Genomic DNA, 53060 nt, shown 5'->3' with positions numbered 1-53060 from the left:
GCCTCCTTCAGGCGCAGGGCGGCCAGCAGGCGGTCCACGCCGATGGAGATGCCGGTGGCGGGCACGGCCTGGCCGGTGAACCGCGTCACGAGGTCGTCGTAGCGGCCCCCGCCCGCGACGGAGCCGAACCGCTGGGGGCGTCCCTTGTCGTCGGTGATCTCGAAGGTCAGTTCGGCTTCCACGACGGGGCCGGTGTAGTAGCCGAGGCCGCGCACGACGGAGGGGTCGATGACGATGCGGTCGGGGCCGTAGCCTTGGGCGGCGAGGAGGTCGGCCATCATGCGAAGTTCTGTCACGCCTTCGGCTGCATCGGACGAGTCTTCTGCAATGGCTTGTAGATATTGAAGTGTCGCCCAGTTCCGCTTGGATGCGTGGCCGCGACTATTCAGTCGGAGTCTCACCCCGTTAGCTGTTTCGTAGGTGCGTCCTAGATCAGTTCCGTTAGCTTCGCTGACGACATCGTCCCACTCCTTGGTCTCCTCGATGTTGCGGAGAACCGATGCGACCTGCTCATTGGTCTCGACGAACTTGATAATAGTAGTCGTTTGATCCCGGCTCAGGTTTGCACCCTTTGTGAAATCACCACTTTCATCTGTTCGCCCGGAGCCGAACAACTCTTTGATTCCGTGTTTTCCCAGGCGGTCGACCTTGTCGATTGCTCTAAGGACTACTCCCCAAGCTTCCTCATTTTCGACCAAACCCGCATTCTCCATCACGCCGTTCAGCACCTTGCGGTTGTTGATCCGCACGACGTAATCGCCACGGTCGATCCCCACGGCCTCCAGGACGTCACACAGCATCGCGGCCATCTCTGCGTCCGCTGCCACGCTCGCCGTGCCCACCGTGTCGGCGTCGCATTGGTAGAACTGGCGGAACCGCCCCGGGCCGGGCTTCTCGTTGCGCCAGACGGGGCCCATCGCATAGCGCCGGTACGGCGTGGGCAGGTCGTTGCGGTGCTGTGCGTACACGCGGGCCAGGGGCGCCGTCATGTCGTATCGCAACGCCAGCCAGTCGCCGGGCTTGGCCTCTTCGCCCTCGCCCCCTTCCTGCCACGCGAAGACGCCCGCGTTGGGGCGGTCCACGTCGGGCAGGAAGGAGCCCAGCGCCTCCACCGTCTCCACAGCCGACGTTTCCAGTGCGTCGAAGCCGTAGCGGTGGTACACGGCGGCGATCTTCCCCAGCATGGCGGCGCGGGCGGTGACGTCGGCGCCGAAGTAGTCGCGGAAGCCCCGGGGGGTGTCGGCGCGCGGCCGGCGGACCTTGTCTTTCTTCGCCATGTCCCACCTATCCTGGTCGGAACGCCCCATAACGCCGCCCGCCCCCGGGCCGCAACCGACGGAGAGGCCCATGGACCCCGATCAGGAGCGCATCGCCCATCTGGAGCGGATCGCCGACGACCTGTCCGAGGTCGTGGCTGACCAGGCGGGCCGGATCGCCGCGCTGGAACGGCGGGTCGCCGCACTGCTGCAGCGCGCCGCGGAGGCGGAACAGGCGGGATCGGGCGGCGTGACGCTGGGGGACGAACGGCCCCCGCATTGGTGACGGCGGCGGACGTCGGGCCACCAAACCCCTTGCAATCCGGCCCCGGAGCCCCGTTAATCCCCCCCGGCCGATACGCAAGGGATCGGGGGTCCCCACGCGGGGCCGCAACGACAGGGGAGAGAACCATGACGATCACCAAGACCGCCCTTCTGGCTGGCGCCGCCACGCTCTTGGCCGGTGCCGCCTGGGCCGATGCCCACGGCTGCGACCTGGGCGAGGGCAACGTCCGCATCCTGGGCAACGAGTTCGGGGCCATCCAGGCCGTCGTCGACCGCGCGATGGAATGCACAACCTCGGGCGACATGTCGGCCAACCTGACCACGGAGCACAAGGAGCTTCAGGTCGCGGCGCTGACGGCCGACCCCGCGCAATACACCGTGGCGATCGTGGCGAACTCGTCCATCGTGCCGCTGCTGAACGACGACCTAATCCGGCCCCTGGACGACCTGATCGCCGAATACGGCCAGGACCTGCTCCCGACGCAGCAGATCTCCGTCGGCGGGCAGGTGATGGCCATCGGGTTCATGGCGAACGCGCAGCACCTGTTCTACCGCGAGGACATCCTGGAGCAGGCCGGCCTGGAGGTCCCGACCACCTGGGAGGAGGTCATCGCCGCCGGTCAGGCCATCCGCGACCAGGGCATCATGGATCACCCCTACATCTCCAACACGATGACGGGTTGGAACCTGGGGCAGGAGTTCAACAACATGTACCTGGGGCTGGGCGGCTCGTTCTTCGAGCCGGGCACCGCCCAGGTCGCGATCAACAACGAGACGGGCGTCAAGGCGCTCGAGACGCTCAAGGCGCTGGCCGAGCTGTCGAACCCCGACTTCCTGACCTACGATTCGAACGCGACCGGCGCCATCTGGGAAGCGGGCGACGCCGCGCTGGCGATGATGTGGGGCTCCCGCGGGGGCGGCATCCTGGACGACGAGGGCTCCACGGAGGAGGTGACGTCCAACACCGTCCTCGCCGCGGCGCCCACGGTCGACGGCGGCTCGATCCCCGCGACGACGCTGTGGTGGGACGGGTTCACCATCGCGCGCAACATCAGCGACGAGGACGCGGCCGCGTCCTTCCAGGCGATGGTCCACGGCATCCAGCCCGAGGTGATGGAGGGCAACGAGGAGGCCGCGGTCTGGCTGATCGAGGGCTACCAGCCCACGCCCGCCGCCGCCGGCGTGGCCGCGTCGGCGCAGGGCGGGGCGATCCCCTACCCGATGCTGCCCTATGCCGGCCTGCTGCACACGGCGCTGGGCAACGAGCTGTCCGACTTCATGCAGGGCCGCGAATCGGCGGAGCAGGCGCTGGCCGACGTCGAGGCGGCCTACACGACCGCCGCGCGCGAGCAGGGCTTCGTGAACTGACGGCCGTCCGGGCGGGGGCGGCCGGGGGGCCGCGCCCGCCCGCCCGATGCGGGGCGATCCGGCGCGATGCCGGGCCGCCCATCGGACAAACGGGGGGCGCCTGATGCCGCATCGCACGTTCTTCTGGTTCATCCTGCCCTCGCTGGTGGCGATGACCCTGTTCATCTTCGTCCCCATCGTGTCGGTCGTGTTCCAGTCGCTCTACGTCGAGCACGAGCAGGTCGTGGTCGTGTCGGAGAACTGCGGCCCCTTCGGCTGCACGGAGGAGACGACCATCGACCAGGACGCCACGCGCGCCCTGCGCGAGGCGGAGCCGCTGGGCCGGTTCGCGGGCCTGTCGGTCTACACCGACCGCGCCCATCTCGCCGCCGACGAGGTCGGAGCGATCTGGGCCGCCTCGACCGGGCTCGGCGACTTCGTGTCCCGGCTGATGAACCTGCCCTTCTACCGCGCGCTGATCTTCACCCTGTCCTACGTCGCCATCGTCACGCCGCTGACCATCGTGTTGGGCCTGGCCATCGCGCTGGGGGTCAACGGGTTGCCCAAGGTCTTCAAGGGCCCCACGATCTTCGTGTCGCTGCTGCCGATGATCGTGACTCCGGTGGTCGGCGCGCTGGTCCTGTACTGGATGATGGAGCAGAACGGCATCCTGGGATCGGCCCTGCAGGCGATCACGGGCGATCCGACCCTTTCGCTGCGGGCGTCCGCCCCGCTGACATGGATCACGCTCTACATCTACGGGGTCTGGTCCTCGGCCCCCTTCGCCTTCATCGTCTACTACGCAGGGCTCCAGACCGTTCCGCAGGAACCGTTGGAAGCCGCGATGGTCGATGGCGCGTCCCGGTGGGAGCGGATCCGCTACGTGGTCATCCCGCATCTGGCGCCGCTGACCGTGTTCATCGCGCTGATCCAGCTGATGGACAACTTCCGCGTCTTCGAGCCCATCGTCAGCTTCAACGCCGGCGCGGTCGCCCCGTCGCTGAGCTACAACATCTACAACGATCTGCGGGGCGAGATCACGCTGTTCAACTCCGCCGCGGCGACCAGCGTGCTGACGATCCTGGGCGTCGTGATCCTGCTGACCCCCGTGCTGCTGCGCACATGGCGGGACTTCACCACGAAGGGGGGGCACTGACATGAGCGCCGACGTCACGTCGCAGAGACGATCCACGGGCCTGGTGGTCGTGTCCTCCGTGCTGGTCCTGCTGTGGGTGGTCGTGGCCTCCTTCCCGTTCCTGTGGACCCTATGGGGGTCCTTCAAGGTCGAGAGCGACTTCTTCAGCCGCACCGATTGGACCAACGCGCTGAACGGAACCCGCACCACCATCGAGACGGGCGGTCCCTTCACGACCAACGGCTATTCCGGCGCCTGGATTGACCAGGACTTCTGGCGCAACGCCATGAACACCGCCATCGTCGTGACCTCGACCGTGGTCATCAGCCTGACCTTGGGCACGCTGGGGGGCTATGCGTTGGCGCGGTCGGGGTTCCGCTACGCGTTCTGGCTTCTGATGATCGCCCTGGTGTTCCGCGCGATGCCCCACATCACGCTGGTGTCGGGCTATCTGCTGCCGTTCTTCGAATGGAACCTTTGGGGGCACCTGCCGACCACGATCATCGTGCTGGTGGCCATCAACCAGCCCTTCACCTTGTGGATGCTGCACAGCTTCTTCCTGCAGATCCCCAAGGATCTGGACGAATCGGCCATGGTCGACGGCTGCAACCGGTTCGAGGCGTTCTGGCGCGTGATCGTTCCGGTGATGTGGCCGGGCGTCATCACGACGGGCCTGTTCAGCTTCCTCCTCGCCTACAACGACTTCACGGTGACCGCCCTGCTGCTGAGCCGCGAGAACCAGACCATGGTGCCCCGCATCGTGTCGTTCCTGGGCTCCACCTTCGAGGCGGGGAACGTCATGTTCGCCGTGGCGGCCGTGGTCAGCATCACCGCGCCGCTCTTCGTGCTGATCCTGTTCTTCCAGCGTCAGATCGTCAGCGGCCTGACGGCGGGGGCGGTGAAGGGCTAGCGCCAATTCCCGGCGCCAGCCGGGAAGGGTTCGATTCAGCGGATCGGACCCAGGCGCGACGTCCGGCGGGGTCCGGTGCGCAGTCGCGACGACGCCTGCCTGGAACCGCGGACTCCCCCGCTCGTTGGCCCGCCATGATCGAACCCGCCTATGCCCGCACGATGGCGCGCTACAACCGGTGGCAGAACCGGTCCCTGATGGACGCAGCGGATGCCCTGGACGACGTGGCCCGCTGGGAGGATCGCGGCGCGGTGTTCCGGTCCATCGCCGAGACGCTGAACCACGTCCTGTGGGACGACCGCGCGTGGCTGGCCCGGCTGGCGGACGACGACGCCACGGCGCGGGCGATCGGGGCGCGCCACCCCTATACGGACGGGCCGCGGGACTGGGACGCTTACAAGGCCGCGCGGGCCGCGCTGGACGGCGTCATCGTGGAATGGGCCGACCACCTGACGCGCACCGATCTGGGCGGGTCCGTGGCCTGGACCCGGGGCGAGGCCGCGGTGCGTACGGGCTTCGGATTCAACGTCGTGCATCTGTTCAACCATCAGACGCAGCACCGGGGGCAGGTCCATGCCATGCTGTGCGAGGCGGGCGCGCCTCCGGGCCCCACGGACCTGCAACGGCTCGCGGAACTGGGCTGACGGCGCGGACCGCCCGATCGGCGGGGGAAGGCCGATCGGGGTGGGGCGGCTGCACGGTCTTCCGCGCAAGGGCGGAAGTCCGCCACGCGTCCGCGGAGCCGAGCGCATCGAATACCATGATACTGGCAGCATCCCGCACGGATCCGACGGGCCGGCGCGGCACCCCTGACGGGTCCCGCCGAGTGGGCCCACCTTTGTCTCGGGCCAGCGAACGGGCTGGTCCCGAACGAGTAGGAGAGACCATGACCAACATCATCATCCGCCCCATCGTCGCGGCGATCGCGGCCCTCGCCATGGCCGCGCCGGCCCTGGCCCAGACGCTGGATGCCGACGCGGACGGCAACGTCACCCTGGAGGAGTTCCAGGCGGCCTATCCGGACGAGACGGCCGACACGTTCGCCTCGCTCGACGGCGACGGGGACGGCGTCCTCAGCGCGGCCGAGGTGCAGGCGGCCATCGACGCGGGCACCCTGCCGGGCTGAGCCGACCATAGCGCCAGGGGGCATCGCGGCCCCCGCCCGGGCGGCGCCCTCGTCGGCGCCGCCCGATCCGCGTTCGGGACGCGGCCCGTCAGCCCCCCATCTCGTCCTCGCGGTACACCGCGATGATCTCGTCCATGTCTGTCTCGGCGCGGAACCCCAGCGACAGGGCGCGTTCGGGGGCGAAGCCGCGGGGCCAGTCGGCGACGATGCGCAGCACCGTCTCGTCGGGTTCGCGGCGGATCAGCTTCAAGGCATCCGGGCCCGCGGCGCGTTCGAGGGCGGCCAGCTCGTCGGCGATCGTGGCGGACACGCCGGGGAGGGACAGGGCGCGGCGGGGGCCGAGGGGGGCGAGGTCGATCTGGGCGGCATGCATCAGGAAGCCCACGGCGGAGCGAGGGCTGGCGAACCAGTGGCGGATGTCGTCGGGGACGGGCAGCACCGCCTCCTGTCCGTTCAGGGGTTCGCGCAGGATGCCGCTGTAGAAGCCCGACGCCGCCTTGTTGGGCTTGCCGGGACGGATGCAGATCGTCGGCAGGCGCAGCGAGATCCCGTCGATCAGCCCGCGGCGCGACAGGTCGTCGACCATCAGCTCGCCCATCGCCTTCTGCGCCCCGTAGGAGGTCAGGGGGGAGGGCGGCTGGTCGTCGGGGATCCGGTCGGGCAGGGGGCTTCCGAACACCGCGATGGACGACGTGAACACGAAGCGGGGGCGATAATCCCGTTGCGCGGCGATGGCTTCCAGCAGCGCGGTGGTTCCGTGCAGGTTGACCGCATAGCCCTTGGCGAGGTCGGCCTCCGCCTCGCCCGACACTATCGCGGCGAGGTGGAAGATCACGTCGGGACGCGATTCGACCAGCGCCTGCGCGGCCTCCGGCGCCGACAGGTCGGCGGCCAGGGCGGCGGCGGGCACGCCCACGGGGACGGGGGGCGCGGTCAGGTCCACGAGGGTCAGGGCCGTGATGTCGGTGCCGCCCAGGGCGCCCTTCGCGACCAGCGCGTCGGTCAGCTTGCGCCCGATCATGCCCCCCGCGCCGGTGATGAGAATGTGCATGACGGTCCCCCGATGATGGTGTCCGGGCCAGCCTAGGGCGCGGCGCGACGGGGGGCAAACGAGGCGTTCCACCCCACCGCGCGGGCGTGCACCCCCCGTACACCCCCCGTACACCCCCCGTGCATACGCGGAGGCACCGTCTGTGGTCGGCGCTGCGGTATGCCGGGCCATTCCAATCGGGGGGCGGACCGCGCTGCGGACCCCGGCCCGATTCCCCGGATCGACCCATCCCCGCGGGACCGGTCCTTCGCCCCTCCCCGTACAGCCCCCCCGCACATGCGAACGGCACCGTCTCGGGTTGTCGTAACGTGATGCCGGGCCGGTCCGTCAGGGCGCGGCCAGGGCGGCGACGACGGCGTAGCGGGCCAGCTTCGCGACCGTGACGAGGGCCAGGAACCAGACCAGCCGTTCGCGCAGCACGCCCGCCGCGACGGTCAGCGGGTCGCCGATCAAGGGGACCCAGGACAACAGCAGCGACCAGCGACCCCAGCGGCGGTACCACCCCTGCGCGCGGGCCAGCGCCCGGGGCCCCACGGGGAACCAGCGGCGGCCCGACAGGCGGGCGGCGGCGCGGCCCAACGCATAGTTGAGGGCGGACCCCCCGACGTTCCCCACCGTCGCCACCGCCAGCAGCAGGGGAACCGGATGCTCCCCCGACCGCACGAGGACCGCGAGCGCCACCTCCGACCCCGCGGGCAGGAGGGTGGCGGCGGCGAAGGCGGTGGCGAAGAGGGCGGCAAGGGGGGTCAGGGGGGCAGCTCGGGGATGGGACGGGGGGCTACGGCGATGGGGGGGCCATTTGGCATGGGCCGAGCGGGACGCATGCGTCGACGCATCACGGAACCCACGTCCCGTTATCGTCTTTCCCCAACATCCGCGCTACGCCCGAACGGGTCGGGAGGTTCGGCGCCGTACGTGGGCGGTTCCGACGGATCGGGCGAGAATTCGTTTCAGTTCCGGCTCCGCGTCGGTCACGCCTGAACATGTCCTCGAAAGACGTTCCTCCCATTCCCTGTCCTTCTGGATGTCGTGGAACGACGGAACTGCTATCCAGATGTCATGTCCACCCACCCACTCATCGTCTTCGACGGCCATTGCGTCCTGTGCCACGGCTTCGCCCGCGCCGTGCTTCGGTGGGAACGGGCTCCCGTGATCCAGTTCGCAACGACCGCCTCCGAGGCGGGTCGCACGGCGGCTGCGGCGTATGGATTGAGCGTCGAAGATTTGGATCGCACCTATCTCTTCGTGGAGGACGGGCAAGCCTGGACACGGTCGGATGCGTGGATCGCGATCTTGGGGCACGCCCGCGCGCCGATCCGCTGGTTGCGCGTCCTGCGCGTGGTACCCAGGCCCGTGCGGGATACGGTGTACGACCTCGTGGCGCGCAACCGATATCGCTGGTTCGGAAGCTACGACGTTTGCCCGCTTCCCCCGCCAGGCATGGCACATCGCTTCATCGGCTGACCCGCTCCCAGACCTGCGGCAGTCCGCCCTCGGGGCGTAGCGAGAAGCGCGCCACCGGCTTGGGTACGGGCCCGGTAGCGCGCGGCGTCCAGCCCCGCAGCAGGGTGGCGAGCGCCACGGTCAATTCGAGCATGCCGAAGCTCTGACCAATGCAGACCCGCGGCCCGGCACCGAAGGGGAACCAGGTGAAGGGCTGCGGCTCGGTCCGCCAACGGTCGGGATCGGCAGCAAGGGGATCCGGGAACCACCGCGCGTCGCGATGCGTGACCCAAGGGACCAGTTGCACCACGTCGCGCGCGCGGATGCGCAGATCGTCCACCGCCACGTCGCGGACGGCTCGGCGCAGGAACATCGTGTAGGCCGGCGGATAGAGCCGCAGCACCTCGCGCACAAAGCCAGCCAAGCGGGGCAGGGATCGAAGGTGCTCCGTCCCGACCGGCCCGTCGTTGCAGGCCACCGCGATTTCGGCGCGCAGCGACGCGACCAGATCGGGTCGTTGCGCGAGCAGCGCGAAGGCCCAGGAAAGCGCCGCGCCGGAGGTCTCGTGTCCCGCGATGAGCAGACCCACCACGTCGTCGCGAATGGCGTCCGGCTGGTCCTCTCGACCTTCCACGAGGGTGGCGAGCAGGTCGCGCCGCCCCTCGGGCGCACCGCCATCGAGACGCCGGGTCACGAGGTCCCGCACGAAGGTGTCGAAGGTCTCCAGGGCCCAACGTTTGCGCCGCTTGGCCGGCAGCGGCATCACGTCGGGCAGGATCAAGGGGGACGTCGCTTCGGCATAGGCGATCTCGGACAGGCTGCGCACGGCGACCCCGACGGCGTCCAGGGTCGGGCGCGGGGGCGTCGCGCCGAACATGGTCGTCAGCGCTACGTCGAGCATGAACTCCCCCATCTCGGCATCGACGTCGAGGGCGACCGCCTCGCCCCGCGCCCGGAGCCTCGCGTCGAACGCATCGCTCCGGGCGGCGATAATCGCGGCGTAGTCGGGCAGATGGCGCGTGGCGAACACCGGTAGGACGTGGCGGCGGCGCGCGTGCCAGGTGGGCCCGTCCGCGGTGAGGACGTTCTCACCGTTCCATTGCCGCAGAATGCGCATCAGTCGCTCGAAGCGGATGAAGTCGCCTGCCTGTCGGGCCATCACCGCCTCGACATGTCCAGGGTGGAACAGGAGCCACAATCGGTAGGGTCCGAGCCGCAAACGCACGGCGTCACCATGGCGCGCCTGCATGTCCTCGTAGAAGCCCAGCGGGTCGCGGCGCAGGCGCAGCAGGTGGTCGGTGCCGAGGGTGAGGTTGAGGGGCGCGGCCTCAGGCATGACGGGTCTCGGAGCGTGCGAACGGGCGGCGCAGGAGCAAGACTCCCTCCAGCATCAAGTGTAGCCCCGCGCCAACCAGCATCGTCGCGAAGTTGACGTGGCCCAGCGCCCAGGTCCAGGCCGCCGGTCCCTGCGCAGTGAAGTCGCCGTCGCGATAGATAGCGGGGCCGGTTGCCGCACGCAGTGTCAAGCCGATGGCGCACGTGTCGAGCCATTCGGCGAGATGGCGAGGCCCGAGGCGCGACGGGTCATAGGTCAGCGTGGCGGGCACGGGCATCCAGGGACGCCAGCGAGGCAGCCATTCGGGCACGTTCGCGCGGTATTCTGGCCAGCCGTCCGGGAAGCGGACCAGCAGGTCGTGGCGGTGATGCCAACGCACCATCCCGCGCACGAAGACCCAAGCCATTCCCGCCATCAGGGCGATCCAGACATTACCCAGGACGAGACCCATCACCACCCAGGTCGCCGCCGTGCAGAGTTGCATCGGGTTCGTGACATAGGCGTAGATCCCTGCCCGAACGAGCCGGTCGGTCGGGTCGAGCGGCACCGGCGTCCCGTTCCCCCGGAGAACGAACATCTGTACCCCCGCCAGTCCGACCAACTGGATCGGCGCCAGGACGACGGCGGCGGCCCCAAGCACGGACCAGGCGGTCGGCAGGTCGCCCCATCCCCCGCCCATCGCGCGCATCACCGCCGAGGGCAGCAGTCCGAAGGCGAGCCAGCCGAAGCCGAAGGCCAGGAGCGTCGCGCGCGGCCCTAGCTTTCTATTCTCCGACGTCCAGCGCGCGAGCCACAGGGCGGGCACGTGCGCGACGAGAAACACGAAGGCCACGCCTGCGAGCCAGCCCGGTCCCGGCTGCACGAACGGCGGGAGCGAGGCGAAGAACGGCACGTGAAGGAACATCACGATCGCGCCTGCGATCAGAAACGGGTTCGCGCGCGGCGCCGCCAAGTGAAGCACGGGTCCGAACAAGAGGGCCCCGCCCACCAGGATATCGGCAGGCATTCCCACGAGCATCAACGCTTCCCCGCCAAAGCGCCACCAGCCCGCGGCCAGCGCGATCTGATGCGTGACGAAGATCGTCCCGAGCCCATAGAGCCCTGCAAAGAGCGCTCCCACTCGACGCCGGGGATCGGGCTCCCGTGCCATAAGCCAGGCTGACGCCCCGAGCGGCCCGAGGAACAGCACCCAACGAAGTGCCCAAAGGAGGGGTTCGGGCAGGAGCCCCTCGGGCAGGAGCGGTGAGATCATGCGAGCACCACCCGCGTGAGGGGACCGCGGATGCGGGCCGGTACCCGTGTCTGGAACAGCTCGACCACGAGGAAGACGACCGGCAGTCCAAGCGCGAGGTGCAGCGCGAGCGGTGGGAGGGCGAGGATCAGAAGCAGGTGAATTGCGGTACCAAGGCGCATCAACACCCCTTCGACCGTATGCGCGGGTGGCATCGCCAGCAACGCCACGATCAGCAGTCCGGGCAGCACTGCTCCCAGCGGAAGTGTCAGCAGCGCGGTCTCGTCCCCTTGTCGAAGGGAATGCAGGGCCATTCCGAAGCGCACGATCAGCACCCCCACTCCCACGGCGATGAGCAGACGTCGGAGTCGGGGTTTGAGCGTCGGCAGCCTTTCGCCGGGTCGCGTGGGAAACAAACGCATTCGGTGAGACTAGGCCGGCCGCGTGTCCCATGCATCATCAGAATCTCGATCGGGTTAGGAAGCGGTTTCGACGCACGTTTCCTTATCCATGTCCATTTCGTTCCTCGAGGATTGATCGTGCCGTCCGGAACGACTGATGACGCACCTCCCGACCGAACCGGACAGCCGACGTCCGATTCGGGTGGGACGGGCGGGAGGCGTCGACGCGCCCGGGGTCCCGTGCCGACGGGGGCCGGCGGGCCCTAGACCAGCCCCGCCTCGCGGAACAGGGCCGTCACGTCGGTTTGGGGGCGGGGGCCCATATGGCCTATGACCTCCGCGGCGCAGACGACGCCCATGCGGGCGGCGGTGCCGGGGTCGCGCCCGGTGGCGAGGCCGTGAAGGAAGCCGGCCGCGAACTGGTCGCCGGCGCCGGTGGCGTCCACCACACGGGCCGGGGTGACGGGGGCGGCGAAGCGCTCGCCCCCCGCGCGCACCCAGACGTCGGCGCCCGACCTGGTGCAGGCGACGATGCCGCACACGGCGGCGGCGCGGTCGAGTGCCGCGTCGAGATCGTCGGTCTCGTACAGGGTGGTCCATTCGGCGGCGTTTCCGATGGCGATGTCCATGTCGTCCGCGATCAGGCGCTGGAAGTCGGCGCGGTGGCGCTCGGCGCAGAACGGGTCCGAGATGGTGATCGCGGACCGCCCGCCCGCGCGCTTCATCGCTGCCGCGGCCCGCGCGAAGGCCGTCTTCCCGTCGTCCTTGTCGAAAAGGTAGCCTTCGAGGAACAGGATGCCGCCGCCGGCGAACACGCCGTCGTCCACGTCGCGGGACGCGATGTCGGCGCCCGCGCCCAGATAGGTGTTCATCGAGCGCTCGCCGTCGGGGGTGACGAAGATCATGCTGCGCGACGTGGGCAGGTCGGTGGGTTGCGGCGGTAGGGGGAACGCGGTCCCGCTGGCCTCCATCGCGTCGGCGTAGAAGCGCCCCAGCGCGTCGTCCTTCACCTTGCCGATGAAGGCGGTGGACAGGCCCAGCGCGCCGATCCCCGCCAGCGTGTTGGCGACGGACCCGCCCGGCGCTTCGGTCCGGTCGGACATCGCAGCATACAGCAGTTCGGCCCGCTCGCGCTCCACCAGCTGCATGATGCCCTTCTCGATCCCCATCTGGTCCAGGAACGTGTCGCTGCCGTGGGCGATCACGTCCACGATGGCGTTGCCGATGCCGATGACGTCGTAGGCGCGCTGGCTCATGGGGCGGAGTCCTTCGGTGGGATGGGCGGCGGGGCGGTCCCCGCCCTGCGGGTGCCCTTGGGGCGGGTCATGCGATCGGCTTGTCCGGCCAGGGGCACAGGTCGGCGATGGGGCAGGCGCCGCATTTGGGCTTGCGCGCGACGCAGGTGTAGCGGCCGTGCAGGATCAGCCAGTGATGCGCCAGCGTCTGATAGGGGGCGGGGCAGTTGTCCTCGATCGCGCGCTCCACGGCCTCGACGTCGCGGCCCGGCGCCACGCGGGTGCGGTTGCCAACGCGAAAGATGTGCGTGTCCACCGCTTGCGCGGGGTGGCCCCACCAGATGTTCAGCACCACGTTCGCCGTCTTGCGCCCCACGCCGGGCAGGGCCTGCAGGGCGGCGCGGCTGGACGGCACCCGGCCGCCGTGCTCGTCCACGAGGATCTGCGACAGCTTCAGGACGTTCTTGGCCTTGTTGCGATACAGGCCGATGGACTTGATGCGTTCGGTCACCCCGTCGAGGCCCAGCGCCAGCATCCGCTCCGGCGTGTCGGCCAGGGGGAACAGGTCGCGCGTGGCCCGGTTCACGCCCGCATCGGTGGCCTGCGCAGAAAGGGCGACGGCGACCAGCAGGGTGAAGGCGTTGGTATGCTCCAGCTCGCACCGGGGCGCGGGGTTCCGGGCCTTCAAGCGTTCGAACACCGCGACCTGATCGGCGTAGGGCAGGGGCGGGGGGATCTTGGCCATGGGCCGCGGGGTGGCATGGCATGGCTTCGGGGGCAAGGTTCCGGCCCGGGCGGGCGCCCATCCCGCAAGAACCGGGTCGCGCGGGGGGCCGTGCCTGCGCTATCCCGCCCCCATGGACGATTCCACCCCCATCGCGGCGGACGAGGGCCGCTATCACTACCACGTCATGCGGCGCGCCATCGAGGCGGTGGACGCGGCAGGGCCCGGGGCGACGCTGGACGACCTGGCCGCCCGGGTCGGGCTGAGCCCCGCGCACTTCCAGCGCGTGTTCAGCGCCTGGGCCGGGGTCAGCCCCAAGCGGCTGCAACAATATTTGGCGTTGGGCCATGCCAAGACCCTTCTGGCGAACCGGTTCACCCTGCTGGAGACGTCGCTCGACGTGGGCTTGTCGGGGACGTCGCGGCTGCACGACCTGTTCCTGCGCTGGGAGGCGATGTCGCCCGGCGACTATGCCCGGGGCGGGGCGGGGTTGCGGATCCGGCACGGCTGGTTCGACAGCCCCTTCGGCGCGATGCTGGCCATGGCCACCGACCGGGGCCTGTGCGGCCTGGCCTTCGCGGAGGAGGGCGGGCGGGACGCGGCGATGGCCGACATGACCGCGCGCTGGCCGCGCGCGGACCACCGCCACGACCCGGCGGCGGTGGCGCCCTTCGTGCGCGACGTGTTCGGGCGGGGCGAGGCGCGGCTGCACCTGCTGGGGGGCCCGTTCCAGATCAAGGTATGGGAGGCGCTGATGCGCATCCCGTCGGGCCACGTCACGACCTATGGCGAGATCGCGCGCGCCATCGGCAACCCCCGCGCCGTGCGGGCCGTGGGCACGGCGGTGGGGCGCAACCCCGTCAGCTATCTGATCCCGTGCCACCGCGCGCTGCGCCGGTCGGGGGGCCTGGGCGGATACCATTGGGGCCTGCCCGTGAAGCGCGCCCTGCTGGCCTGGGAGGCGGGGCGCCTGGACGCCGCCGATGCCGGCGCCCCCGCGGGCCCCTGACCGCCCGCGGGGCCCGCGGACCCCGCGCGCCATCGCCTGACACCCCCCTGTCATTGCCTATCACGGCGCCCCCGCCCCATCTGCGCCCTGTCCGACGCCGGTCCATGGCGGCGGTCCGGCGCGCGTTCGTTCCCGCATTCGCCATTCGTCGCGGACAAGCGCGGCGGAACGGGCTAAGTGCCCTCCGTCACGACGGCATCGACAACGAAGAAGAGAGAGACATGGCCCACTTGAAGAAGACACCCCTGTTCGCCGCGCTCGGCGTCACCGCCATCCTGGCCGGCTGCGTGCAGGCCCCCCCGGGCGAGCCCAACCGCACCAGGCAGGGCGCCATCACCGGCGCCATCGCGGGCGGCCTGATCGGCGCGGCCACGGGCGAAGGCAGCCGCCGGGACGAGATCCTGGCTGGCGCCGTCATCGGCGGCGCGGCGGGCGCCGGGATCGGCCAGGTGCTGGACCGCCAGGCGGCGGAGCTGCGGCGCGACCTGGACGGCAACATCGACGTCGTGAACACGGGCGATTCGATCCGCGTGAACGCGCCCGAAAGCATCCTGTTCGCGACCGACAGCGCGGCGGTCCGCGCGCCGGGCCAGATCCGCACCATCGCGCGCAGCCTGCTGAACTATCCCAACAGCCGGGTGCAGGTGGTCGGGCACACCGACAACACCGGGTCGGCGGCCTACAACCAGGACCTGTCCGAGCGCCGCGCCCGTGCCGTCGCCGGCATCATGTACGAGGAGGGCGTGTCGCCCGCCCGTGTGTCGGCCATCGGCCGGGGGGAATCGGACCCCATCGCCACGAACCAGACCGCGGACGGGCGTGCCCAGAACCGCCGCGTCGAGATCGTCATCGTGCCCAACCGCTGAACACCGCAGCACGCATGGCGTAGGTCCCCACGGTTACGGGGGCCTCGGGCGTCCGCCGTCGCGGGCGCCCATTTCTCGTTGGCACCGCTGCGGTCGTCGCCCGCGCCCCTCCCGGTCCGGCCGAACGGCCTTTGCCCCAGCGGCGGGATCGGTCATATCGTCGAAGCCATGTCGCAGCCCGTGCCCATGCCCTTCCAGCCCGTTTCCGCCGAGCGGCGCGCCGACGCCGTGGTGCGCCAAGTGGAAGGGTTGATCCTGCGCGGCGTCCTTCGGCCCGGCGACCGGCTGCCGCCCGAACGCGACCTGTCCGAACGGCTGGGCGTGTCGCGCCCCAGCCTGCGCGCCGCGGTGGCCGACCTGTCCGCGCGCGGGCTGCTGACGTCGCGGGCGGGCTCGGGGGTCTACGTGGCCGACGTGCTGGGCAGCGCCTTCTCGCCCGCGCTGGTGGCGCTGTTCGCGCGGCAGGACGACGCGCTGCTGGACTACATCGCGTTCCGCCGCGACATCGAGGGACTGGCCGCCGCCCGCGCCGCGCGGCAGGGGTCGGACACAGACCTGGCCGTGGTCGGCGCCGTGCTGCGGCGGATGGAAGGCGCGCACGGGCGGTCCGACCCCAAGGAACAGGCCGCGCTGGACGCGGAGTTCCACATGAGCATCGTGGAGGCCAGCCACAACGTCGTCATGCTGCACATGATGCGGTCGATGATGGACCTGCTGCGCGAGGGCGTGTTCTTCAACCGCGCCGCCATGTTCCGGCAGCGCACCACGGGCGACGCGCTGCTGGACCAGCACCGCGCGATCCACGACGCCCTCGTCGCGCGTGACGCGCCCCGCGCCCGCGCGGCGGTGGAGGGGCACATGGACTTCGTGCATCGCTGCGTCACCGACCAGCGCGAGGCCGACCGCCACGAGGCGACCGCGAGGCTGCGCCTGGCCCAGGAGGAAGGGCGCTAGGCCGGACGATCCATTCCGGCCAGCAGGCGTTCCATCGCGTCGAGGTCGGGGCCGTCGAACCGTCCGAACGCCTGCATCCACACGCCCGCGTCGCGCAGGGCGTCGGGTTCCAGCTTGCACCAGACGACGCGGCCCCGCCGTTCCCGCGCGATCAGCCCCGCGCGGGCCAAGACGCCCAGGTGGCGGGAGATGGCGGCCAGGCTGATGGGGAAGGGGGCGGCCACGTCGGTCACCGCCATGTCGTCCTCCAGCAGCATGGACAGGATGCGGCGTCGGACGGGATCGGACAGGGCCGCGAAGACGGCGTCGAGCGTGTGAGCCATGGGGCCGGGCGATGGACGCGGACCGGTTCGGGGTCAAGACCCTCAACCGGTCGGTTGAACGTCGCCAGGAAGCCTTGCGCTGGTTCAGAGCCTGTTCGAGCCAACGAAACAAGGGCCGTGCGCCCGCGTTGACACCGCCACCCCCCGTGCCTAGACGAACCCCGGTCTTCCCTGGGGGTCGCATGGCGGACAGGTCCGATGCCGAACGGATGCGCGCGCTGAACGCCCGCCTCGCCGCGGCTCGGCCCGACGCGCCCAGGCCCCACATGGAGGAGCATTATTCCCAGGCCCAGTTGGCTTGGCGGATGGTGGTGGAGCTGGTGGCCGGTCTGGGGATCGGCTTCGGCATTGGATACGGGCTGGACGTGCTCCTGGGCACGACGCCGTGGCTGATGGTGATCTTCGTGTTCCTGGGCTTCGCGGCCGGGGTGAAGACAATGATCGCCTCCGCGCAGGAGGCGCAGGGCACGGCTTCGCTGAAGGCCGCGCTGGAAGAACCGGGGGCCGGTGCCCCGACGAAGGACGAGGATCGCTGAGCGATGGAAAACGACGCCACCGACGACGTCACCGCGGGCCCCGTGCCCGACAACGCCCCGGCCGTGGACGCGGTCGGCGTGACGGCGGAGGCCGATCACGGGGGCGGCCTGTCCTTCCATCCGCTGGACCAGTTCATCGTGAGGCCGCTGTTCGGCGACGCGGGCGCGCCGGTCCATTGGTACACGATCACCAACGCGACACTGTGGATGGCGCTGGCCGTCCTGTGCGTATTCGCCTTGCTGGTGCTGGCGACGCGCGGACGCAACATCGTGCCATCCCGCGGGCAGTCGGTGGCCGAGCTGGCCTATGGCTTCATTCACAAGATGGTCGAGGACGTGGCCGGCAAGGACGCGCTGCGGTTCTTTCCGTACATCTTCACGCTGTTCCTGTTCATCCTGTTCGCCAACTTCCTGGCGCTGATCCCCATGTCGTTCAGCCCGACCAGCCACATCGCCGTCACGGCGGTCCTGGCGCTGGCGGTCTTCGTCACGGTGACCGTCGTGGGGTTCGTGAAGAACGGCACCAAGTTCCTGGACCTGTTCTGGGTGTCGTCCGCGCCGCTGGCGCTGCGCCCCGTCCTAGCCGTGATCGAGGTCATCAGCTACTTCGTCCGCCCGCTCAGCCATTCCGTCCGTTTGGCGGGCAGCATCATGGCGGGCCACGCGGTGCTGAAGGTGTTCGCGGGCTTCGCCGCGCTGACGATCGCCGCGCCCCTGTCGATCATCGGCGTGGTCGCGATCTACGGGCTCGAGGTCCTGGTCGCCGCGATCCAGGCCTACGTCTTCACCATCCTGACCTGCGTGTACCTGAAGGATGCGCTGCATCCGCACCACTAGGTCCAACATCACCCCCTCTTCCAATCGCAAGGAGAATTCCCATGGAAGGTGACATCCTCGTCCTGGCCGACACCGGCAAGTTCATCGGCGCCGGTTTGGCCGCCATCGGTGCCGGCGCCGCCGCCATCGGGGTGGGCAACGTGGCCGGCAACTTCCTGGCGGGCGCGTTGCGCAACCCGTCTGCGGCCGGCGCACAGACCGCGACCCTGTTCATCGGCATCGCCTTCGCGGAAGCCCTGGGCATCTTCGCGTTCCTGGTGTCGCTGCTGCTGATGTTCGCCGTCTGAGCCAGACGACCGGACCATCCTTGCGAGGGGCGGGGGCCTGACCGGGCGCCCGCCACCGCGACACGAACACCGAACACCCCCCGAGAGGCATCGACATGGCCGACCCCGTCGTCGTCGTCGCGCAGGAAGGCGGCACCATCGGATCCTGCGTCAGCGTGGTGGGCAACGCCATCGGCATGCCCCAGCTGTGCGACGCCTGGTTCGCCAACCAGATCTTCTGGCTGCTCGCCGCCCTCGCCGCGATCTACTTCATCCTGACCCGTCTGGCGCTGCCCCGCGTGGGCGCCGTCCTGGCCGAACGCCAGGGCACGATATCGAACGACCTCGCCGCCGCGGAGGATCTGAAGCGCCAGGCGGAGGACGCCGAGACGGCGTACCAGAGCGCCCTGGCCGATGCCCGCGCGGAAGCGAACCGCATCGCGCGGGACGCGCGCGACGCGATAAAGGCCGACCTGGACGCCGCCATCGCGGATGCGGACGATCGCATCGCCGCCCGCACCGCCGAGTCGGAGGCGCAGATCGCCGAGATCCGCGCGGGCGCCGCCGAGTCCGTGGCGCAGGTCGCCAAGGACGTCGCGCGCGAGATCGTGCAGGCGTTGGGCGGTCAGGCCGACGAGGGGCGCATCGACGCCGCTGTCGACAGCCGCGTGAAGGGGGCCTGAGCCATGCGTTTCGTCCTGCCCCTGTCGCTGCTCGCGACCCCCGCCTTCGCCGCCGCCGACAAGCCCTTCTTCAGCCTGGCGAACACCGACTTCATCGTCACCATCGGCTTCCTGATCTTCCTGGGCATCCTGTTCTACTTCAAGGTGCCCGGCAAGCTGATGGGCTTGCTGGACGACCGGTCGAAGGGCATCCAGTCCGATCTGGACGAGGCCCGCGCCATCCGCGAGGAGGCGCAGTCCCTCCTGGCGTCCTACGAGCGCAAGACGCGCGAGGCGCGCGACCAGGCCGACGAGATCGTGGCCAACGCGAAGGCCGAGGCGCAGGCCGCGGGCGAGCAGGCCAAGGCCGATCTGGCGGCGAACGTGGAACGCCGCCTGGCCGCCGCGGAGGACCAGATCAAGTCCGCCCGGAACGCCGCCGTGCGCGAGGTCCGCGACCGCGCGATCAGCGTCGCCACCGCCGTCGCCGCCGAGGTCGTCGCCGGTTCGATGACGCCCGAGAAGGCCGACGCGATGATCGACCGGTCGATCGACACGGTGCGCGCGAAGCTGCACTGACGGTCGAGCGACGTCCGGTCGACGGGGGGCGCCACGGGCGCCCCTTCCTTCGTAGGGGGCGGCGGTCATCGCGGGTGGGGGGAGATGTCCACCCCGCGCCTCGTTCGATGGATCGGAGGGTCCGGATGGTCCACGATTGGCGGCACCTGTCGCCCGCGACGTTGGACGACGCCTATGCAAACGCGCCGTACATCTTCGGCTCGGACCGCTTTCCTGCGCGATGGGCCGCCCGGGCACGGGCATTCCGGGATCGGCTGGGCGAGCATGCGGTCCTCGACCTGGCCTATGGCCCGGCGCCACGGGAACGGCTGGACCTGTTCCGCCCTTCGGGCGACCCCCGTGGCCTGGTCGTGTTCGTCCATGGCGGGTACTGGCACAGGTTCGCGAAGTCGGATTGGTCGCACCTGGCGGTGGGGGCGCTGGATCGGGGCTTCGCGGTGGCGATGCCCGGCTACACCCTGGCCCCCGACGTCCGGATCGCCGACATAACGCGGCAGGTCGCGGTGGCGATCGACCGTGCGGCGGCGCTGGTGGGCGGCCCCGTTCACCTGACCGGCCATTCCGCGGGCGGCCATCTGGTCGCGCGCATGGCGATGGCCGACGCCCGTCCCGCTTGCGCGACCCGGATCGCGCGGGTCGTCCCCCTGTCCCCCGTGGCGGACCTGCGCCCATTGGTGCCGCAGGCGATGAACGCCGTGCTGCGCCTGGACGAAGGGGAGGCGCGGGCGGAAAGCCCGGCGCTGGGCCGTCCCGTCCCGGGCGTGGATGTCCGCATCCATGTCGGCGGGGACGAACGCCCGTCGTTCCTGTGGCAGTCGGAGGCGCTGGCCCGGGCATGGGACGCGCCGCTGCGCGTGGCGGCGGGGCGCCACCATTTCGACGTGATCGACGGGCTGGCCGATGCCGGCTCGGCGCTGGTGGAGGACCTGGTGGGCTAGCCCCGCGACTTCGTCCGCAGCGTGGGGTCCGCCTTGGTCGGATCCTCCGGCCAGGGGTGCTTGGGGTATTGGGCGCGCATGTCCTTGCGCATGTCGGCATAGCTCCCCGTCCAGAAGCCCGGCAGGTCGGTCGTCACCGCGGCCGGGCGGCGGGCGGGGGACAGCAGTTCCATCCGCAGGGGCATGCCGCCTACGGTGGGGTGGCGCTTCTCGCCGAACACCTCCTGCACGCGCAGGGATACCGTGGGCGTGTCGCCGGCATAGTCGATGGGCACGCGCCGCCCCAGCGGCGTGACGTAGGCGGGGGGGGCGATCCGGTCGAGGTCCTGCCGTTCGCCCCAGTCCAGCCAATGCAGCAGCCCGTCGTGCGGATCCGTGCGCCGCAGGTCCGCCGCCGACCGGACCCCCGCCAGGATTGCGGGCGCCCAGGCGTCCAGGGCCGCGATCAGCCCGTCGTCGGACACGTCGCGCAGGCCGGACGCGGCCAGGCGCGCCCGCAGCAGGCGCGCCCGCGGCGTCCAGTCCAGCACGTCCAGCCCCAGGCGGCGCAGGCCGTACAGCGCCGCGGCGGCCACGGCCTCCGCCGGCGGGTCGCGCCAAACGCGGTCGTCCAGCGCGATGGCGCCCAGGCGTTCCTGCCATCGGGTCAGGACGCGGCCGTCGCGGTCGGACCATTCGCAGATCTCGGTCCAGACGATGCGGTCCGCGTGGACGGCGCGCAGCTCGGCCTCCGCGATGGGCAGGGCCCGGCGGATCGTGGCGTCTCGGGGGTGGCCGTCCGTGTCCGCGACCACCAGCAGGCGCGCGCCGGCCAGGGGATCGCCCGCCGCCATCCGCACGCCCTTGCCCCCCGACAGGAGCCAGCGGGGCGCGTCGCCCGCCCGGCGCAGGCCGATGCGGTCCGGATAGGCCAGCGCCAGGTGCTGCGCGGGCGACAGGTCCGCGCGGCCCGCATGGCGGCGCAGGCGCTTCGCCCCCTGCCGGACCTCCGCCGGAGGGCGGGTGACCGCGTCCGACAGGTCCACGGGGCCGGGCGGCAGGCGTCCTTCCAGCAACGCCGCCAGCAGCGGGGCGCCCGGGCCGCCCCGCACCAGCATGTGCGCCAGGCGCGGATGGGCGGGGATGCGTGCCAGCGCGCGGCCGTGATCCGTGATGCGCCCGTCCCGCAGCGCGCCCAGGTCGTGCAGCAGCGCGCGCGCCTCCGCCAGCGCACCGTCGGGTGGGGGGGTCAGGAAGGCCAGCCCGTCCGCGTCCCCCGCCCCCCAGGCGGCCAGGTCCAGGGCCAGGCCCGTCAGGTCGGCGCGCGCGATCTCGGGCGGGGGGAAGGGGGGCAGGCCGCCCTCCGCCCCGCGGGTCCAGTTGGCGTACGCGACCCCCGGCGCGGTGCGGCCCGCCCGGCCCGCGCGCTGCGCGGCCTCCGCCCGGGTGACGCGCTCGGTCACCAGGCGCGACATCCCCGATCCGGGGTCGAACCGGGCGCGCCGCGCCAGGCCGCCATCGACCACCGCGCGTACGCCGGGGATGGTCAGCGACGTTTCCGCGATGGCGGTGGCCAGCACGACCTTGCGCCCGGGCGCGGGCGTCAGCGCCGCGTGCTGCGCCGCGAAGGGCATCGCCCCATAGAGCAGCATGACCGCCGCTCCGCACCCGTCCAGGAGGGTCTCGCAGCGCGCGATCTCGCCCTGCCCCGGCAGGAAGGCCAGGACGTCGCCGTCCGGCACCTCCTCCAGCGCCTGATGCACCAAGCCCGCCACCTGCGCCTCCGGCCGCATCCCGTCGGGCGGGGGGCGGTCGCGCCAGCGGCGGTCCACCGGAAAGCTCCGGCCGGCCGATGTGACGACGGGCGCGTCCAGCATCGCGGCCACGGGGTCCGCATCCAGCGTGGCCGACATGACCACCACCGCCAGGTCGGGGCGCAGCGCGGCCCGCGCCTCCCACACCAGGGCGAGGCCCAGATCGGCGTTCAGCGACCGTTCGTGGAACTCGTCGAAGATCACGCAGCCCACGCCCGGCAGGTCGGGATCGTCCTGGACCATGCGCGTCAGGATGCCCTCGGTCACGACCACGATCCGGGTGGCGTCCGACACCGCCGCATCGCCGCGCATCCGGTAGCCCACCGTCCGGCCCACCGGCTCCCCCAGCGTGTCGGCCATGCGCGCGGCCGCCGCGCGGGTGGCCAGGCGGCGTGGCTCCAACATCACGATGCGGCCCGTCATCCCGTCCAGCAGCGCCAGGGGCACCCGGGTCGTCTTGCCCGCGCCGGGGGGCGCCTGCAGGACCGCGACGCCCCGGGTGGCCACCGCGTCCCGCAGGGCGGGCAGGGCCTCGTCGATCGGCAGGGGCGGGGGGGCATCCATGGGCGCGGCCCCTAGCACCGCGCGGTTGCGCGCGCACCACCCCTCTGCGATGCGCGGGTGATGGACGGTTCCGACCCCTTGCGCGAACCCCTGCTGGCCGGCGACCGCCGCGCGCTGGCCCGCGCGATCACGCTGGTCGAAAGCACGCGCCCCGATCACCGCGACCGGGCGACGGCGCTTCTGGACGACTTGGCGGGGCTGGACCGCCAGGCCTTGCGCATCGGCCTGTCCGGCACGCCGGGCGTCGGCAAGTCGACCTTCCTCGAAGCGTTCGGCACCCGGCTGACCGCCCGCGGCCAGCGCGTCGCCGTGCTGGCCGTGGATCCCAGCAGCGCGCGGACCGGCGGGTCGATCCTGGGGGACAAGACCCGCATGGACCGGCTCGCCCGCGATCCGAACGCGTATATCCGCCCGTCGCCGTCCGCCACGCATCTGGGCGGCGTGGCCCGCCGCACGCGCGAGGCGATCACCCTGTGCGAGGCCGCGGGCTTCGACGTCGTGTGCGTCGAGACCGTGGGCGTCGGCCAGTCGGAAACGACCGTGGCGCGCATGACCGACCTGTTCGTCCTGCTGATGGCGCCCGCGGGCGGGGACGAGCTGCAGGGCGTCAAGCGCGGCATCATGGAGCTGGCCGACCTGATCCTGGTCAACAAGGCCGACGGCGACCTGCTGGCCGCCGCGACCCGCACCGTGGCCGATTACGCAGGCGCCCTGCACCTGCTGCGCGCGCGGCCCCAGGACCCGGACGGCTTCCCCAAGGCCCGGCCAGTCAGCGCGGTGGACGGCACGGGCCTCGACGCCGCCTGGGACGACATGACGACGCTGGCGGACTGGCGGCGGGCACGGGGCCACTGGGACCGCAACCGCGCGGACCAGGCCGCCCACTGGTTCGCGGAGGAGGTCCGACACGGCCTGCTGTCCCGCCTGGAAGGGGACGCGGGCATCCGCGCCGCCATGGCCGACCTGTCGGCCCGGGTGGCGGCGGGCGAACGCGCCCCCCGGGCCGCCGCGGCCGAGATGCTGGAGCGGTTGACATCCCCGGGGCGCTGACCTAACCCCGCGCGACCGCAGGGCCGGGATCGGCCCAGCACCCCTATTCAACCATTCGATCCGAACAGGTGCCCCATGTCGCGTGTCTGCGAACTTACCGGAAAAGGCCCGATGGTCGGCAACAACGTCAGCCACGCCAACAACAAGACCAAGCGCCGCTTCCTGCCGAACCTGAACGACGTGACGCTTCAGTCCGAAGCCCTGGGCCGCGCCTTCAAGCTGCGCATCTCGGCGGCCGCGCTGCGCACGGTGGACCACCGCGGCGGCCTGGACGCGTTCCTGGCGAAGTCGAAGGACGCCGAACTGTCGGCCCGTGCCCTGAAGATCAAGCGCGACATCGCGAAGTCGTCCGACACCGCCGCCGCGCTGGAAGCCTGACGGCGGGCATCGCGCGGCAGGGGGGCGCCTTCGGGCGCCCTTCGTCGTTCTGACGGGCGCCGACGGCTGCCCTCAATCCACCTGGGAATGCAGCCAGCGCCGCAGCGTGCGGACCCGCGGCGACGTCCGCCCCGGCAGCGACACCAGGTGATAGCCCAGGCCCCCGCCGTTCAACGCGCAGACCTTCGTCAGGCGTCCGTCGCGGACCTGACGTTCGACCAGCGACTTCGGCTGCACGGTGACGCCGTTGCCCGCCTGCGCGGCGGACAGCGTCAGGGCGTTCGTGGCCATCAGCTTGACCGTGATGCGCGACAGGTCGATCCCCTCCGCCTCGATCATGGCGCGCCGTTCCAGCAGGTAATGCTCCAGAAGCCAGGGCAGGTGGGCCACGTCGCGCAGGCAGGTCGCGTCCCGCGCGCGGGGCAGGTCGGGATGGACCACGGCCCAGAAGTCGCCGTCGGTCAGCAGCTCCGCCTCGACCCCGGGCCAGGTGCCGTCGCCATAGCGGATCGCCAGGTCGACGTCGCCCAGACGGATGTCCACGACGTCCGTGCTGGGCGCGACGTTCAGGGGGATGTCGGGATGGCGCGTCCAGAAATCGCCGATGCGCGGCATCAGCCAGTTCGCCGCGAAGGCCGGCGTCAGCGACAGGGTCAGGGGCCGGCTTTCGGTGGCATCGCGCAGATCGCCCACCGCGCGGGCGACGATGCCGAACCCCTCGGTCAGGCCGTCCGACAGGGCCCGGCCCGCCTGCGTCACCGCGATGCCGCGACCTTGGCGCGTCACCAGGCGTTCCGACAGCGCGTCCTCCAGCCGCCGGACGTGCTGCGCCACCGCGGCATGGGTGACGTTCAGGTCCCGAGCGGCCAGGGTGAAGCTGCCGTGACGCGCGGCCGCCTCGAACGCGCGCAGGGCCGCCAAGGGCGGCAGGCCCTTCCAGTCCATGACACGATACCTGTGCTTACAATTCCACCGCCATACTGTTTTGCGTCGGATCGACGGAATGTCCATAGAGCGGGGGACGCGAACACCAGCCCCGGAGGTCGGCCATGATGACGTTCCTGAAGTCCCTGTTCACCGCCACGCGGTCCGTTCCCGCCTCGACCCATGCGGCGATGCCGACGGAGGAGGGGATGTACATCGCCTACATGCGCCGTCAGGCCATGACGCATCCCAGCAACGCCCGGTTCGAGCGTCGGCTGTTCTGCTGCCGCTGACCGCGGCGGCATCCATCGCCGACGCCGTCCCATCGTCCCGGCCGGGCCGCCCCCACGGTGGCGCCCGTCGGGTCAGGCGGCCTTGGCGGCCTCGACCCGAGCGCGGATCTCGACGCGGAACTCCGTTTCCAGCTGCTTGATCTGTTCGCGCAGGGTCGTGATCTCGCCCTTCAGCTCCCCGATGCGGAGCTTCGATTCCCGCAGCATGGTCTTCTGGCAGAAGCCATAGGTGGCGATGCAGCCCGCCGCGAAGCAGACGGCCATCGCGCCCCCGTTCGGGCCGAGGAGCTGAGCCCAGATCTCACTCTCCATAGCGAAGCACCTCCGCCACGATTCGGGCCTGGTTGGTCAGGACCAGCCACCCCGCCAGCGGGACCAGCGCCCAGTGCAGCGCTTCCCGCAAGGGCCAGTACGTCGCGGGAAGCAGGGTCGTCGCATAGCCCGCGAAGCCGGAAACGACGAAGGTGCCCCAGAAGCGGCATCAGCGCGCCCGCCGTCCGGCGGTCCAGCTTCCGTCCGCGGATCTGGCAGACGATCTGCAGCGCGAAGATGAGGTACAGCATCGTGATCAGTGCCACCACGATGGGATCCGCATGGTGCATCATCGGTCGATCCTTCGATTGCGATGCGCGGGGCATGCGAAGGAGCGGCCGACGCCGTCAAGCGTGGCGGGTCTTTCGGGGGGGCAGCGTACGCTAACCGGAAGTCAACCGCCCCGCCCTACGCGCGGCAGGACCGCTCCGCCAGTTCCACGAAGCCCTTGTAGCGCTGCCAGAACGCCTCGTCCCGGCCGCGGTCGGACTGGCGGACGACCTGCGCCTCGTGCGGGTCGCGGAAGAAGCCCGCCGCACGGGTCTGGTCGCCCCTCGACAACCCGATGTTCGCGGCCTGCTGGATGCAGCCGCACAGGGCCGGACCGCTGGCGCGCCGGTCGGACCGCAGGCACGCATCCGCGACCGGGCCCCGGGTGGACGCGCCAGTCAGGCCCGGCGCCACGCCCGCGGGCGGACCGCCGCCGCCACAGCCCGACAGGACGGCGACGAGCGCGCCGGCCAGGATCGTCTTCGTCGGGATCATACTGCCACGCCCCCATCCGATGTTTTCTGGGACGATGGCAAAAGCGGTTCCCGGCGGCAAGCGCCAAGGGGCCGCACCGCGCGTCAGGACGCGCTGCGCCGGGGCCGCCTGCGCTTGTTCGCGGGCTTGGCACCGCCGCCGGGACGCGCCTGGGCGGGCTTGGCCTGCGCCGCGCCGCCGCGCTGTCCCGCCGGTCCGCCCCGCCGGTCCCCACCGCCGCCACCGCCGCCGCCCCGGCGCCGGTTGTTCCCGCCGCCGCGTCCGGACTTCTTCGCCTCGCCCGGAACGGGGTCCCACCGACGGCCGGAGGCCACGGGGATCTCGGCCTTCAGGATCTTCTCGATGTCCTTCAGCTCGCCCATCTCGTCGGGCGCGGCCAGCGCCACGGCGGCCCCGTCGCGTCCCGCCCGCGCCGTGCGGCCGATCCGGTGGACATAGGTTTCGGGCACGTTGGGCAACTCGTAGTTGTAGACGTGCTTGACCACGGGAATATCCAACCCCCGTGCCGCCACGTCGGTCGCCACCATCACGGCGGCGTCGCCCTTCGTGAACGCGTCCAGCGCGCGGGTGCGCTGCCCCTGGCTGCGGTTGCCGTGGACCGCGACGGCGTCGATGCCCGCACCCGTCAGGAACTTCGCCAAGCGGTCGGACCCGTGCTTCGTGCGCGCGAAGACCAGCGCGGCCTCGCCCGGATGGGCGTTCAGCAGCTCGACCAGCAGGGCGTTCTTCTCGGCCTTGGCGACGAAGTGGATCGACTGCGTGACCTTGTCGGCGGTCTGGCCCGACTTGGCGACCTGCACGCGAATGGGGTTCGTCAGATAGCTGGCGGCCAGCGCCTCCATGTCCTTGGGCATCGTGGCCGAGAACAGCAGCGTCTGACGCTCGCGCGGCAGCTTGGGCTCGATCTGGCGCAGGGCGTGGATGAAGCCCATGTCCAGCATCTGGTCGGCCTCGTCCAGGACCAGGAAGTGCGAGCGGTCCAGCCGCACCGCGCCACGGTCCATCAGGTCGATCAGACGGCCCGGCGTGGCGACCAGCAGGTCCACGCCCCGTTCCATCCGCTTGATCTGCGGCACGATGCCCACGCCGCCCATGACGCGGGCGACCTTCAAGTGGCTGCCCTGCGTGAACCCCGACAGGGATTCCGCGATCTGGTTCACCAGCTCGCGCGTGGGCGCCAGGATCAGCGCGCGCGCCGTCTTGGGCGCGGGGCGGGCGTCGTCGGCCAGCAGGTGCTGCACCAGCGGCAGGCCGAAGGCGGCGGTCTTGCCCGTGCCCGTCTGGGCCAGGCCCATGACGTCGGCGCCGTCCAGCGCGGGCGGGATGGCCTGCTTCTGGATGGGGGTGGGATCGGTGATCCCCATCGTGCGCAACGCGTCGATGAGGCGGGGCTTCAGCCCCAGCATGTCGAAGTCCATGATGGTCGTATCCTTGGGGGCGTGCCCGGACGGCACGCGGTGGGGACGGGGCCGGACGGCCCGCGCATCCCTGGCGTGATCCTGGGGAAAGCGTCCCGCCGATCGTGGGGACCGACCCGGACGGTCGATCGGCTCACGCGGCCCGAAGGGCGGGGAGTGCCGGACATGGACATCCCGGCCCCCTCTGTCAACCCGCTACCGATCCGCACGCGAAAGGGGCGGCCCGGCGGACCGCCCCCCATTCGCGTCGTGTGGGACCGCTCAGTTCGAGCAGTCGATGTCGCCGTCTTCCAGGTCTTCCTCGCGCGTCATGCCGTTCGCGCAGGTGCTGTTCTGGTTGGCGACCCGGTTCTGGTCCAGCACGCGGCCGTCCTTCGTGAAGATGGGCGCCGGCGCCGGGTCGACCACGACGAAGTCGTCGTCGTTCGAGCCACAGGCCACGAGGACCATGGCGGTGGCGGCCAGGGCGGTCAGGCGAAGGGGGGTGCGGTACATGCGGAAGCTCCGGTGTCGTGTGTATCGTGACGGTTCAACGGCACGTGATCGCATCTTGTTCCCGGAAAATCGCGCCCAATGCGCCCGCCCGCGTCACCACGGCCCCTTTCGGCCGAACCGGGCAGGGGATATCTGCCCCCGACCAACGCCAAAGGGCCGTTCCCGATGACCGACCTCTCCCGCATCCGCAACTTCTCGATCGTGGCGCATATCGACCACGGCAAGTCCACGCTGGCCGACCGGTTGATCCAGGAAACCAACACCGTCGCCACGCGGGACATGAAGGAGCAGATGCTCGACGCCATGGACATCGAGCGGGAGCGCGGGATCACCATCAAGGCCAACACCGTGCGCATCGACTGGACCGCGGCCGACGGTCACGACTATGTCCTCAACCTGATCGACACGCCGGGCCATGTCGACTTCGCCTACGAGGTGTCGCGCTCCATGCGCGCCGTCGAAGGCTCGCTCCTGGTCGTGGACAGCACCCAGGGGGTCGAGGCGCAGACCCTGGCCAACGTCTATCAGGCCATCGATGCGGACCACGAGATCGTGCCCGTCCTCAACAAGATCGACCTGCCGGCCTCCGAACCCGACCGCGTGGCCGAGCAGATCGAGGACGTGATCGGCCTCGACGCGTCCGGCGCGCTCCTGGTCAGCGCCAAGACCGGCCAGGGCATCAAGGAAACGCTGCAGGCCATCGTCGACCACCTGCCCCCGCCCAAGGGCGACCGCGACGCGCCCCTGAAGGCCATGCTGGTGGACAGCTGGTACGACAGCTATCTGGGCGTGATCGTCCTGGTGCGCATCATCGACGGCGTCCTGCGCAAGGGCGACCGCGTGCGCATGATGCAGTCGGGCAGCCTGCACCACGTCGACCGCATCGGCGTGTTCCGCCCCGCCATGACCCAGGCCGAGGAGCTGGGCCCGGGCGAGATCGGGTTTCTGACGGCCAGCATCAAGCAGGTCCGCGACACCCGCGTGGGCGACACCATCACCCACGAGAAGGGGGGCGCCGACAAGCCCCTGCCGGGCTTCAAGCCGTCCCAGCCGGTCGTGTTCTGCGGCCTGTTCCCCGTCGATTCCGCCGAGTTCGAGGATCTGCGCGACGCGATCGAGAAGCTGGCCCTGAACGACGCCAGCTTCAGCCACGAGGTCGAATCGTCCGCCGCCCTGGGCTTCGGCTTCCGCTGCGGCTTCCTGGGTCTGCTGCACCTGGAGGTCATCCGGGACAGGATCGAGCGTGAATACGACATCGATCTGATCACCACGGCACCCAGCGTCGTCTATCACGTCCACATGCGCGACGGCGAGGTGCGCGAGCTGCACAACCCCGCCGACATGCCCGACCTGACCCATGTCGACCACATCGAGGAGCCGCGCATCAAGGCCACGATCCTGGTGCCCGACGACTATCTCGGCGACGTCTTGAAGCTGTGCCAGGACCGCCGCGGCATCCAGATGGACCTGACCTATGCCGGCCCCCGCGCGATGGTCGTCTACGACCTGCCGTTGAACGAGGTGGTGTTCGACTTCTACGACCGGCTCAAGAGCGTGACCAAGGGCTATGCCTCCTTCGACTATCAGATGACCGGGTACCGGGAGGATTCGCTTCAGAAGATGCAGATCCTCGTCAACGAGGAGCCCGTCGACGCCCTGTCGGTCATGGTCCACCGCGACCGGGCGGAGGCCCGCGGCCGCGCCATGGTGGAAAAGCTCAAGGAGCTGATCCCCCGCCACATGTTCAAGATCCCCATCCAGGCCGCCGTCGGCGGCCGCGTCGTCGCGCGTGAGACCCTGTCCGCCATGCGCAAGGACGTGACGGCCAAGTGCTATGGCGGCGACATGACCCGCAAGAAGAAGCTGTTGGAGAAGCAGAAGGCCGGCAAGAAGAAGATGCGGCAGTTCGGGAAGGTGGAGATACCGCAGAGTGCGTTCATCTCGGCGTTGAAGATGGATTCCTGACGGTATGCCGACCGTCCTCCGCCGGGACGGGTTTCGGTTCTTCTTCTACTCGAACGAGGGCGACCCGCGGGAGCCACTTCATATCCACGTGAAGCGTGGATCCGCAGAAGCGAAGTTCTGGATCGGCCCGCCGGTCGAACATGCACGCTCCGACGGGTTTGATGCCCGGACCTTGCGACGCCTGGCCGAGATGGTGTCAGATGAAGCGGACCGGATCACGGAGGTATGGCATGACCATTTCGGCTGAACGCGTGACGTTCGACGACGATGCCATGTGGGTGGCCCTGTCGGACGGGCGGACCATCGGCGTCCCGCTGGTCTGGTTCCCCCGCATCCTGGGCGCCACGCCGGAGGAACGGCTTGCCGTTGAGATCGGCCCGTTCGGCCTGCACTGGGAGGAATTGGATGAGGATATCTCCGTCGAGGGGCTGCTGGCGGGTCGCGGGGACGCCACGAGGCCGACGAAGGTCGCGGCGGAGTAGGTTCCGTCGGGCGACCGAGAACGGCGGGGACATGACGCGGAAGAAGAAGCTGTTGGAGAAGCAGAAGGCCGGCAAGAAGAAGATGCGGCAGTTCGGGAAGGTGGAGATCCCGCAGTCGGCGTTTATTTCCGCGCTCAAGATGGACGGGTGAGATGATTGAGCCAATCGATGACACACACGAAGAACTGGAAGTACATAATTTTCTCTCAATTAAGAAAGCAACACTGCAACTTGCGAACATAACTGCTATAATCGGCCCCCAAGCGTCAGGAAAGTCGGTTGTTGCAAAGCTCTTTTACTTTGGAAGAACATATCTTTCCTCGTACTTTAATATGGTATACGTCGACGAGTACGATACTCGCACCTTCAAGCGCCGGCAGGTCGAAGAATTCCTATCGATATTTGGAGGTCTCGATGACGTCTCAGCTCCCTTTAGTATTACTTATCGGATAGATGATCTAGTAATTTTTATTGAAAGGCGGAGTGAAGGTGGAAAACCCCGATTAAAGCATTCAAAGTCTCTTGATGGGGTTGGTCAAAGACTTCGGCGGGAGTTCATTCGGTATGGAAAACTTTCGGGGGATGAGGACAAGCGAAGGGTAACTTCTACTTACGAGTTCCGCCGAGCACACGAAGAAGTTCAAGATTTCTTTCGGTCTATACCTCAAGTACTCTTCGTTCCCGCCTCTCGGTCATTCTATTCCACTGTGAGTGAGGAGCTCTTTACTTTTCTTGCATCGGATGAACGTGTAGATCCGCTTACAGCTCAATTTGGTAGTTTTTATGAGTTTGCCAAGAGAAGGATCAGCGGAGAGTTTCACGGGATTCCTGACCGCAAGCGTACACTTAAGGTTAGAGAGACCATCGAGCCAGTAATCGATGGGAATTTCGTTCGCGTCAAGTCTCGCGATTATATCGAGACCCGCTGGGGACGAGTGCCGCTGCGATCTGCATCGTCAGGACAGCAGGAAGCTCTTCCACTTCTCTTGTCCTTACTGGAGTATCCAGTGAGGGCTAATCGAAACCAACTTCTCATCGTTGAGGAGCCAGAAGCCCACCTCTTTCCAGAAGCGCAAAAGTACATCCTCGATTTGATGGCTAGGGCCGCGCGAGAATCATCATGTGATCTTCTCTTCACCACTCATTCCCCTTACGTACTTGCGTGTCTTAACGTGCATATGGCGAAACTTGAGAATGAGCCAAGACCGCAGATCCGAGAGGTTTCAATCACTGCGTATTTATCTAAGGGGGGTAGCTTCGAGAACATTGTTGATGATGATAATATGATTGATACGAACGCCCTGGATGGAGTTTCTGAAGACATTGCGAATGAGTACCTAGAGGCGATCAGATAATGTGTGTGGAGAAGACCAGAGCGAAGATGATTGTCTTCGAAGAGAGAAATAGGAAAGCTATATTTACTAATGAGCGAAACAGATGGTATCAGAAAGGCCAAATTGATGGATGTTTAATCGATGATCATAGGGAGCGATGTGATGGGTATGTAAGTTCGAACCAACGTATCTGGCTTATCGAATTGAAGGGGGAGGGAGTTGAGAAAGCGTGCTCCCAGATCGCAGCCACATCAAAGAACCTGCCTGAACACATCGGCGAACGGGAAATAATAGCCGTCGTCGTGGCGACAAAGTGTCCAGCCGTTTCAGGCCAGCAGAAGCATTTAAGAAAATTGAAGAAGATGAGGGGAAGATTCAACAACAGGGTTATTCTACGGACGCGAAAGGCGATCATCAATTTAGATGCCGAGCAGGCGTAGGATGATCCCCCCGCCACACGCACCTCCGTCACCGCCAAGCCCCACCCACATTCCCGGCACCGACCTCACGGCCTGGCGAGATCGGCGATGTAGGCCGGTGGGATAGAACCCCATCCTACGGGCCCATCGCGGCGGGCGGGTCGTCGGCGGCACATGGCACCGCGTAGGGTGTGTGCTCGTCATGCACCGCCTCCGTTCCATACGTCACCGACATCCGCATCGGTGCGTGGGGACCACGCACCCTACGGATACATCCCCATCCGCTTCGCCCGGCGCACCGACGAATACGGCCGATCCTCCGGCCCGTCGCACGGCGATCCGTAGGGCGGGTGGAACCCACCGTTCCGGGACGCATCGAACGACGCGACATGGTGGGCCGCACCCACCCTACGGCAGCCCCGACACCTCCGGCCCGCTCCGCCGCACCGCCGAGCATGCCCGACCCACCGGCACGTCGCCCCGCGGCACCCCGGCCCCGGGCCGGGGTCGTTGCCCGCCACCGACGCGACCCGCCCGATCCCCTCGCACGGTCGGCGAACCTTGGGGTGGGTGACACCCACCACCCCCCGACATCGCGAACGATCCGACATGGTGGGTCGCACCCACCGGACGTTTTCGAAGACCGTAGGGCGGGGTTCACCCCGCCGCATCCCCGTCCACATCGACCCACGCGGCGGGGTGAGCCCCGCCCTACGACCCCAAATCCATCCCCGGCACGTACCGCCCGGCCGTCATGTCCCGATGCACGGACGAATGGGGCCGATCCTCCGGCACATCGCACAATCCGTGCTTCACCGGATTGATCCAGCAATACCGGACATGCGCGCGCAGGTCGGCCTCGTCCCGGATGTGGTGCTCCCAGAACCGCGGCTGCCACAATCCGACCTCCCCCTTGCGCCCTACGCATCGCCATCGAGAACCGAGCCTTGATCGCGCCCCACCGTACCGAATAGTCCACGTCCCCCGCCGGCAGGGTCCACACCGCGTGCAGATGGTCCGGCAACACGACCCACGCATCTATTCGGAAGGGCCGCTCCGCGCGTGTCTGGCGAACTGCATCCCGCAATCCATCGACATGCCGTACCAACGTATCGCGCCCCCGCTCCGCCAATGCGACGGTGAAGAAGATCGATGAACCCGGCACGTGGGGACGGCGGTAGTTAGGCATGGCCTCCCAAACCACGTCGATGCTTTACGCATCGTGTAGGGCGGGGTTCACCCCGCCGATCCGACGGTCGCACTACGGCGGGGTGAACCCCGCCCTACGACGGCCCCCACGCAACCGCCCCCACCCGTCCCACGTTCGCCCCATGACCCCTCCAACGCTCCGAAGACCCCCATGCCCCGCACCGAACCGCCCTTTCAGCAAGCCTACCGCAAGGTTCGCGCCGCCCTCGAAGCCGAGGAGGGCACCCTCTGGCGGGAGGTGCGGGGCGCGGTCCATTCCCAGTACGACGAGATCCCGTTCTGGATCCTTCTCTACGAGGACAGCGACCTCGGTACCTGCCACCGCCGCTTCGCCGCGATCGCGATCCCCTGGATGGACGTGGCCGCGCCGTTGGAGTTCACGGTCAGCTACACGATCCTGAAGGGGTGGTCCGACACGCAGCTGGACATGGCCGACGGCAACGCCGAGATCGTAGCCGCCGTCGGGAACCCCGCCTTCGGCGCGAGGTCGGAAACAGGGGGACGGCGCCGGACATCCGTCTTCACCGCCGCCGAATCCGGCCGCCGGCCCGCCTGACCCGGCGGCGGCCCGCCTTCGCCGGGCCACCCACGCAACCACCCCCACCCCCTTCGCGTTGCCCGCCCACACCCCCCAGCCGAAGGCCAGACCCCATGCCCAGCCCCGCCGAACTCGAAGCCGCCTTCTGGAAGGCGCTGCGCTCCGACATGACCGTGATGCTGGGCTGCGACGGGGCGCCGCCCCGGCCGATGGCGGCGGTCCCCGACGGCGACGCGGATGCGGGGCCTCTGTGGTTCTTCACCGCTCGCGACACCGATCTGGCCCAGGCGACGCAGGCGGGGCCGAAGCCCGGCCTGATGACCTTCGCGTCCAAGGGCCACGACGTCTGGGCCACGGTGGAGGGCACGCTCGTCCCCGACACCGACCGCGCCGTGGTCGACCGGCTGTGGAACCCCGACGTCGCCGCCTGGTACGAGGACGGCAAGGACGACCCCAGCCTGCGGCTCGTGCGGTTCGACGCCACCACCGCGCGGCTCTGGCGGGACGGATCCTCGCTGGTCGCGGGGATCGAGGCGATGCTGGGCGTCGACCCGAAGCGGGACTACCGCGACAAGACCGCCACCGTGCGGCTCGACGATTGACGGAACGGCGGGCGCCCGTCCGCCGACCACCCGCCCGCATCCCATGACGCGCCGGTGTCATCGGATATTGCGCGGGACCCTTTGCACCCAGCCCCCCGGCCCGCTAGCACGGTTCCCGAATCGTCCCACCCATAGACCCGGAGCCTCGCCATGCGCGCCCCCATCCTCGCCCTGCCCCTCGCCGCCGCCCTCGCCCTGTCCGCCTGTGTGCCGCAGACCGGGAACAACACCGCCGACGGCGCGCTGGTGGGTGCCGCGGGCGGGGCCGCGCTGGGCCAGGCGATCGGCCGCGACGGGGGCTCCACCCTGTCCGGCGCGCTGGCCGGGGCCGCGGTCGGCGCGGCCGTCGTGGGCGCGAACCGGGGGCGGGTCTGCCAGGACCGGTTCGGCAACCAGTACCGCTGCTGACCGCGCCCCTCCGCCCGGCCCGATCCACTTTCAAACCGAACGGTCGCGCGTCCCCCGGGGCGCGCGCATGTATCGGGGTCTTGTCCTACCCGGCGGACCCTCGGACCGGCCCGTTCAATTCCAGCAGGTTCCCTTCGGGGTCCTCCAGGTACACGTGGCGCAAACCGGGAATGGCGAACTCGCCCGTGACCGAATGGGGGATGCCCGCGTCCCGCAGGCGCGCGATCACGGCGTCGAGGTCGGGAACGCGGATGGCCACGTGGCCGCCCTTCGACGGGTTGAACAGCAGGTCGTTCTTTCGGGCGAAGTCGTCGTCCGGCGCGATCAGGTGCAACCCCGAATGCCCGTCCCGCCCGTCGCCCAGCAGCGCCAGCTTGTCGGGGTCGCCGGGCAGATAACCGCGGGTGGCGGGAAACGCCCAGGGCCGTTCCGCCAACCCCAGGACGGCGGTATAGAAGGCCGCCGCGCGGCGCACGTCGCGGGCCTGCAGGTTGACGTGATGGATCGACCAGTCGGTCAACATCCGCCCCGCACGGAGCGGCCATAGCCGTCAAGCGGTCCTTTCCCCCCGAGCCCCGGTGTGCCCCCGCGTATGTACGGGGGGTGCACAGGGGGTGTACGGGGGGTGTACGACAACAATTATCAGTCCAGGGCGTCGCTGACCGCGTCGCCCACGGCCTCGCTGTCGTCCACGAAGCCGCCCACCGTGCCGCAGGCGGACAGCCCGCCGAGCAGCGTCAGGATCAGGAAAAAGCGTGCCATCAGAACAGGTTCCCGCCTTCGTTCTCCGCCAACTCGTCGGCGGCGATGGCCCCGCCCGCGCCCAGGGCGGCGGCGGCGCAGCCGGACACGGCGAAGGGCAGGGCCAGCAGGGCGGCGATCTTAAGGAAACGGGTCATCGTGGTCTCTCCGGTTGGGGACGGTTCACACTGCGACAACCGGTCCCCCCGCCCCCCGGTTCCCCCCGGTCTCGGGGAACACGCGCCCGCCGGGCGGCGTTGCGACCCACGATACCCCTTTGCTCCCTGAGGTTCCCGCCATGGCCCAAGCCGCCCGCCCCGTCGGCGCCTATCACGTCCGCCATATCGCCATGCACTGGACGGTCGTCTTCCTGGTCCTGTTCCAGTATGCCACCGGCGGCCGGATGGAGCAGGCGTACCTGTATGGGGTGGAATACGGGGTCCTGCCCATGGACGGGGTCCTCTACGTCCACGGGATCATCGGCACCTGCATCCTCATCGCCATGCTGGTCCGCCTGTACCTGCGCTTGAAGCACGGCGCGCCGCCGCCCCCCGACAACGAACCCAAACCCATCCAGATCCTGTCGCGCGCCACGCATTTCGCGTTCTACGGGCTTCTGATCGCGATGCCGCTGTTCGGCATGGCCGCCCTGTGGGTCAAGGCCGGTTGGCTGGGGCAGGTCCACGGGATCGCGGCCTATGTCGTTCTGGGCCTGGCCGTGCTGCACGTGGCGGGCGCCATGTGGCACGCGATCAAGCGCGACGGCGTCGTCAGCCGCATGGGCGGCGGCACCACGGTGACGCGGACGACGACCTGACCCTGGCGACGCCCCCTCGGGCCCCCTACCTCCGGGGGAGCCCGAGGAGACGACCATGACCAACCCGCTGCTGTCCGACTGGACTGGCCCCCACGCCCTGCCGCCCTTCGACGCGATCGAGGACGCGCATTTCGCCCCCGCCTTCGACGCGGCGATGGACCGTGGCCGCGCCGCCATCCGCGCCATCTCGGGCGACGCGGAACCGCCGACCTTCGAGAATACGATCGACGCGCTGGAACTGGCGGATGCGGACCTGAACCGGGTCGCCGGCGTGTTCTACAACCTGACCGGCGCCGACGCGAACGACGCGCGCAACGCGCTGCAACGCGACATGGCGCCGAAGCTGTCCGCCTATTCCTCCGAGATCGTCAACGATGCCGCCCTGTTCGCGCGCATCGACGACCTGCACGACCGCCGCGACAGCCTGGACCTGACGCCCGAACAGGCCCGCGTGCTGCATCTGACGCATCGCAACTTCGTCCGTGCGGGCGCCGCCCTGAAGGGGGCCGAAGCGGAACGTCTGACCGAGATCAAGGCGCGTCTGGCCGTGCTGGGAACGCAGTTCACCCAGAACCTGCTGGCGGACGAGCGCGACTGGTACATGGACCTGACCGACGAACAGGTCGCGGCCCTGCCACCCAGCGCGGCCGACGCGCTGCGCCGGGCGGGGCGCGACCGCGACCGCCCCGGCGCCGTGGTGACGTTGAACCGCAGCCACATCACCCCGTTCCTGGCGAACCATCCCGACCGCGACCTGCGCCGCCGCGCGTTCGAGGCGTGGACGTCGCGGGGCGCGAACGGGGGCGAGACCGACAACCGTCGCCTGGCCGCCGAGATCCTGGCCCTGCGCGAGGAACGCGCCAAGCTCCTGGGCTACGACAGCTTCGCCGACTACAAGCTGGAAACCCAGATGGCCCGCACGCCGGGCGCCGTGCGCGACCTGCTGATGCAGGTCTGGCAGCCCGCCCGCCGTGCCGCGCTGGCCGACGGCGAGGCGCTGGCCGAACTGGCCCGCGCCGATGGCATCGTGGGACCGCTGGAACCTTGGGACTGGCGTTACTACAGCGAACGCCGCCGCCGGGATCTGCACGACTTGGACGAGGCGGCGGTCAAGCCCTACCTGCGCCTGGACCGCATGGTCGAAGCCGCCTTCGCCGTCGCCAACCGCCTGTTCGGGCTGGACTTCGCGCCACTCGACGTGCCGCTCTATCACGAGGACGTCCGCGCATGGGAGGTGACGCGCGACGGGCGGCACGTGGCGGTGTTCCTGGGCGACTACTTCGCGCGTTCGTCCAAGCGGTCGGGCGCATGGTGCAGCGCCATGCGGTCCCAGCAGAAGCTCGCGGGCGACATCCGCCCGATCGTCGTCAACGTCTGCAACTTCGCCAAGGGCGAGCCGGCGCTCCTGTCCTACGACGACGCGCGCACGCTCTTCCACGAGTTCGGCCACGCCCTGCACCAGATGCTGTCGGACGTGACCTATCCCCTGGTCAGCGGAACCAGCGTGGCGCGCGACTTCGTGGAACTGCCCTCCCAGCTCTATGAACACTGGCTGGACGTACCCGCCGTGCTGGCGGAGTTCGCCACGAACGCCGAGGGCGAGCCCATGCCCCAGGACCTTCTGGACCGCGTCCTGGGGGCCGCGACCTACGACATGGGGTTCCAGACGGTGGAATACGTGGCCTCCGCCCTGGTCGACCTGGCCTTCCACGACGGTCCGGCGCCCGCCGATCCCATGCAGAAGCAGGCCGAGGTGCTGGAAGCGATCGAGATGCCGCGCGCCATAGCCATGCGCCATGCCACGCCGCACTTCGCCCATGTCTTCGCGGGCGACGGGTATTCGGCGGGGTACTACAGCTACATGTGGTCCGAGGTCATGGACGCCGACGCCTTCGACGCGTTCGAGGAAGCGGGCGATCCCTTCGACCCCGACCTGGCGAAGAAGCTCGAAGCGGACATCCTGTCCCGGGGCGGATCGGAGCCGGCCGACGACCTCTACCTGCGCTTCCGGGGCCGCATGCCCGACGTGGGCCCGCTGTTGAAGGGCAGGGGGCTGGACGCCGCCGCCTGAACGACCGCGTTCCCGCCTGGCGCGGGGGGCCGCACCACGTCCCTGGGCCCCCCGTCGCGAGCATCGTCGCGCTTGACCCGTCCCCCGCTCCGGGTCATCCCGCCGCCATGCCCCTGACCCATGCCCAATCCAATGCGATGATCGCCGCCATCCGCGAGGTGGCCGCCGCCGTGATCCTGCCGCGCTTCCGGAACCTGCCGCCCGGCGCCATCGACGCGAAGTCGTCCTTCGACGACCTCGTGACCGTGGCCGACAAGGAAGCGGAAGCGGCGCTGACGGAGCGGTTCCACGCCATCCTGCCCGGCGACGCCGTGGTGGGCGAGGAATCGGTCGCCGCCGACGCGTCCATCCTGTCGCGGATCGGCGAAGGGCGCTGCACGATCATCGACCCGATCGACGGGACGTGGAACTTCGCGCACGGGATCGCGAATTACGGCGTCATCGTCGCGGTGGTGGAGGACGGGCGGACGGTCTGGGGCTGCCTCTACGATCCGGGCTTCGACGACTGGGTCCTGGCCGTCGCGGACGGCGGCACGACGTTCCACCGGAACGGCACCGCGCGCACGCTGTCGATGTCGCGGGACGCCACGCCCCGCGACCGCCTGCGCGGCAACATCGGCGAATACATGTATCCCCAGGTCTTGCGCGCCGGCTTGGCCGCGTTGACGCCGACGATCCGGCGGTCGGGCAGCTTGGGCGCGTCGCTGCACGAATACCGCCTGATGTGCCTGGGCGGGTCCGACTTCGTGCTGAACGCCTTCCTGCACCCCTGGGACCATGCGGCGGGCGTTCTGGCCATCCGCGAGGCCGGGGGCGTCGCCCGCCTCCTGGACGGGACCGAGTACGCCCCCACCATGACCGAGGGGCGCCTTCTGACCGCCCGCACCCCCGCCATCTGGGACGAACTCGCCCCCGACTTCGCCGCCGCGCTGAATCAGCCGTAGCTCACCAGCTCGAACTCGATCCCGTCGGGGCCGTCGAAGTAGAACCGCCGCCCGGGCTCGTACGCCGCGTGGCTGCCGGGCACGTAGCCCGCCGCCCGGACCTTCGCGTCCATCGCATCCAGGTCGTCCACGATCAGCGCCACGTGGTTCAGTCCCCGCGCGGTCGCATAGCTGTCCGGCGCCGCCGCCGTTCCGTCCTTCGGCGAATAGAGCGCGAGATACGTCCCGCCGTTGCTCGCCTCGCCCACGTGGACGGACCGGCCCGCCCCTTCCAGCACCGTGCCGGACCAGCGGACCCGCCAGCCGAACAGGTCGCACAGGGTCGCGGCGGTGGCGTCCGCGTTGGGGACGGTGACGTTCAGGTGTTCCAGGCGGGTCATCGCGATTCTCCTTGACGTTGACCCGGTCCTGATCCGACCTCGACCATGGTTCAGGTCAAGGGGGAAATCCGATGCTGCCGAAGGAGATCGCGATCGGGCAGGTCGCGCAGCGCACGGGAATGTCGATCAGTCAGATCCGCTTCTACGAGAAGAAGGGCCTGATCGCGCCGCCCCGCGACCGGGGCGGGCACCGGCGCTTTCCCCGCGCCGACCTGCGCCGCCTGTCGTTCATCCGCATCGCGCAGCGCCTGGGCCTGTCGCTGGGCCGCATCCGCGCGGCGTTGGGCCCACCCGGCGAGCGGCCCATGACACAGGCCGATTGGGACCGCGTGGCGACCGGCATGCGCGCCGAGTTGACCGATCGGATCGAGGTGCTGACGAAGCTTCGCGACAACCTCGCAGGCTGCATCGGCTGCGGTTGCCTGTCGATGGTCAACTGCCCACTCTACAACGACGGCGACGCGCTGGGCGCGGACGGCCCCGGCGCGCGGCTCGTCGAACGCGCGCCCTAGTCCGCGCGCACCTCGTCCACCGCCACGCCCCACAGGGCGGCGGTGGGGGCCCATCCCTTCGCGGCGTCCAGTTCCAGCGCGCACCATCCGTCCGCGCAGTCGCCCAGGCGCGCCACCACGCCGCGCGCCAGCCGGGCGGTCACGGGCGCCGCCGCGTCGGGCCGCCGCCGCAGGGCCAGCTCGTCCACGTCCACGAGCACCGCGCGCCGGCCCGACAGAAGCGAATGGTGCATCCATCCGCCCATGCCGTCGCGGTCCTCGACCCGCCGCCAATGGCCCCACTCGCCCGTGATCCGCAGCGGCATGCCGCGCCGCACGAACACCCAGTCGATCTTCTGGTCGCGCGCAGGCCCGCGCCGGGCATAGCCTTCCTGCGCCTTCATCGTGACGTAGCGCGGCAGCGGCAGGCCGGTCTGCGGCCCCCGCGCCTCCGCCCAGGCCATCGCGGGCAGCAGGAGGGCCAGCATCGCGCCGATGAACCTGCCGCCGATCATGTGCCCGAACCCCTACTTGTGCGCCCGCATCAACCTGTCATGGTCGTGCCCGGGCCGGAAGCGGGGGAAGGGTCGGGCATGACGAAGCAGCGGCTCAGTGTTGTCCTGACGCGACGCCTGCCCGACGCGGTCGAAACCCGGATGGCCGAGTTGTTCGACGCCCGTCTGCGCGACGACGACGCGCCGCTGTCGCGCGATGCCCTGGCCGATGCCATGCGCAGCGCCGACATCCTGGTGCCCACCCTGACCGACGTGATCGACGCGCCGCTGCTGGGGCAGGCGGGCGACCGGTTGAAGCTGATCGCCAATTACGGCGCGGGCGTGGACCACATCGACGTGGGCGCCGCGCGCCTATGCGGCGTCCTGGTGTCCAACACGCCGGGCGCCACCACGGACGACACCGCCGACATGACCCTGGCGCTGATGCTGGCCGTGCTGCGCCGGATGCCGGAGGGCATGGCCCTGATGCGCGACGAGGGGACCTGGGCCGGCTGGGCGCCGCAGGCCCTGCTGGGCCGCCGCCTGCGAGGCCTGCGCCTGGGCGTCCTGGGCATGGGCCGGATCGGGCAGGCCGTGGCCGCCCGCGCACGCGCCTTCGGCATGCAGATCCACTACCACAACCGCCGCCGCCTGCATCCGGGCCTGGAAGCGCCGTTGGAGGCGACGCACTGGGACAGCCTCGACCGCATGGTCGCGCGCGTGGACGTCCTGTCGATCAACTGCCCCCACACGCCCGCGACGTTCCACCTGATGAACGCCCGCCGCCTGCACCTGATGCAACCGCACGCCGTCGTGGTGAACACCTCGCGCGGCGAGGTCGTGGACGAGAACGCGCTGACGCGCATGCTGCGCGCGGGCGAGCTGGCGGGCGCGGGGCTCGACGTCTATGAGCGCGGGCGCGGCCTGAACCCCCGCCTGCGCGCCCTGCCCAACGTTGTGCTGACGCCCCACACCGCCTCCGCCACCCACGAGGCGCGGTTGGAGATGGGGGAGCGCGCGATCCTCAACATGCGCACCTTCGCCGACGGCCACCGCCCGCCCGACCTGGTGATCCCCCAGGGGCACTGACCGGCGGCGCGCGCCCCGGCCCTTGCCATCGCGGGCGGCAGGCGGGATCGTCGCCGCCATCCCCACCCGCCCGCCAAATCGGAACGCGCCATGACTCACCCCTACGACGACACGAACGTCTTCGCCCGCATCCTGCGCGGCGAGATCCCCAACGCCACCGTCCTGGAAACGGAGCACACGCTCGCCTTCGACGACATCACTCCCCAGGCCCCCGTCCACGTCCTGGTGATCCCCAAGGGCCCGTACGTCACCTACGACCACTTCTGCGCGCAAGCGTCGGAGGCCGAGATCGTGGACTTCGCCCGCGCCGTGGCGCGCATCTGCGACGAACGCGGCCTCGCGGCGGGCGAAGGGTTCCGCGCGATCGCGAACGCGGGCGGCCATGCCGGGCAGGAGGTGCCGCACTTCCACGTCCACCTGGTCGCGGGGCGGCCGCTGGGGCCCATGCTGGCGGGCTGACGGCACGGGGGACGCGGCCATGGCGCGATCGCGAGGGGCGTCAAGTGCGGACTACCCGACTTGACCGACCGTAAACCCCATGTATTGGTTAACCGGCGTTAACCAATCCGACGTCATGAGGGTATATCCATGAAGAAGCATTTCATCGCGCTCGCGATGCTGGCGGTCGCGTCGCCGGCCGCGGCACAGGACGTTCAACTCTTCGCTCCCGGGGGCGGCCTGACATTCGGCGTGGGCGACCAGGTCACGGTCACGGGGCAGGCCTCCGACGGCGTGCTCAGCGCCGATCTGGACCTGACCTTCGTGCTGGATTCCTCTGGTTCGATGCGCCTCACTCAGAACGTGGGTGGTCAGACGATTTCCCGCCAGCAACTGCAGGCCACTGCGGCGAAGACGGTCGTGGCGGGCCTGTCGGAGGGCAGCACCATCTCGCTCGTCGAGTTCGACAGCAACGCTAACAACGTGTTCGTCGACACGGTCCTGTCGCAGGGCACCATCGGCGACATCAACGCGGGCATCGACTCCGTCGACGCGAGCGGCACGACGAGCATCGCCTCCGGCCTGAATAAGGTCGTCGACAACACCGTCGAGCAAGGCGACCGGGTCCTCCTGTTCGCCGACGGCGGCGGCGGCGGTACTTTCGCCAACAACGCGGCCAGCCAGATCCTGGCCAGCGGCGGCATCGTGGACACGGTCGCGCTACCCGGCGCCAGCGTCAACGCGCTATCGGCCATCGCCAATGCCGGCGGCGGCACGTTCTACGACTTCCGCTCCAACCCGGACGATATCGCCAACATCCTGCTCGGTGGCGGCGGCGGCGGCCTGAACGGTGTCACGAGCGTCGTCGGAACCTTGCCCGACGGCAGCGCCACTAACCTGACGTTCAACGCCTTCGGCGGGTTCAGCCTGCCGCAGTTCGAGATCGCGGAAGGCGACAACGTCTTCTCGGTCGTCGCCTCGTTCGACGGCGGGCAGATGCTCACCGCGTCGCTGACGCTGGTGGGCGTGCGGGACGGCACCCCGGTGATCCCGCTGCCCGCCGCCGCCTGGCTGCTGCTGGCCGGCCTGGGCAGCCTGGCCGTCCTGCGCCGCCGCGCCGCCTGACCGCGCGGTCGTGATCCAAGGGGAAGGGGCGGTCCGGCGGGCCGCCCCTTTTCGCATCCGCTTGCCCGTTCCCTCCACCGATCACGGATCCGACAGGACGCGATGCCGCCCTTTCGCCGCGGCGCGGCACGACCCATATCGGGGTTCGATGATACGCCGCAGCCTCCGCATCGCCTTGACCCTGTTCCTCCTCCTCTTCGTCGTGCCCGTGCTGGCCTCCACCGCGTGGTGGGCGCTGCAGGACCGCCCGCGGCATTGGAACGACGCCGATTGGGGCCCGTCCGGCGTGCTGCCCGCCGCGGCGCAGGTGGCGGACGCCACCATCCATGTCATGACCGCGCGGACGGGGGGCTGGAAGGGCGCCGTGTCGGTCCATTCCTGGATCGTGTGGAAGCGCGCGGGCGACCGGCGATGGACGCGTCACGACGTGGTGGGCTGGGGCAACCCGGTGCGGCGCGACGGCTATGCCCCCGACGCGCGCTGGTACTCCAACGACCCGGTGATCCGCGCCACCGTCACGGGCGCGCAGGCCACGGCGCTGATCCCCCGGTTGGAGGACGCGGTCGCGGCCTATCCCTGGTCGGCGCGCGGCGCGTACCGCATCTTCCCCGGCCCCAACTCCAACACCTTCGTGGAGCATCTGCTGCGGGAGGTGCCCGAGATCGGCACCACCCTGCCGCCGCATGCGGTGGGCAAGGACTGGCGCGGCCCCGGCCTGCGCTGGGGCCGCGACCCGGGCGGCGACCTGCACGTCTCCGCCTGGGGCCTCCTCGGCCTGTCCGCCGGCCCCCGCACGGGGCTGGAGCTGCAGGCCCTGGGCCAGACCTTCGGCATCGACTGGCGCCGCCCCGCCCTGAAGCTGCCCGGCATCGGGCGGGTCGGGGTCTAGAGGACGCCACCGCCGACATGGCGACCTTCGCCGGGGCCGACATCGGTTCGACGACCTGCGGATCGGAACCGCCGCCGAGATCTCGGACGATGGAAGGGACTCGGATCCATGAGCCTGATGACCATTCGTCTTCCCGGTGCCACGCATGACCGACTGCGCGCGCTCGCCCATGCGCGGGGCACGAGCCTCGACAAGGTCATCGAGGACTTGGCCACCCCCGCGCCGACGGAGCGTGACCGGGAAACGCGGTTCCGGACCCGTGCCGCACGCGCGGACCGTTCCGCCGGGGCTGGCGCTCCCGGCTCGGCTCGACGGAATGGAAGACGGATAGCGTCGTCGTTCCACCGCTCCGCCATGTCGCTTCCGCCATTGCCCCCGCCGGACGGCCCCGCTAACCCCGGCCGGTGACGACGCGCCGCGGGGCGCCGGACAGGTGGACCGGGCAGGCCGACCCAAGCCGGGGGCCGCGCGCGGCATCGTCGGACGGCCTCCCTGCGCGCCACCGGGGGTGCCATGTCCATCGCATACCACTTGGGCCATATCGAACAGGCCGCGGGCCACGACCATTGGGTCGCGGGCGCCGTGATCGGGGCCGCCCTCGCGGCCGGGATCTGGGGCTGGCTGAAGAAGGACGACGACGCCCCGGAGGAGCCGGAGGGCGAGCCGCACGCGGAAGGCGACGCGGAGGACCAGCCCGCATGAGGACCGGCCTGATGATCTGCGGCCACGGCTCGCGCAGCCAATCCGCCGTGGACGAGTTCGCGACCCTGGCCACGAAGCTGCCCGCGCACCTGCCCGACGATTGGGCGGTCGAGTACGGATACCTGGAATTCGCCGACCCCGTGATCCGCGACGGTTTGGACAGGCTGCGGGACGCGGGCTGCGACCGCATCCTGGCCATACCCGGCATGCTCTTCGCCGCGATGCACGCCAAGAACGACATCCCCACGGTGCTGAACAGCTATGCCGCCGAGCACGGTCTGGACGTCAGCTATGGGCGCGAGCTTGGGGTGGATCCCAAGATGCTGGCCGCCGCCGCGGGCCGCGTCCGGGACGCCATCGCCGCCGCGGACGCGGCGTACGGTCCGGTCCCCCTGCACGACACCTGCCTCGTGGTGATCGGGCGCGGCGCCAGCGACCCCGACGCCAACGGCAACGTCGCCAAGATCGCGCGGATGCTGCACGAGGGCCTGGGCACCGGCTGGCTGGAGGTGGGGTATTCCGGCGTCACCTTCCCCCTGGTGGAGCCCTGCCTGCAGCACGCGGCCAAGCTGGGCTACCGCCGGGTCGTGGTGTTCCCCTATTTCCTGTTCTCCGGCATCCTGATCGACCGGATCTATGGGTTCACCGACCGGGTCGCCGCCGCCCATCCGGACATCGCGTTCGTCAAGGCCGGATACCTGGGCGACCACCCCCAGGTGCTGGAAACCTTCGCCGAACGCGCGCGCGAACTGCTGACCGACACGCCGCTGCCCAATTGCGGGATCTGCGGCTATCGCGACCAGGTCCTCGCGCTGCGCGACGGCCGCCACCATCACGTCGACGCGGCCGGGCGGACCCATCCCGCCTTCGGCGCGGTCCCCCCCGCCACCTGCGTCCTGTGCAAGTACCGGGCCGCCGTCCTGGGGTTCGAGGGCGAGGTCGGCTCGGTCCAGGAGAGCCATCACCACCACGTCGAAGGGCAGGGAGCCAGCGCGCCCGGCTCCAACGTCGCCGACTGCACGCTCTGCGACACGTTCTGCACGGGCCTGTGCCGGCTGGAGATGCAGAAGGGCCACCACCACCACGGGGACGGGCATCACCACCACGGCCATTCCCACGATCACGACCACCACCACCACGCCCACCCCGAATACCCCCATGCCGACCACCCCCACGGCCCCGAATCCGCCCGGCGGAGCGTGAAGGCATGAGGACGGGTGTCCTCGGAACGGCCGCCGGTGCGGTCATCCCCGGGCTCGACTTGGAAACCTCCGACCACCAGCGCGACATCGCGCGGGGTCCGGAAATCGGGCTCGGGGATGACGCGTCCCGTGCGACGTTCCCCGCATGAGGCCCTATCTCACCGACCCCGCGGCGATCTACGCGGCCTCCTTCGCCACGGTCCGCAGGGAAGCGAACCTCGACCGCTTTCCGTCCGACCTGACCGAACTCGTGGTCCGCGTGATCCACGCCTGCGGCATGGTCGAGATCGCCGACCGCATCGCCTTCGCCCCGGATGCCGCCGCCTCCGGCATGGCGGCCCTGCGCGCCGGCGCGCCCGTCTATGCCGATTGCGAGATGGTGGCGTCGGGCATCACCCGCCGCCTCCTGCCCGACGCCGCCGACATACGCTGCACCCTGAACGATCCCCGTATCCCCGCCATGGCGGCGGAGCAGCGCACCACCCGTTCGGCGGCGGCCGTGGATCTGTGGGACACGGACGGCGCCGTCATCGCCATCGGCAACGCGCCCACCGCGCTCTTCCGCCTGATGGAGCGCATCGACGACGGCGCCCCGCCGCCTGCCTGCATCCTGGCCTTCCCCGTGGGCTTCGTCGGCGCCGCGGAATCGAAGGCCGAACTCGCGACCACGCCCCGCGCGCCCTTCGTTACCCTACGCGGCCGCCGCGGCGGCTCCGCCATGGCGTCGGCGGCGGTCAACGCGCTGGGGATCCTGGCCGCCGGGGGCGAGCAATGACTCGTCACGCGCCCGGCACGGAACGCCGCCGCATCGCAACCCTGGCGCAACGTACGGTGCCGATATGCCCGCGCGTATGCACGGGGGCGAAGGACCGGTCCCCGTCCCGCCAAAGGCGGGCCAGGATCGATGTCGGCGCCCCTATGGGGCGACGGGACGGGACGGTCCGGGGGACCGGTCCGAGGTCCGCAGCGCAGGCCGCCCGAGCGGCCCGCCGGACCACCCCCCGCACGGAACGCTCGTTGGATGCAAGACCCGCGCAACGCACGGTGCCGATATGCCCGCGCGTATGCACGGGGGCGAAGGACCGATCCCGCAGGGGCGGGACGGTCCGGGGGACCGTCCCGAGGTCCGCAGCGCGGGCCGCGCGAGCGGCCCGCCGGACCACCCCCCGCACGGAACGCTCGTTGGATTCAAGACCTGCGCAACGCACGGTGCCGATATGCCCGCGCGTATGCACGGGGGCGAAGGACCGATCCCGCAGGGGCGGGACGGTCCGGGGGACCGTCCCGAGGTCCGCAGCGCGGGCCGCGCGAGCGGCCCGCCGGACCACCCCCCGCACGGAACGCTCGTTGGCTTCAAGACCCGCGCGACGCACGGTGCCGATATGGCTGCGCGTATGCACGGGGGCGGAGGGCCGGTCCCGCAGGGGCGGGACGGTCCGGGGGACCGTCCCGAGGTCCGCAGCGCGGGCCGCACCGGCGGCCCGCCGGACCACCCCCCGCACGGAACGCTCGTTGGCTTCAAGACCCGCGCGACGCACGGTGCCGATATGGCTGCGCGTATGCACGGGGGGTGTACGGGGGGTGTACGGGGGGTGCATGCGACGATTGGTCCATGTCTGACGGCCCCTGGCTCCACGTCGTCGGCATCGGCGAGGACGGTCTGGCGGGTCTGACGCCCGCCGCCCGGGCCATCGTCGAGGCGGCCGAAGTGATCGTCGGCGGCGACCGCCACCATCACCTGTCGGACGCCGTGACCGCGGACCGCATCGCCTGGCCCAGCCCCTTCGACGCCTTGATCGAACTGCTGGAATCCCTGCGCGGGCGCCGCGTCGTCGTGCTGGCCACGGGCGATCCGCTATGGTTCAGCGTGGGCGCCCGCATCGGCCGCGCCATCCCGCCCGCGCAGATCACGTACCACCCGCAATTGTCCGCGTTCCAACTGGCCGCGGCCCGCATGGGCTGGTCCATGGCCGACGTGGAGACCTTGACCGTCCACGGCCGCCCGGCCGAGCAGATGATCGCGTTCATCCAGCCCGATCAACGCCTTATCATCCTGACCACCGGCGCGGAGACGCCCGCCCGGATCGCCGCCTACCTGACCGAACGCGGCTTTGGCGACAGTTCCATGACCGTCCTGGCCAACATGGGCGGCGAACGGGAAGCGCGCTTCGACGGCACCGCCGCCGCCTGGGACCACGACGTGCCCCCGTTCAACACGCTCTGCGTCGACTGCGTGGCCGCCCCCCACGCGGCCCTGCTGCCCCGCGTGCCGGGCCTGCCCGACGACCTGTTCCGCCACGACGGAACCATGACGAAGCGCGAGATCCGCGCCGCCACCCTGGCCAAGCTGATGCCCATGCGCGGCGCGCTCCTGTGGGACATCGGCACGGGGTCCGGGTCGGTCGCCATCGAGTGGATCCGCGCCGCCCGGTCGGCCCGCGCCATAGGGATCGAGCCCCGCGCCGACCGCCGCGCCATGGCCGCCGAGAACGCGCTGGCCCTGGGCGCCCCCCGCCTGGACCTGCGCGACGGAGCGGCGCCCAAGTCTTTGGCAGGATTGCCTTTTCCGGATGCCATCTTCATCGGCGGCGGCCTGTCGGAACCCGTGGCCGACGCCGCGCTGGCGGCGCTGAAGCCCCTGGGTCGGTTGGTGTCGAACGCCGTCACGCTGGAATCGGAGGCCGTCCTGACGGCGCTGCACGCACGGCTCGGGGGCGATCTGGTCCGCCTGTCGGTGTCGCGCGCCGAACCCGTGGGCCGCTTCCGCGGTTGGCGTCCGTCGATGGATGTCACGCAATGGTCGCTGGTCAAGCGATGACCGGCACGCTCCACGGTGTTGGCCTGGGCCCCGGCGCGCCCGACCTGCTGACCCTGCGCGCCGCCCGCCTGATCGAATGCGCGCGCGTCGTGGCCTATCCCGCGCCCCTGGGCGGGGACAGCTTCGCGCGATCCATCGCCGCGGCGCACATCGCGGACGACGCGCGCGAAATCCGCATCGACGTGCCCATGACGACGGCGCGACAGCCCGCGCAGGCGGCCTACGACGCGGGTGCCGTGGCCATCGCCGAAGCGCTGGGGGCGGGCCATGACGTCGTCTGCCTGTGCGAAGGCGACCCCATGCTCTACGGCAGCTTCATGTACGTCGCGGCTCGTTTGCGCGACCGCTTCCCCGTGCGCGTCACTCCCGGCATCACCTCCGTCACGGCCTGCGCCGCCGCCGCCGCCTGGCCCTTGGCCGCGCGCGACGCGGTGCTGACGATCCTGCCCGCGACCCTGCCCGACGAGGACCTGCGCGCGCGCATCGACGCCGCCGACGCGGTCGCGCTGATGAAGGTCGGCCGCCACCTGCCGCGCCTGCGCGCGCTGCTGGACGGAATGGGCTTGACCGCCACCTACGTCGAACGGGCCACGCTGGACGGGCAGGTCGTCCGGCCGCTGGCGCAGGCTCCCGACCGCGCGCCCTACTTTTCCATGCTGCTGATCGCGAAGGGGGCCGATCCGTGGACCTGAAGCCCGTCGTCCTGGCATTGAACGCATCCGGCTTACTCACGGCGCGCCGCGTCGCCAACGCGCTGGGCTGCCCCCTGCATGGCCGCGAGGGGCGGACCGACGGCTGCGACGCGACATTCCCCGACGCGCTGGCGCATGCCCGCGACCTGTTCGCCGCGGGCCACGCCGTCATTGGAATCTGCGCATCGGGGATCTTGATCCGGGGCGTCGCTCCGATGTTGAACGACAAGCGGGCCGAATCGCCGGTCCTGTCGGTGTCCGACGACGGCGGCGTGGTGGTGCCGCTGCTGGGCGGCCATCGCGGCGCGAACCGGCTGGCGCGCCGCATCGCGGACGCCCTGGACGGGGTCGCGGCGGTCACGACGGCGGGCGACGTGGCGCTGGGCATCGCCTTGGACGAACCGCCCCCCGGCTACGTCCTGGCGAACCCGGACGATGCGAAGGGGGTCATGGCGGCACTTCTGTCGGGCGGCGGGGCGACGCAGACCGGCGAGCCGTTGTTCGATCTGCCTTTCGGCGACGAGGTGGAGATCTCGGTCACCGACGCCCCCGCGGAAGGGGGCCCCGCGCGGCTGGTCTATCACCCACGCCGCTTCGTGCTGGGCATGGGCTGCGCGCGCGACGCCGAACCCGCCGCCGCCTGGGCGCTGGCGAGCGACGTGCTGCGCGACGCGGACGTGGCCCACGGCGCGGTCGCCGCCGTGGCGACTCTGGACCTGAAGCTGGACGAACCCGCGCTGCAAGCGGTGGCCGCCGGCCTGGGCTGCGACCTGCGCGCCTTCACCGTCGCGGAACTGGCGGACATCGCCGTCCCCAACCCGTCCGACGTCGTCCTGGCCGAGGTCGGAACGCCGTCGGTGGCCGAGGCCGCCGCGGTCGCATGCAGCGGCGGCGTCCTGGTCGCCCCCAAGCGCAAGGCCGCCACCGTCACCGCCGCGCTGGCCCGAGCGGCCCTGCCCATCACCACGCCGGGCGGTCGGACCAGGGGGCACCTGTCCATCGTCGGCATCGGACCGGGCCAGGCCGCGTGGCGGACGCCCGAAGCCAGTCGCATGATCGCGGATGCGGACGAGCTGGTGGGCTATTCGCTCTACCTCGACCTGCTGGGCCCCCTGGCGGCGGGTAAGCCGCGCGCCAACTTCCCCCTGGGGGGCGAAGCCGATCGCTGCCGCCATGCGCTGGAACGGGCGGGACAGGGGGCCGACGTGGCGCTGGTCTGTTCGGGCGACGCGGGCATCTACGCCATGGCCGCCCTGGTCTACGAACTGATCGCCAAGGGCGAGGTGTCGGACGCCGCCCGCCGCGTCGCCATCGCCTGCGCCCCGGGCATCAGCGCGTTGCAGGCCGCCGCCGCCCGGGCCGGAGCGCCCCTGGGCCACGACTTCTGTGCCATCTCGCTGTCGGATCTGCTGACGCCCCGCGACGACATCGTCCGCCGCCTGCGCGCCGCCGCGGAAGGCGACTTCGTGATCGCGTTCTACAACCCCGTGTCCCGCCGCCGCCGGACCCTGCTGACGGAAGCCCGCGACATCCTGCTGGCCCATCGCCCGGCGGACACGCCCGTCGTGCTGGCCTCCAGTTTGGGCCGGCCGGAGGAGGAGGTCCGCTTCCGCCGCTTGGCCGATCTCGACGTGGACGAGGTCGACATGCTGACGGTCGTGGTCGTGGGGTCCAGTCGTACCCGCCTGGTCCGCACCGGCGACGGGATGCGCGTGTTCACGCCGCGCGGCTATGCCCGCAAGATGACCGGCGGGGACCTGGCATGACCGTTCTAGCGATAGTCCCCCGGCGACAGCCGGTCGTCTTGCGCCACCCGCGTCTCCGCGCCCGGCACGACGTCGGTGTTCTGCGCCGACACGGCCTGCCAGCCCCCGGACGTGCGTTCCAGCACGAAGGACAGGATGGTGGTGCGCGCCCCCGCCCGGCCCCCATCCGGCAACCGTTGTCCGGTCAACGCCATGCGGGCGTGGATCACGGCCACGTCGCCCAGGTCCCGCACCTTGACCCGCCCCGGCACCAACCGCGTTTCGGCGAAGAACGATCTCAGCGCATAGGAATGCGCCCGCGCGATGTCCGCCCGGTCCTCCCACCAGATGCCGACCACGTTCACGAAGTCCGCGTCCGGCGCGAAGAGCGCGGCCAGGGCGTCCCCGTCCCGCGCCATCCACGCGGCGACGAAGGCGGGCACGAAGGCGTCGGGGTCGTCCACCATTGCAGGGGAATAGCGCGATGACCGTCCATTTCATAGGCGCAGGCCCCGGCGATCCGGAACTGCTGACCCTGAAGGCCCAGCGCCTGATCCGATCCTGCCGCGTCTGTCTGTATGCCGGGTCGCTGGTGCCCGAAGCCGTCGTGGCCGAAGCACCACGGGACGCCCGCGTCCTGGACACCGCCCCCATGACCCTGGACGAGACCCATGCGGAGATCGTGGCCGCCCATGCGGCGGGTCACGACGTCGCCCGCGTGCATTCGGGCGATCCCAGTCTTTATGGCGCGGTAGCCGAGCAGATCCGCCGCCTGCGCGCCGACGGCATCCCCTTCGCCATCGTGCCGGGCGTGCCGGCCTATGCCGCCGCCGCGGCCGCGCTGGAGCAGGAACTGACGATTCCCGAGATCGCGCAATCCATCGTCCTGACGCGCATGTCGATGAAGTCCACCGGCATGCCCCCGGGCGAGACGTTGGAGAACTTCGCCCGCACCCGCACCACCCTGGCGATCCATCTGGGCATCCGGGCCCTACGCGAGATCGAGCGCGTGCTGATCCCCCA

63 protein-coding genes and 2 pseudogenes (2 of these 65 running past the window's edge) are annotated in these 53060 nt (G+C 70.3%); 43 read left to right on the top strand and 22 right to left on the bottom strand.

From position 1 onward, the window contains the following. Positions 1-1277 carry the 5' portion of a histidine--tRNA ligase gene (hisS, locus tag P0084_RS06450; protein WP_308916002.1) on the bottom strand. Its footprint begins 412 nt before the window's first position, so the window shows 1277 of its 1689 coding nt (coding positions 1-1277); the start codon lies at positions 1275-1277; its stop codon lies off the left edge, out of view. Between the two features lie 70 nt (positions 1278-1347). On the opposite strand from hisS, the gene P0084_RS06445 reads away from it, so the two are divergent. The 6 genes from P0084_RS06445 to P0084_RS06420 all read left to right on the top strand — a co-directional run bounded on the left by P0084_RS06445 (position 1348) and on the right by P0084_RS06420 (position 6059). Further along, a complete protein-coding gene (locus P0084_RS06445; protein WP_308916001.1) occupies positions 1348-1542 on the top strand; it encodes a SlyX family protein in 195 nt (64 codons plus the stop codon). A 125-nt stretch (positions 1543-1667) separates the two neighbouring features. Further along, positions 1668-2909, top strand: coding sequence for an ABC transporter substrate-binding protein (locus P0084_RS06440; RefSeq protein WP_308916000.1), 1242 nt, complete (start codon positions 1668-1670; stop codon positions 2907-2909). 103 nt (positions 2910-3012) lie between these two features. After that, on the top strand, positions 3013-4044 hold the full coding sequence (locus tag P0084_RS06435; RefSeq protein WP_308915999.1) for a carbohydrate ABC transporter permease: 1032 nt from the start codon (positions 3013-3015) through the stop codon (positions 4042-4044). 1 nt (position 4045) lies between these two features. After that, the gene (locus tag P0084_RS06430) at positions 4046-4933 is read left to right on the top strand and encodes a carbohydrate ABC transporter permease (protein ID WP_308915998.1); all 888 of its coding nucleotides are present in this window, start codon (positions 4046-4048) and stop codon (positions 4931-4933) included. Positions 4934-5067: 134 nt separating this feature from the next. Beyond that, a complete protein-coding gene (locus tag P0084_RS06425) occupies positions 5068-5577 on the top strand; it encodes a DinB family protein (protein WP_308915997.1) in 510 nt (169 codons plus the stop codon). A 242-nt stretch (positions 5578-5819) separates the two neighbouring features. Further along, positions 5820-6059: an EF-hand domain-containing protein gene (locus tag P0084_RS06420; protein WP_308915996.1), complete on the top strand. Its 240-nt coding sequence runs from the start codon at positions 5820-5822 to the stop codon at positions 6057-6059. Positions 6060-6147: 88 nt separating this feature from the next. Here P0084_RS06420 and denD read toward each other — a convergent pair whose 3' ends face one another. Next, the gene (gene denD, locus P0084_RS06415; RefSeq protein WP_308915995.1) at positions 6148-7110 is read right to left on the bottom strand and encodes a D-erythronate dehydrogenase; all 963 of its coding nucleotides are present in this window, start codon (positions 7108-7110) and stop codon (positions 6148-6150) included. Between the two features lie 327 nt (positions 7111-7437). Then, entirely contained in the window at positions 7438-7791 is a 354-nt protein-coding gene (locus P0084_RS06410; protein WP_308915994.1) for a YqaA family protein, read from the bottom strand. A gap of 378 nt (positions 7792-8169) precedes the next feature. Here P0084_RS06410 and P0084_RS06405 point away from each other — a divergent pair, with 378 nt between their 5' ends. Then, the gene (locus P0084_RS06405; RefSeq protein WP_308915993.1) at positions 8170-8574 is read left to right on the top strand and encodes a thiol-disulfide oxidoreductase DCC family protein; all 405 of its coding nucleotides are present in this window, start codon (positions 8170-8172) and stop codon (positions 8572-8574) included. Here P0084_RS06405 and P0084_RS06400 read toward each other — a convergent pair. The 5 genes from P0084_RS06400 to nth form a co-directional block, all read right to left on the bottom strand. Further along, positions 8564-9889, bottom strand: a complete 1326-nt coding sequence (locus P0084_RS06400; protein ID WP_308915992.1) for a cytochrome P450 — start codon at positions 9887-9889, stop codon at positions 8564-8566. The genes P0084_RS06405 and P0084_RS06400 overlap by 11 nt on opposite strands. Continuing rightward, positions 9882-11141, bottom strand: coding sequence for a methyltransferase family protein (locus tag P0084_RS06395; protein ID WP_308915991.1), 1260 nt, complete (start codon positions 11139-11141; stop codon positions 9882-9884). The genes P0084_RS06400 and P0084_RS06395 overlap by 8 nt, the downstream gene beginning before the upstream one ends. Next, a complete protein-coding gene (locus tag P0084_RS06390; RefSeq protein ID WP_308915990.1) occupies positions 11138-11467 on the bottom strand; it encodes a hypothetical protein in 330 nt (109 codons plus the stop codon). The genes P0084_RS06395 and P0084_RS06390 overlap by 4 nt, the downstream gene beginning before the upstream one ends. 317 nt (positions 11468-11784) lie before the next feature. Further along, a complete protein-coding gene (locus P0084_RS06385; protein ID WP_308915989.1) occupies positions 11785-12777 on the bottom strand; it encodes an adenosine kinase in 993 nt (330 codons plus the stop codon). Positions 12778-12844: 67 nt separating this feature from the next. Then, positions 12845-13501: an endonuclease III gene (gene nth, locus P0084_RS06380; RefSeq protein WP_308915988.1), complete on the bottom strand. Its 657-nt coding sequence runs from the start codon at positions 13499-13501 to the stop codon at positions 12845-12847. Between the two features lie 112 nt (positions 13502-13613). Here nth and P0084_RS06375 point away from each other — a divergent pair, with 112 nt between their 5' ends. From P0084_RS06375 to P0084_RS06365, 3 genes are all read left to right on the top strand, one after another. Next, positions 13614-14489, top strand: a complete 876-nt coding sequence (locus tag P0084_RS06375; protein WP_308915987.1) for a bifunctional helix-turn-helix domain-containing protein/methylated-DNA--[protein]-cysteine S-methyltransferase — start codon at positions 13614-13616, stop codon at positions 14487-14489. A 221-nt stretch (positions 14490-14710) separates the two neighbouring features. Further along, positions 14711-15355 carry an OmpA family protein gene (locus P0084_RS06370; protein ID WP_308915986.1) on the top strand — a complete coding sequence of 215 codons (645 nt, stop codon included), beginning with the start codon at positions 14711-14713 and terminating at the stop codon, positions 15353-15355. A 186-nt stretch (positions 15356-15541) separates the two neighbouring features. Next, entirely contained in the window at positions 15542-16309 is a 768-nt protein-coding gene (locus tag P0084_RS06365; RefSeq protein ID WP_308916084.1) for a FadR/GntR family transcriptional regulator, read from the top strand. Here P0084_RS06365 and P0084_RS06360 read toward each other — a convergent pair. Then, positions 16306-16632, bottom strand: coding sequence for an ArsR/SmtB family transcription factor (locus P0084_RS06360; RefSeq protein ID WP_308915985.1), 327 nt, complete (start codon positions 16630-16632; stop codon positions 16306-16308). The genes P0084_RS06365 and P0084_RS06360 overlap by 4 nt on opposite strands. Positions 16633-16814: 182 nt before the next feature. Here P0084_RS06360 and P0084_RS06355 point away from each other — a divergent pair, with 182 nt between their 5' ends. The 6 genes from P0084_RS06355 to P0084_RS06330 all read left to right on the top strand — a co-directional run bounded on the left by P0084_RS06355 (position 16815) and on the right by P0084_RS06330 (position 20450). Continuing rightward, positions 16815-17168 (top strand): AtpZ/AtpI family protein, encoded by a 354-nt coding sequence (locus tag P0084_RS06355; RefSeq protein WP_308915984.1) that lies wholly within the window; start codon positions 16815-16817, stop codon positions 17166-17168. A 3-nt stretch (positions 17169-17171) separates the two neighbouring features. After that, the gene (locus P0084_RS06350; protein WP_308915983.1) at positions 17172-18005 is read left to right on the top strand and encodes a F0F1 ATP synthase subunit A; all 834 of its coding nucleotides are present in this window, start codon (positions 17172-17174) and stop codon (positions 18003-18005) included. A gap of 41 nt (positions 18006-18046) precedes the next feature. Then, positions 18047-18292 (top strand): F0F1 ATP synthase subunit C, encoded by a 246-nt coding sequence (locus P0084_RS06345; protein WP_308915982.1) that lies wholly within the window; start codon positions 18047-18049, stop codon positions 18290-18292. Between the two features lie 95 nt (positions 18293-18387). After that, positions 18388-18954 carry a F0F1 ATP synthase subunit B' gene (locus P0084_RS06340; protein ID WP_308915981.1) on the top strand — a complete coding sequence of 189 codons (567 nt, stop codon included), beginning with the start codon at positions 18388-18390 and terminating at the stop codon, positions 18952-18954. Positions 18955-18957: 3 nt separating this feature from the next. After that, the gene (locus P0084_RS06335) at positions 18958-19512 is read left to right on the top strand and encodes a F0F1 ATP synthase subunit B (protein WP_308915980.1); all 555 of its coding nucleotides are present in this window, start codon (positions 18958-18960) and stop codon (positions 19510-19512) included. 125 nt (positions 19513-19637) lie between these two features. Beyond that, on the top strand, positions 19638-20450 hold the full coding sequence (locus P0084_RS06330; RefSeq protein ID WP_308915979.1) for an alpha/beta hydrolase: 813 nt from the start codon (positions 19638-19640) through the stop codon (positions 20448-20450). Here P0084_RS06330 and hrpB read toward each other — a convergent pair. Beyond that, positions 20447-22807: an ATP-dependent helicase HrpB gene (gene hrpB / locus P0084_RS06325; protein ID WP_308915978.1), complete on the bottom strand. Its 2361-nt coding sequence runs from the start codon at positions 22805-22807 to the stop codon at positions 20447-20449. The genes P0084_RS06330 and hrpB overlap by 4 nt on opposite strands. A gap of 60 nt (positions 22808-22867) precedes the next feature. Here hrpB and meaB point away from each other — a divergent pair, with 60 nt between their 5' ends. Continuing rightward, positions 22868-23857, top strand: a complete 990-nt coding sequence (meaB, locus tag P0084_RS06320; RefSeq protein ID WP_308915977.1) for a methylmalonyl Co-A mutase-associated GTPase MeaB — start codon at positions 22868-22870, stop codon at positions 23855-23857. A gap of 75 nt (positions 23858-23932) precedes the next feature. Next, complete coding sequence (rpmB, locus tag P0084_RS06315) at positions 23933-24235, top strand: 50S ribosomal protein L28 (RefSeq protein ID WP_308915976.1); 303 nt, start codon at positions 23933-23935, stop codon at positions 24233-24235. A gap of 72 nt (positions 24236-24307) precedes the next feature. Here the strand turns inward: rpmB and P0084_RS06310 are convergent, their stop codons facing one another. Then, a complete protein-coding gene (locus P0084_RS06310; RefSeq protein WP_308915975.1) occupies positions 24308-25180 on the bottom strand; it encodes a LysR family transcriptional regulator in 873 nt (290 codons plus the stop codon). A 104-nt stretch (positions 25181-25284) separates the two neighbouring features. Here P0084_RS06310 and P0084_RS06305 point away from each other — a divergent pair, with 104 nt between their 5' ends. Continuing rightward, the gene (locus tag P0084_RS06305; RefSeq protein WP_308915974.1) at positions 25285-25452 is read left to right on the top strand and encodes a hypothetical protein; all 168 of its coding nucleotides are present in this window, start codon (positions 25285-25287) and stop codon (positions 25450-25452) included. Positions 25453-25524: 72 nt separating this feature from the next. Here the strand turns inward: P0084_RS06305 and P0084_RS06300 are convergent, their stop codons facing one another. From P0084_RS06300 to P0084_RS06285, 4 genes are all read right to left on the bottom strand, one after another. Further along, entirely contained in the window at positions 25525-25764 is a 240-nt protein-coding gene (locus P0084_RS06300) for a hypothetical protein (protein ID WP_308915973.1), read from the bottom strand. A 408-nt stretch (positions 25765-26172) separates the two neighbouring features. Continuing rightward, entirely contained in the window at positions 26173-26529 is a 357-nt protein-coding gene (locus P0084_RS06295; protein ID WP_308915972.1) for a hypothetical protein, read from the bottom strand. A gap of 83 nt (positions 26530-26612) precedes the next feature. Next, positions 26613-27947 (bottom strand): DEAD/DEAH box helicase, encoded by a 1335-nt coding sequence (locus P0084_RS06290; protein ID WP_308915971.1) that lies wholly within the window; start codon positions 27945-27947, stop codon positions 26613-26615. Positions 27948-28208: 261 nt separating this feature from the next. Continuing rightward, positions 28209-28442 (bottom strand): hypothetical protein, encoded by a 234-nt coding sequence (locus tag P0084_RS06285; protein WP_308915970.1) that lies wholly within the window; start codon positions 28440-28442, stop codon positions 28209-28211. A gap of 165 nt (positions 28443-28607) precedes the next feature. Between P0084_RS06285 and lepA the strand changes: the two genes are divergently transcribed. The 6 genes and pseudogenes from lepA (at position 28608) to P0084_RS06255 (ending at position 32663) form a co-directional block, all read left to right on the top strand. Then, a complete protein-coding gene (gene lepA / locus P0084_RS06280) occupies positions 28608-30407 on the top strand; it encodes a translation elongation factor 4 (RefSeq protein ID WP_308915969.1) in 1800 nt (599 codons plus the stop codon). A gap of 4 nt (positions 30408-30411) precedes the next feature. Beyond that, positions 30412-30654, top strand: a complete 243-nt coding sequence (locus P0084_RS06275) for a DUF4160 domain-containing protein (RefSeq protein WP_308915968.1) — start codon at positions 30412-30414, stop codon at positions 30652-30654. Next, positions 30638-30889, top strand: a complete 252-nt coding sequence (locus P0084_RS06270) for a DUF2442 domain-containing protein (protein ID WP_308915967.1) — start codon at positions 30638-30640, stop codon at positions 30887-30889. The genes P0084_RS06275 and P0084_RS06270 overlap by 17 nt, the downstream gene beginning before the upstream one ends. A gap of 22 nt (positions 30890-30911) precedes the next feature. Then, positions 30912-31040: pseudogene (locus P0084_RS06265) on the top strand (hypothetical protein); the annotation flags it as partial. Between the two features lies 1 nt (position 31041). Continuing rightward, a complete protein-coding gene (locus tag P0084_RS06260; RefSeq protein WP_308915965.1) occupies positions 31042-32244 on the top strand; it encodes an ATP-binding protein in 1203 nt (400 codons plus the stop codon). 5 nt (positions 32245-32249) lie between these two features. Next, a complete protein-coding gene (locus P0084_RS06255) occupies positions 32250-32663 on the top strand; it encodes a hypothetical protein (protein ID WP_308915964.1) in 414 nt (137 codons plus the stop codon). Between the two features lie 690 nt (positions 32664-33353). On the opposite strand, the gene P0084_RS06250 is transcribed toward P0084_RS06255, so the two are convergent. Next, positions 33354-33542 carry a hypothetical protein gene (locus P0084_RS06250; RefSeq protein ID WP_308915963.1) on the bottom strand — a complete coding sequence of 63 codons (189 nt, stop codon included), beginning with the start codon at positions 33540-33542 and terminating at the stop codon, positions 33354-33356. 82 nt (positions 33543-33624) lie between these two features. Then, a pseudogene (locus P0084_RS18570) lies at positions 33625-33831 on the bottom strand (transposase); the annotation flags it as partial. A 171-nt stretch (positions 33832-34002) separates the two neighbouring features. Here P0084_RS18570 and P0084_RS06245 point away from each other — a divergent pair. From P0084_RS06245 to P0084_RS06235, 3 genes are all read left to right on the top strand, one after another. Continuing rightward, positions 34003-34407, top strand: a complete 405-nt coding sequence (locus P0084_RS06245) for a hypothetical protein (protein ID WP_308915962.1) — start codon at positions 34003-34005, stop codon at positions 34405-34407. Between the two features lie 95 nt (positions 34408-34502). After that, positions 34503-34991 carry a pyridoxamine 5'-phosphate oxidase family protein gene (locus P0084_RS06240; protein ID WP_308915961.1) on the top strand — a complete coding sequence of 163 codons (489 nt, stop codon included), beginning with the start codon at positions 34503-34505 and terminating at the stop codon, positions 34989-34991. A gap of 150 nt (positions 34992-35141) precedes the next feature. Continuing rightward, positions 35142-35399, top strand: a complete 258-nt coding sequence (locus tag P0084_RS06235; protein WP_308915960.1) for a bacteriocin — start codon at positions 35142-35144, stop codon at positions 35397-35399. Between the two features lie 85 nt (positions 35400-35484). Here P0084_RS06235 and P0084_RS06230 read toward each other — a convergent pair whose 3' ends face one another. Beyond that, positions 35485-35922 carry a VOC family protein gene (locus tag P0084_RS06230; protein ID WP_308915959.1) on the bottom strand — a complete coding sequence of 146 codons (438 nt, stop codon included), beginning with the start codon at positions 35920-35922 and terminating at the stop codon, positions 35485-35487. Positions 35923-36160: 238 nt separating this feature from the next. Then, positions 36161-36298, bottom strand: a complete 138-nt coding sequence (locus P0084_RS06225) for a hypothetical protein (RefSeq protein WP_308915958.1) — start codon at positions 36296-36298, stop codon at positions 36161-36163. Between the two features lie 140 nt (positions 36299-36438). On the opposite strand from P0084_RS06225, the gene P0084_RS06220 reads away from it, so the two are divergent. The 3 genes from P0084_RS06220 (at position 36439) to P0084_RS06210 (ending at position 39972) form a co-directional block, all read left to right on the top strand. Further along, on the top strand, positions 36439-36957 hold the full coding sequence (locus P0084_RS06220; RefSeq protein ID WP_308915957.1) for a cytochrome b: 519 nt from the start codon (positions 36439-36441) through the stop codon (positions 36955-36957). Between the two features lie 55 nt (positions 36958-37012). Continuing rightward, the gene (locus P0084_RS06215; protein WP_308915956.1) at positions 37013-39028 is read left to right on the top strand and encodes a M3 family metallopeptidase; all 2016 of its coding nucleotides are present in this window, start codon (positions 37013-37015) and stop codon (positions 39026-39028) included. Positions 39029-39135: 107 nt separating this feature from the next. Next, on the top strand, positions 39136-39972 hold the full coding sequence (locus P0084_RS06210) for an inositol monophosphatase family protein (RefSeq protein ID WP_308915955.1): 837 nt from the start codon (positions 39136-39138) through the stop codon (positions 39970-39972). On the opposite strand, the gene P0084_RS06205 is transcribed toward P0084_RS06210, so the two are convergent. After that, positions 39963-40352, bottom strand: a complete 390-nt coding sequence (locus tag P0084_RS06205; RefSeq protein WP_308915954.1) for a VOC family protein — start codon at positions 40350-40352, stop codon at positions 39963-39965. The two genes, P0084_RS06210 and P0084_RS06205, sit on opposite strands and share 10 nt — an antisense overlap. Before the next feature lie 71 nt (positions 40353-40423). Here P0084_RS06205 and soxR point away from each other — a divergent pair, with 71 nt between their 5' ends. After that, entirely contained in the window at positions 40424-40864 is a 441-nt protein-coding gene (soxR, locus tag P0084_RS06200) for a redox-sensitive transcriptional activator SoxR (protein WP_308915953.1), read from the top strand. Here soxR and P0084_RS06195 read toward each other — a convergent pair. Next, entirely contained in the window at positions 40861-41358 is a 498-nt protein-coding gene (locus P0084_RS06195) for an SH3 domain-containing protein (RefSeq protein ID WP_308915952.1), read from the bottom strand. The two genes, soxR and P0084_RS06195, sit on opposite strands and share 4 nt — an antisense overlap. 78 nt (positions 41359-41436) lie before the next feature. Here P0084_RS06195 and P0084_RS06190 point away from each other — a divergent pair, with 78 nt between their 5' ends. The 10 genes from P0084_RS06190 to cobJ all read left to right on the top strand — a co-directional run bounded on the left by P0084_RS06190 (position 41437) and on the right by cobJ (position 52058). Further along, positions 41437-42426, top strand: a complete 990-nt coding sequence (locus tag P0084_RS06190; protein WP_308915951.1) for a 2-hydroxyacid dehydrogenase — start codon at positions 41437-41439, stop codon at positions 42424-42426. A 90-nt stretch (positions 42427-42516) separates the two neighbouring features. Further along, on the top strand, positions 42517-42885 hold the full coding sequence (locus tag P0084_RS06185; protein ID WP_308915950.1) for an HIT domain-containing protein: 369 nt from the start codon (positions 42517-42519) through the stop codon (positions 42883-42885). A 129-nt stretch (positions 42886-43014) separates the two neighbouring features. Then, entirely contained in the window at positions 43015-43989 is a 975-nt protein-coding gene (locus P0084_RS06180) for a VWA domain-containing protein (RefSeq protein ID WP_308915949.1), read from the top strand. Positions 43990-44164: 175 nt separating this feature from the next. Then, positions 44165-44878: a DUF3750 domain-containing protein gene (locus P0084_RS06175; RefSeq protein WP_308915948.1), complete on the top strand. Its 714-nt coding sequence runs from the start codon at positions 44165-44167 to the stop codon at positions 44876-44878. 513 nt (positions 44879-45391) lie between these two features. Next, positions 45392-45580, top strand: coding sequence for a DUF6732 family protein (locus P0084_RS06170; RefSeq protein ID WP_308915947.1), 189 nt, complete (start codon positions 45392-45394; stop codon positions 45578-45580). Next, positions 45577-46791, top strand: coding sequence for a sirohydrochlorin chelatase (locus tag P0084_RS06165; RefSeq protein WP_308915946.1), 1215 nt, complete (start codon positions 45577-45579; stop codon positions 46789-46791). The genes P0084_RS06170 and P0084_RS06165 overlap by 4 nt, the downstream gene beginning before the upstream one ends. A gap of 136 nt (positions 46792-46927) precedes the next feature. Beyond that, positions 46928-47557 (top strand): precorrin-8X methylmutase, encoded by a 630-nt coding sequence (locus tag P0084_RS06160; RefSeq protein WP_308915945.1) that lies wholly within the window; start codon positions 46928-46930, stop codon positions 47555-47557. An 837-nt stretch (positions 47558-48394) separates the two neighbouring features. Then, on the top strand, positions 48395-49600 hold the full coding sequence (gene cbiE / locus P0084_RS06155) for a precorrin-6y C5,15-methyltransferase (decarboxylating) subunit CbiE (RefSeq protein ID WP_308915944.1): 1206 nt from the start codon (positions 48395-48397) through the stop codon (positions 49598-49600). Beyond that, complete coding sequence (gene cobI / locus P0084_RS06150; protein ID WP_308915943.1) at positions 49597-50292, top strand: precorrin-2 C(20)-methyltransferase; 696 nt, start codon at positions 49597-49599, stop codon at positions 50290-50292. Before cbiE ends, cobI begins: the two co-directional genes overlap by 4 nt. Next, on the top strand, positions 50283-52058 hold the full coding sequence (gene cobJ / locus P0084_RS06145) for a precorrin-3B C(17)-methyltransferase (protein ID WP_308915942.1): 1776 nt from the start codon (positions 50283-50285) through the stop codon (positions 52056-52058). Before cobI ends, cobJ begins: the two co-directional genes overlap by 10 nt. 5 nt (positions 52059-52063) lie before the next feature. Here the strand turns inward: cobJ and P0084_RS06140 are convergent, their stop codons facing one another. Continuing rightward, positions 52064-52504, bottom strand: a complete 441-nt coding sequence (locus P0084_RS06140; RefSeq protein WP_308915941.1) for an SgcJ/EcaC family oxidoreductase — start codon at positions 52502-52504, stop codon at positions 52064-52066. 17 nt (positions 52505-52521) lie between these two features. Between P0084_RS06140 and cobM the strand changes: the two genes are divergently transcribed. Beyond that, positions 52522-53060, top strand: the 5' portion of a protein-coding gene (cobM, locus tag P0084_RS06135) for a precorrin-4 C(11)-methyltransferase (RefSeq protein ID WP_308915940.1). 229 nt of this gene lie beyond the right edge of the window; the window shows 539 of its 768 coding nt (coding positions 1-539); it begins with the start codon at positions 52522-52524; its stop codon lies off the right edge, out of view.

It is taken from the genome of Jannaschia maritima (genome assembly GCF_030973515.1).
GTDB classification, from domain to species: domain Bacteria; phylum Pseudomonadota; class Alphaproteobacteria; order Rhodobacterales; family Rhodobacteraceae; genus Jannaschia; species Jannaschia maritima.
This window is presented reverse-complemented; position numbering and strand designations above follow the sequence as displayed.

Excerpts from the sequence above, each read along its gene's own strand:
- P0084_RS06445 (WP_308916001.1), top strand. The coding sequence starts at position 1,348 with ATGGACCCCGATCAGGAGCGCATCGCCCATCTGGAGCGGATCGCCGAC.
- P0084_RS06440 (WP_308916000.1), top strand. The coding sequence starts at position 1,668 with ATGACGATCACCAAGACCGCCCTTCTGGCTGGCGCCGCCACGCTCTTG.
- P0084_RS06435 (WP_308915999.1), top strand. The coding sequence starts at position 3,013 with ATGCCGCATCGCACGTTCTTCTGGTTCATCCTGCCCTCGCTGGTGGCG.
- P0084_RS06430 (WP_308915998.1), top strand. The coding sequence starts at position 4,046 with ATGAGCGCCGACGTCACGTCGCAGAGACGATCCACGGGCCTGGTGGTC.
- P0084_RS06425 (WP_308915997.1), top strand. The coding sequence starts at position 5,068 with ATGATCGAACCCGCCTATGCCCGCACGATGGCGCGCTACAACCGGTGG.
- P0084_RS06420 (WP_308915996.1), top strand. The coding sequence starts at position 5,820 with ATGACCAACATCATCATCCGCCCCATCGTCGCGGCGATCGCGGCCCTC.
- denD (WP_308915995.1), bottom strand. The coding sequence starts at position 7,110 with ATGCACATTCTCATCACCGGCGCGGGGGGCATGATCGGGCGCAAGCTG.
- P0084_RS06405 (WP_308915993.1), top strand. The coding sequence starts at position 8,170 with ATGTCCACCCACCCACTCATCGTCTTCGACGGCCATTGCGTCCTGTGC.
- P0084_RS06400 (WP_308915992.1), bottom strand. The coding sequence starts at position 9,889 with ATGCCTGAGGCCGCGCCCCTCAACCTCACCCTCGGCACCGACCACCTG.
- P0084_RS06395 (WP_308915991.1), bottom strand. The coding sequence starts at position 11,141 with ATGATCTCACCGCTCCTGCCCGAGGGGCTCCTGCCCGAACCCCTCCTT.
- P0084_RS06385 (WP_308915989.1), bottom strand. The coding sequence starts at position 12,777 with ATGAGCCAGCGCGCCTACGACGTCATCGGCATCGGCAACGCCATCGTG.
- nth (WP_308915988.1), bottom strand. The coding sequence starts at position 13,501 with ATGGCCAAGATCCCCCCGCCCCTGCCCTACGCCGATCAGGTCGCGGTG.
- P0084_RS06375 (WP_308915987.1), top strand. The coding sequence starts at position 13,614 with ATGGACGATTCCACCCCCATCGCGGCGGACGAGGGCCGCTATCACTAC.
- P0084_RS06370 (WP_308915986.1), top strand. The coding sequence starts at position 14,711 with ATGGCCCACTTGAAGAAGACACCCCTGTTCGCCGCGCTCGGCGTCACC.
- P0084_RS06365 (WP_308916084.1), top strand. The coding sequence starts at position 15,542 with ATGCCCTTCCAGCCCGTTTCCGCCGAGCGGCGCGCCGACGCCGTGGTG.
- P0084_RS06360 (WP_308915985.1), bottom strand. The coding sequence starts at position 16,632 with ATGGCTCACACGCTCGACGCCGTCTTCGCGGCCCTGTCCGATCCCGTC.
- P0084_RS06355 (WP_308915984.1), top strand. The coding sequence starts at position 16,815 with ATGGCGGACAGGTCCGATGCCGAACGGATGCGCGCGCTGAACGCCCGC.
- P0084_RS06350 (WP_308915983.1), top strand. The coding sequence starts at position 17,172 with ATGGAAAACGACGCCACCGACGACGTCACCGCGGGCCCCGTGCCCGAC.
- P0084_RS06345 (WP_308915982.1), top strand. The coding sequence starts at position 18,047 with ATGGAAGGTGACATCCTCGTCCTGGCCGACACCGGCAAGTTCATCGGC.
- P0084_RS06340 (WP_308915981.1), top strand. The coding sequence starts at position 18,388 with ATGGCCGACCCCGTCGTCGTCGTCGCGCAGGAAGGCGGCACCATCGGA.
- P0084_RS06335 (WP_308915980.1), top strand. The coding sequence starts at position 18,958 with ATGCGTTTCGTCCTGCCCCTGTCGCTGCTCGCGACCCCCGCCTTCGCC.
- P0084_RS06330 (WP_308915979.1), top strand. The coding sequence starts at position 19,638 with ATGGTCCACGATTGGCGGCACCTGTCGCCCGCGACGTTGGACGACGCC.
- hrpB (WP_308915978.1), bottom strand. The coding sequence starts at position 22,807 with ATGGATGCCCCCCCGCCCCTGCCGATCGACGAGGCCCTGCCCGCCCTG.
- meaB (WP_308915977.1), top strand. The coding sequence starts at position 22,868 with ATGGACGGTTCCGACCCCTTGCGCGAACCCCTGCTGGCCGGCGACCGC.
- rpmB (WP_308915976.1), top strand. The coding sequence starts at position 23,933 with ATGTCGCGTGTCTGCGAACTTACCGGAAAAGGCCCGATGGTCGGCAAC.
- P0084_RS06310 (WP_308915975.1), bottom strand. The coding sequence starts at position 25,180 with ATGGACTGGAAGGGCCTGCCGCCCTTGGCGGCCCTGCGCGCGTTCGAG.
- P0084_RS06305 (WP_308915974.1), top strand. The coding sequence starts at position 25,285 with ATGATGACGTTCCTGAAGTCCCTGTTCACCGCCACGCGGTCCGTTCCC.
- P0084_RS06300 (WP_308915973.1), bottom strand. The coding sequence starts at position 25,764 with ATGGAGAGTGAGATCTGGGCTCAGCTCCTCGGCCCGAACGGGGGCGCG.
- P0084_RS06295 (WP_308915972.1), bottom strand. The coding sequence starts at position 26,529 with ATGATCCCGACGAAGACGATCCTGGCCGGCGCGCTCGTCGCCGTCCTG.
- P0084_RS06290 (WP_308915971.1), bottom strand. The coding sequence starts at position 27,947 with ATGGACTTCGACATGCTGGGGCTGAAGCCCCGCCTCATCGACGCGTTG.
- P0084_RS06285 (WP_308915970.1), bottom strand. The coding sequence starts at position 28,442 with ATGTACCGCACCCCCCTTCGCCTGACCGCCCTGGCCGCCACCGCCATG.
- lepA (WP_308915969.1), top strand. The coding sequence starts at position 28,608 with ATGACCGACCTCTCCCGCATCCGCAACTTCTCGATCGTGGCGCATATC.
- P0084_RS06275 (WP_308915968.1), top strand. The coding sequence starts at position 30,412 with ATGCCGACCGTCCTCCGCCGGGACGGGTTTCGGTTCTTCTTCTACTCG.
- P0084_RS06270 (WP_308915967.1), top strand. The coding sequence starts at position 30,638 with ATGACCATTTCGGCTGAACGCGTGACGTTCGACGACGATGCCATGTGG.
- P0084_RS06260 (WP_308915965.1), top strand. The coding sequence starts at position 31,042 with ATGATTGAGCCAATCGATGACACACACGAAGAACTGGAAGTACATAAT.
- P0084_RS06245 (WP_308915962.1), top strand. The coding sequence starts at position 34,003 with ATGCCCCGCACCGAACCGCCCTTTCAGCAAGCCTACCGCAAGGTTCGC.
- P0084_RS06240 (WP_308915961.1), top strand. The coding sequence starts at position 34,503 with ATGCCCAGCCCCGCCGAACTCGAAGCCGCCTTCTGGAAGGCGCTGCGC.
- P0084_RS06235 (WP_308915960.1), top strand. The coding sequence starts at position 35,142 with ATGCGCGCCCCCATCCTCGCCCTGCCCCTCGCCGCCGCCCTCGCCCTG.
- P0084_RS06230 (WP_308915959.1), bottom strand. The coding sequence starts at position 35,922 with ATGTTGACCGACTGGTCGATCCATCACGTCAACCTGCAGGCCCGCGAC.
- P0084_RS06225 (WP_308915958.1), bottom strand. The coding sequence starts at position 36,298 with ATGACCCGTTTCCTTAAGATCGCCGCCCTGCTGGCCCTGCCCTTCGCC.
- P0084_RS06220 (WP_308915957.1), top strand. The coding sequence starts at position 36,439 with ATGGCCCAAGCCGCCCGCCCCGTCGGCGCCTATCACGTCCGCCATATC.
- P0084_RS06215 (WP_308915956.1), top strand. The coding sequence starts at position 37,013 with ATGACCAACCCGCTGCTGTCCGACTGGACTGGCCCCCACGCCCTGCCG.
- P0084_RS06210 (WP_308915955.1), top strand. The coding sequence starts at position 39,136 with ATGCCCCTGACCCATGCCCAATCCAATGCGATGATCGCCGCCATCCGC.
- P0084_RS06205 (WP_308915954.1), bottom strand. The coding sequence starts at position 40,352 with ATGACCCGCCTGGAACACCTGAACGTCACCGTCCCCAACGCGGACGCC.
- soxR (WP_308915953.1), top strand. The coding sequence starts at position 40,424 with ATGCTGCCGAAGGAGATCGCGATCGGGCAGGTCGCGCAGCGCACGGGA.
- P0084_RS06195 (WP_308915952.1), bottom strand. The coding sequence starts at position 41,358 with ATGATCGGCGGCAGGTTCATCGGCGCGATGCTGGCCCTCCTGCTGCCC.
- P0084_RS06190 (WP_308915951.1), top strand. The coding sequence starts at position 41,437 with ATGACGAAGCAGCGGCTCAGTGTTGTCCTGACGCGACGCCTGCCCGAC.
- P0084_RS06185 (WP_308915950.1), top strand. The coding sequence starts at position 42,517 with ATGACTCACCCCTACGACGACACGAACGTCTTCGCCCGCATCCTGCGC.
- P0084_RS06180 (WP_308915949.1), top strand. The coding sequence starts at position 43,015 with ATGAAGAAGCATTTCATCGCGCTCGCGATGCTGGCGGTCGCGTCGCCG.
- P0084_RS06170 (WP_308915947.1), top strand. The coding sequence starts at position 45,392 with ATGTCCATCGCATACCACTTGGGCCATATCGAACAGGCCGCGGGCCAC.
- P0084_RS06165 (WP_308915946.1), top strand. The coding sequence starts at position 45,577 with ATGAGGACCGGCCTGATGATCTGCGGCCACGGCTCGCGCAGCCAATCC.
- P0084_RS06160 (WP_308915945.1), top strand. The coding sequence starts at position 46,928 with ATGAGGCCCTATCTCACCGACCCCGCGGCGATCTACGCGGCCTCCTTC.
- cbiE (WP_308915944.1), top strand. The coding sequence starts at position 48,395 with ATGTCTGACGGCCCCTGGCTCCACGTCGTCGGCATCGGCGAGGACGGT.
- cobI (WP_308915943.1), top strand. The coding sequence starts at position 49,597 with ATGACCGGCACGCTCCACGGTGTTGGCCTGGGCCCCGGCGCGCCCGAC.
- P0084_RS06140 (WP_308915941.1), bottom strand. The coding sequence starts at position 52,504 with ATGGTGGACGACCCCGACGCCTTCGTGCCCGCCTTCGTCGCCGCGTGG.